The sequence below is a fragment of the Mesorhizobium sp. P2_B11 genome (genome assembly GCF_056404855.1).
The window spans coordinates 334377-390666 of record NZ_JBFUDF010000005.1 but is presented as its reverse complement, the minus strand read 5'-3'; the positions used below and the strand labels follow the sequence as shown (position 1 = coordinate 390666).

53 protein-coding genes and 1 tRNA gene (2 of these 54 only partly in view) are annotated in these 56290 nt (G+C 62.9%); 30 read left to right on the top strand and 24 right to left on the bottom strand.

The features are described 5' to 3' along the window. A protein-coding gene (locus tag AC1DYJ_RS18535) for a zinc-binding alcohol dehydrogenase family protein (RefSeq protein ID WP_477285833.1) crosses the window boundary here: on the bottom strand, window positions 1-353 show its 5' end (the start). 661 nt of this gene lie to the left of the window's left edge; only the first 353 of its 1014 coding nucleotides appear in the window; its start codon is at window positions 351-353; its stop codon lies beyond the left edge, outside the window. A 112-nt stretch (window positions 354-465) separates the two neighbouring features. Here AC1DYJ_RS18535 and AC1DYJ_RS18530 point away from each other — a divergent pair, with 112 nt between their 5' ends. Then, window positions 466-825: a winged helix-turn-helix transcriptional regulator gene (locus AC1DYJ_RS18530; protein ID WP_025583635.1), complete on the top strand. Its 360-nt coding sequence runs from the start codon at window positions 466-468 to the stop codon at window positions 823-825. Window positions 826-841: 16 nt separating this feature from the next. Here the strand turns inward: AC1DYJ_RS18530 and AC1DYJ_RS18525 are convergent, their stop codons facing one another. Then, a complete protein-coding gene (locus tag AC1DYJ_RS18525) occupies window positions 842-1315 on the bottom strand; it encodes an Lrp/AsnC family transcriptional regulator (RefSeq protein ID WP_023727560.1) in 474 nt (157 codons plus the stop codon). A gap of 152 nt (window positions 1316-1467) precedes the next feature. Here AC1DYJ_RS18525 and AC1DYJ_RS18520 point away from each other — a divergent pair, with 152 nt between their 5' ends. Continuing rightward, window positions 1468-2367: a DMT family transporter gene (locus AC1DYJ_RS18520; RefSeq protein WP_477285831.1), complete on the top strand. Its 900-nt coding sequence runs from the start codon at window positions 1468-1470 to the stop codon at window positions 2365-2367. A 1-nt stretch (window position 2368) separates the two neighbouring features. Here AC1DYJ_RS18520 and AC1DYJ_RS18515 read toward each other — a convergent pair whose 3' ends face one another. The 3 genes from AC1DYJ_RS18515 to dapA all read right to left on the bottom strand — a co-directional run bounded on the left by AC1DYJ_RS18515 (window position 2369) and on the right by dapA (window position 4573). Beyond that, entirely contained in the window at window positions 2369-3097 is a 729-nt protein-coding gene (locus tag AC1DYJ_RS18515) for a GH25 family lysozyme (RefSeq protein WP_025583628.1), read from the bottom strand. Between the two features lie 89 nt (window positions 3098-3186). Continuing rightward, a complete protein-coding gene (smpB, locus tag AC1DYJ_RS18510) occupies window positions 3187-3666 on the bottom strand; it encodes an SsrA-binding protein SmpB (protein WP_025583626.1) in 480 nt (159 codons plus the stop codon). Window positions 3667-3691: 25 nt separating this feature from the next. After that, window positions 3692-4573: a 4-hydroxy-tetrahydrodipicolinate synthase gene (dapA, locus tag AC1DYJ_RS18505; RefSeq protein WP_025583624.1), complete on the bottom strand. Its 882-nt coding sequence runs from the start codon at window positions 4571-4573 to the stop codon at window positions 3692-3694. A 247-nt stretch (window positions 4574-4820) separates the two neighbouring features. On the opposite strand from dapA, the gene AC1DYJ_RS18500 reads away from it, so the two are divergent. Continuing rightward, window positions 4821-6869 carry a transglycosylase SLT domain-containing protein gene (locus AC1DYJ_RS18500; RefSeq protein WP_025583622.1) on the top strand — a complete coding sequence of 683 codons (2049 nt, stop codon included), beginning with the start codon at window positions 4821-4823 and terminating at the stop codon, window positions 6867-6869. A 304-nt stretch (window positions 6870-7173) separates the two neighbouring features. Further along, the gene (locus AC1DYJ_RS18495) at window positions 7174-8073 is read left to right on the top strand and encodes an alpha/beta fold hydrolase (protein ID WP_025583830.1); all 900 of its coding nucleotides are present in this window, start codon (window positions 7174-7176) and stop codon (window positions 8071-8073) included. Window positions 8074-8132: 59 nt separating this feature from the next. On the opposite strand, the gene AC1DYJ_RS18490 is transcribed toward AC1DYJ_RS18495, so the two are convergent. Beyond that, on the bottom strand, window positions 8133-9203 hold the full coding sequence (locus AC1DYJ_RS18490) for a tyrosine-type recombinase/integrase (protein WP_029869302.1): 1071 nt from the start codon (window positions 9201-9203) through the stop codon (window positions 8133-8135). Window positions 9204-9443: 240 nt separating this feature from the next. Next, window positions 9444-10595 carry a porin gene (locus AC1DYJ_RS18485; protein ID WP_477285827.1) on the bottom strand — a complete coding sequence of 384 codons (1152 nt, stop codon included), beginning with the start codon at window positions 10593-10595 and terminating at the stop codon, window positions 9444-9446. Window positions 10596-11058: 463 nt separating this feature from the next. On the opposite strand from AC1DYJ_RS18485, the gene AC1DYJ_RS18480 reads away from it, so the two are divergent. Together AC1DYJ_RS18480 and AC1DYJ_RS18475 are read left to right on the top strand one after the other, a co-directional pair. Continuing rightward, window positions 11059-11149, top strand: a tRNA-Ser gene (locus tag AC1DYJ_RS18480). A gap of 245 nt (window positions 11150-11394) precedes the next feature. Continuing rightward, window positions 11395-12558, top strand: a complete 1164-nt coding sequence (locus tag AC1DYJ_RS18475) for a porin (RefSeq protein WP_025583663.1) — start codon at window positions 11395-11397, stop codon at window positions 12556-12558. A gap of 175 nt (window positions 12559-12733) precedes the next feature. On the opposite strand, the gene AC1DYJ_RS18470 is transcribed toward AC1DYJ_RS18475, so the two are convergent. Continuing rightward, window positions 12734-14413 (bottom strand): tetratricopeptide repeat-containing sulfotransferase family protein, encoded by a 1680-nt coding sequence (locus AC1DYJ_RS18470; protein WP_477426181.1) that lies wholly within the window; start codon window positions 14411-14413, stop codon window positions 12734-12736. A 109-nt stretch (window positions 14414-14522) separates the two neighbouring features. Here AC1DYJ_RS18470 and AC1DYJ_RS18465 point away from each other — a divergent pair, with 109 nt between their 5' ends. Beyond that, on the top strand, window positions 14523-15635 hold the full coding sequence (locus tag AC1DYJ_RS18465; protein WP_025583666.1) for a pyridoxal phosphate-dependent aminotransferase: 1113 nt from the start codon (window positions 14523-14525) through the stop codon (window positions 15633-15635). Between the two features lie 66 nt (window positions 15636-15701). On the opposite strand, the gene AC1DYJ_RS18460 is transcribed toward AC1DYJ_RS18465, so the two are convergent. Beyond that, the gene (locus AC1DYJ_RS18460; RefSeq protein WP_477285824.1) at window positions 15702-15947 is read right to left on the bottom strand and encodes a hypothetical protein; all 246 of its coding nucleotides are present in this window, start codon (window positions 15945-15947) and stop codon (window positions 15702-15704) included. A gap of 486 nt (window positions 15948-16433) precedes the next feature. On the opposite strand from AC1DYJ_RS18460, the gene AC1DYJ_RS18455 reads away from it, so the two are divergent. The 12 genes from AC1DYJ_RS18455 (at window position 16434) to AC1DYJ_RS18400 (ending at window position 25876) form a co-directional block, all read left to right on the top strand. Next, window positions 16434-16718 carry an acylphosphatase gene (locus AC1DYJ_RS18455; RefSeq protein ID WP_025583669.1) on the top strand — a complete coding sequence of 95 codons (285 nt, stop codon included), beginning with the start codon at window positions 16434-16436 and terminating at the stop codon, window positions 16716-16718. A gap of 75 nt (window positions 16719-16793) precedes the next feature. Further along, complete coding sequence (locus AC1DYJ_RS18450; protein ID WP_025583670.1) at window positions 16794-17432, top strand: TetR-type transcription factor C-terminal domain-containing protein; 639 nt, start codon at window positions 16794-16796, stop codon at window positions 17430-17432. Then, a complete protein-coding gene (locus tag AC1DYJ_RS18445; protein ID WP_025583671.1) occupies window positions 17413-18576 on the top strand; it encodes an isovaleryl-CoA dehydrogenase in 1164 nt (387 codons plus the stop codon). The genes AC1DYJ_RS18450 and AC1DYJ_RS18445 overlap by 20 nt, the downstream gene beginning before the upstream one ends. Before the next feature lie 10 nt (window positions 18577-18586). Beyond that, window positions 18587-19492: a hypothetical protein gene (locus AC1DYJ_RS18440; RefSeq protein ID WP_025583672.1), complete on the top strand. Its 906-nt coding sequence runs from the start codon at window positions 18587-18589 to the stop codon at window positions 19490-19492. A 9-nt stretch (window positions 19493-19501) separates the two neighbouring features. After that, window positions 19502-21109 (top strand): carboxyl transferase domain-containing protein, encoded by a 1608-nt coding sequence (locus AC1DYJ_RS18435; RefSeq protein WP_025583673.1) that lies wholly within the window; start codon window positions 19502-19504, stop codon window positions 21107-21109. Window position 21110: 1 nt separating this feature from the next. Then, complete coding sequence (locus AC1DYJ_RS18430; protein ID WP_025583675.1) at window positions 21111-21641, top strand: O-acetyl-ADP-ribose deacetylase; 531 nt, start codon at window positions 21111-21113, stop codon at window positions 21639-21641. A 149-nt stretch (window positions 21642-21790) separates the two neighbouring features. After that, window positions 21791-22132: a hypothetical protein gene (locus AC1DYJ_RS18425; protein ID WP_477426179.1), complete on the top strand. Its 342-nt coding sequence runs from the start codon at window positions 21791-21793 to the stop codon at window positions 22130-22132. Window positions 22133-22179: 47 nt separating this feature from the next. Beyond that, complete coding sequence (locus tag AC1DYJ_RS18420; RefSeq protein ID WP_025583679.1) at window positions 22180-22557, top strand: hypothetical protein; 378 nt, start codon at window positions 22180-22182, stop codon at window positions 22555-22557. 40 nt (window positions 22558-22597) lie between these two features. Further along, a complete protein-coding gene (locus AC1DYJ_RS18415) occupies window positions 22598-22969 on the top strand; it encodes a hypothetical protein (RefSeq protein ID WP_025583681.1) in 372 nt (123 codons plus the stop codon). 33 nt (window positions 22970-23002) lie between these two features. Continuing rightward, window positions 23003-23377 (top strand): hypothetical protein, encoded by a 375-nt coding sequence (locus tag AC1DYJ_RS18410; protein WP_025583682.1) that lies wholly within the window; start codon window positions 23003-23005, stop codon window positions 23375-23377. 39 nt (window positions 23378-23416) lie between these two features. Further along, window positions 23417-23779, top strand: coding sequence for a hypothetical protein (locus AC1DYJ_RS18405; protein WP_025583684.1), 363 nt, complete (start codon window positions 23417-23419; stop codon window positions 23777-23779). A gap of 135 nt (window positions 23780-23914) precedes the next feature. Then, window positions 23915-25876 carry an ATP-binding protein gene (locus tag AC1DYJ_RS18400; RefSeq protein WP_025583685.1) on the top strand — a complete coding sequence of 654 codons (1962 nt, stop codon included), beginning with the start codon at window positions 23915-23917 and terminating at the stop codon, window positions 25874-25876. A 66-nt stretch (window positions 25877-25942) separates the two neighbouring features. Here AC1DYJ_RS18400 and AC1DYJ_RS18395 read toward each other — a convergent pair whose 3' ends face one another. Both AC1DYJ_RS18395 and AC1DYJ_RS18390 read right to left on the bottom strand, forming a co-directional pair. Next, the gene (locus tag AC1DYJ_RS18395; RefSeq protein WP_025583687.1) at window positions 25943-27064 is read right to left on the bottom strand and encodes a branched chain amino acid ABC transporter substrate-binding protein; all 1122 of its coding nucleotides are present in this window, start codon (window positions 27062-27064) and stop codon (window positions 25943-25945) included. Between the two features lie 400 nt (window positions 27065-27464). Then, window positions 27465-27731, bottom strand: a complete 267-nt coding sequence (locus AC1DYJ_RS18390; RefSeq protein ID WP_025583692.1) for an SEL1-like repeat protein — start codon at window positions 27729-27731, stop codon at window positions 27465-27467. Between the two features lie 444 nt (window positions 27732-28175). Here AC1DYJ_RS18390 and AC1DYJ_RS18385 point away from each other — a divergent pair, with 444 nt between their 5' ends. The 5 genes from AC1DYJ_RS18385 to AC1DYJ_RS18365 all read left to right on the top strand — a co-directional run bounded on the left by AC1DYJ_RS18385 (window position 28176) and on the right by AC1DYJ_RS18365 (window position 32065). Continuing rightward, a complete protein-coding gene (locus AC1DYJ_RS18385) occupies window positions 28176-28517 on the top strand; it encodes a DUF2147 domain-containing protein (protein ID WP_025583691.1) in 342 nt (113 codons plus the stop codon). Between the two features lie 224 nt (window positions 28518-28741). Then, complete coding sequence (locus AC1DYJ_RS18380) at window positions 28742-28900, top strand: hypothetical protein (RefSeq protein WP_477426177.1); 159 nt, start codon at window positions 28742-28744, stop codon at window positions 28898-28900. A gap of 39 nt (window positions 28901-28939) precedes the next feature. Beyond that, window positions 28940-29134 (top strand): hypothetical protein, encoded by a 195-nt coding sequence (locus AC1DYJ_RS18375; protein WP_025583690.1) that lies wholly within the window; start codon window positions 28940-28942, stop codon window positions 29132-29134. A gap of 335 nt (window positions 29135-29469) precedes the next feature. Then, window positions 29470-30930: an AMP nucleosidase gene (locus tag AC1DYJ_RS18370; RefSeq protein WP_477285936.1), complete on the top strand. Its 1461-nt coding sequence runs from the start codon at window positions 29470-29472 to the stop codon at window positions 30928-30930. Window positions 30931-31066: 136 nt separating this feature from the next. Continuing rightward, window positions 31067-32065: an endonuclease/exonuclease/phosphatase family protein gene (locus AC1DYJ_RS18365; protein WP_477285819.1), complete on the top strand. Its 999-nt coding sequence runs from the start codon at window positions 31067-31069 to the stop codon at window positions 32063-32065. 25 nt (window positions 32066-32090) lie between these two features. Here AC1DYJ_RS18365 and AC1DYJ_RS18360 read toward each other — a convergent pair whose 3' ends face one another. Both AC1DYJ_RS18360 and AC1DYJ_RS18355 read right to left on the bottom strand, forming a co-directional pair. Beyond that, on the bottom strand, window positions 32091-32690 hold the full coding sequence (locus AC1DYJ_RS18360) for a DUF922 domain-containing protein (protein ID WP_477285817.1): 600 nt from the start codon (window positions 32688-32690) through the stop codon (window positions 32091-32093). A gap of 149 nt (window positions 32691-32839) precedes the next feature. Then, complete coding sequence (locus AC1DYJ_RS18355) at window positions 32840-34519, bottom strand: electron transfer flavoprotein-ubiquinone oxidoreductase (RefSeq protein WP_477285815.1); 1680 nt, start codon at window positions 34517-34519, stop codon at window positions 32840-32842. A gap of 219 nt (window positions 34520-34738) precedes the next feature. Between AC1DYJ_RS18355 and AC1DYJ_RS18350 the strand changes: the two genes are divergently transcribed. The 3 genes from AC1DYJ_RS18350 to AC1DYJ_RS18340 all read left to right on the top strand — a co-directional run bounded on the left by AC1DYJ_RS18350 (window position 34739) and on the right by AC1DYJ_RS18340 (window position 37578). Further along, window positions 34739-35377 carry a hypothetical protein gene (locus AC1DYJ_RS18350; protein ID WP_477285813.1) on the top strand — a complete coding sequence of 213 codons (639 nt, stop codon included), beginning with the start codon at window positions 34739-34741 and terminating at the stop codon, window positions 35375-35377. Window positions 35378-35634: 257 nt separating this feature from the next. Beyond that, window positions 35635-36516, top strand: coding sequence for a uracil-DNA glycosylase (locus AC1DYJ_RS18345; protein WP_477285812.1), 882 nt, complete (start codon window positions 35635-35637; stop codon window positions 36514-36516). Between the two features lie 249 nt (window positions 36517-36765). Continuing rightward, window positions 36766-37578, top strand: coding sequence for a helix-turn-helix domain-containing protein (locus AC1DYJ_RS18340; protein ID WP_477285810.1), 813 nt, complete (start codon window positions 36766-36768; stop codon window positions 37576-37578). Here AC1DYJ_RS18340 and AC1DYJ_RS18335 read toward each other — a convergent pair whose 3' ends face one another. Next, entirely contained in the window at window positions 37579-38553 is a 975-nt protein-coding gene (locus AC1DYJ_RS18335; RefSeq protein ID WP_477285808.1) for a DMT family transporter, read from the bottom strand. 247 nt (window positions 38554-38800) lie between these two features. On the opposite strand from AC1DYJ_RS18335, the gene pepN reads away from it, so the two are divergent. The 3 genes from pepN to AC1DYJ_RS18320 all read left to right on the top strand — a co-directional run bounded on the left by pepN (window position 38801) and on the right by AC1DYJ_RS18320 (window position 44457). Next, window positions 38801-41440 (top strand): aminopeptidase N, encoded by a 2640-nt coding sequence (pepN, locus tag AC1DYJ_RS18330; RefSeq protein ID WP_477285806.1) that lies wholly within the window; start codon window positions 38801-38803, stop codon window positions 41438-41440. Between the two features lie 346 nt (window positions 41441-41786). Continuing rightward, entirely contained in the window at window positions 41787-44108 is a 2322-nt protein-coding gene (locus AC1DYJ_RS18325) for a PAS domain-containing sensor histidine kinase (RefSeq protein ID WP_477285804.1), read from the top strand. Between the two features lie 88 nt (window positions 44109-44196). Beyond that, the gene (locus AC1DYJ_RS18320) at window positions 44197-44457 is read left to right on the top strand and encodes a type II toxin-antitoxin system prevent-host-death family antitoxin (RefSeq protein ID WP_477285802.1); all 261 of its coding nucleotides are present in this window, start codon (window positions 44197-44199) and stop codon (window positions 44455-44457) included. Window positions 44458-44561: 104 nt separating this feature from the next. Here the strand turns inward: AC1DYJ_RS18320 and AC1DYJ_RS18315 are convergent, their stop codons facing one another. The 10 genes from AC1DYJ_RS18315 to AC1DYJ_RS18270 all read right to left on the bottom strand — a co-directional run. Further along, complete coding sequence (locus AC1DYJ_RS18315) at window positions 44562-45038, bottom strand: EF-hand domain-containing protein (RefSeq protein ID WP_477285800.1); 477 nt, start codon at window positions 45036-45038, stop codon at window positions 44562-44564. A 65-nt stretch (window positions 45039-45103) separates the two neighbouring features. Continuing rightward, a complete protein-coding gene (locus tag AC1DYJ_RS18310; protein ID WP_477285934.1) occupies window positions 45104-48058 on the bottom strand; it encodes a bifunctional [glutamine synthetase] adenylyltransferase/[glutamine synthetase]-adenylyl-L-tyrosine phosphorylase in 2955 nt (984 codons plus the stop codon). Window positions 48059-48069: 11 nt separating this feature from the next. Beyond that, window positions 48070-49545 (bottom strand): sensor histidine kinase, encoded by a 1476-nt coding sequence (locus tag AC1DYJ_RS18305; RefSeq protein ID WP_477285798.1) that lies wholly within the window; start codon window positions 49543-49545, stop codon window positions 48070-48072. A 7-nt stretch (window positions 49546-49552) separates the two neighbouring features. After that, the gene (locus tag AC1DYJ_RS18300; protein WP_023670185.1) at window positions 49553-50227 is read right to left on the bottom strand and encodes a response regulator transcription factor; all 675 of its coding nucleotides are present in this window, start codon (window positions 50225-50227) and stop codon (window positions 49553-49555) included. A gap of 200 nt (window positions 50228-50427) precedes the next feature. Next, window positions 50428-51972, bottom strand: coding sequence for a Do family serine endopeptidase (locus tag AC1DYJ_RS18295; protein WP_477285796.1), 1545 nt, complete (start codon window positions 51970-51972; stop codon window positions 50428-50430). Between the two features lie 122 nt (window positions 51973-52094). Then, the gene (locus tag AC1DYJ_RS18290; RefSeq protein WP_477285794.1) at window positions 52095-52562 is read right to left on the bottom strand and encodes a cytochrome c-type biogenesis protein; all 468 of its coding nucleotides are present in this window, start codon (window positions 52560-52562) and stop codon (window positions 52095-52097) included. After that, window positions 52559-54550: a heme lyase CcmF/NrfE family subunit gene (locus tag AC1DYJ_RS18285; RefSeq protein WP_477285792.1), complete on the bottom strand. Its 1992-nt coding sequence runs from the start codon at window positions 54548-54550 to the stop codon at window positions 52559-52561. The genes AC1DYJ_RS18290 and AC1DYJ_RS18285 overlap by 4 nt, the downstream gene beginning before the upstream one ends. 2 nt (window positions 54551-54552) lie before the next feature. Next, entirely contained in the window at window positions 54553-54993 is a 441-nt protein-coding gene (gene ccmE / locus AC1DYJ_RS18280) for a cytochrome c maturation protein CcmE (RefSeq protein WP_477426175.1), read from the bottom strand. A gap of 3 nt (window positions 54994-54996) precedes the next feature. After that, window positions 54997-56133 carry a c-type cytochrome biogenesis protein CcmI gene (gene ccmI / locus AC1DYJ_RS18275; protein ID WP_477285789.1) on the bottom strand — a complete coding sequence of 379 codons (1137 nt, stop codon included), beginning with the start codon at window positions 56131-56133 and terminating at the stop codon, window positions 54997-54999. 102 nt (window positions 56134-56235) lie between these two features. After that, window positions 56236-56290, bottom strand: the 3' portion of a protein-coding gene (locus AC1DYJ_RS18270; RefSeq protein ID WP_477285787.1) for a hypothetical protein. It continues 389 nt past the right edge of the window; only the last 55 of its 444 coding nucleotides appear in the window; the start codon falls outside the window, past its right edge — the gene reads right to left on this strand; the stop codon is at window positions 56236-56238.

Sequence of the window (56290 nt, the reverse complement as noted above, 5' to 3'; positions counted from 1 at the left end):
TCGAGCGAACTCGGCTTGTGGCCGACAAGGCGCTCGTCGACGAGGTGGAACTCGGCGTTGGTGCCTTGCGGCGCCAGCGCACCGGAATAGAAGACGTCGTCGCCTGTTATAAACAGGCTGGCGTCCGGTCCCGTGGCGACGACCCGACCGGCAGCGTCCCAACCAAGCACGCGCCAGCTTCCGGCCTCGGGCTTGGCGCTCTTGCGGATCTTGGTGTCGACCGGGTTGACCGAGATCGCCTTCACCTCGACCAGCAACTGGCGGCCTTTCGGCTCCGGCTTTGGCAGGTCGATGTCGACGAGGGAGGCCTCGTCAGTGATGGGGGCTGGGATTTGATAGCCGACGGCGCGCATTTTTTTGTCTCCGCGATTGCTGTTGAGCGTTGTCTGGAGCACAAATGCAAACTATGTGCGACGAGCGCAAGAATGCACATATAAAGCACATAGTGTCGAAAAGGATACCGTCATGCCGCGCATTCGCCATGAGCGATTCGATTGCAGCCCCGGCTGTGCCGTGGAAGGAACGCTGCGCTATATCGACGGCAAGTGGAAAGGCGTCGTGCTCTACCATCTGTTGGAAGGAACAATGCGCTTCAACGAGATACGCCGGCGCATTCCCAACTGCACCCAGCGCATGCTGACCAACCAGCTGCGCGAACTGGAGACGGACGGGCTCATCGCCCGCAAGGTCTATGCGCAGGTGCCGCCAAAGGTCGAGTACAGCCTGACACCGCGCGGCCAAAGCCTGGAGCCGGTGATCACCGCCCTGAAGGTCTGGGGCGATGCGAATGTGACGCTGGCACCGGACGTTTCCCAGGCGGCCTGACTTAAGGCGGCGCGTCTCACACCGGCAGCAGGGCGTCCGGCTTCACGTCCGATATCGACGCATAGGTGTGGGTCTCCCTGACGCCCGGCAGCGGCAGGATCACGCGCTTGAGAAAATCCTGATAGGCGGCCATTTCCGAAATGCGCGCCTTGACCAGATAGTCGAAGCCACCGACGACCATATGGCATTCCAGCACTTCGGGGGCTTTCGCCACCGCTTCGGCGAAACGGTCGAACACATGCGGCGCCGCCTGGTCGAGCCTGACTTCGATGAAGACGAGCGTGCCTCGGCCGATTTTTTGCGGATTGAGCACAGCCCGGACCGCGGTGATGAACCCGTCACGAAACAGGCGCTTCACCCGCTGGCTGGTGCCGGTCGGCGACAGGCCGACGCGGGCAGCGAGATCGAGCGTGGTGCGGCGACCGTCCTCCTGCAGCAGCCGCAGCAGGCTGCGGTCGATGGCGTCGAGCTGATCGGATTCATGATTCACGCTTGTGATGCCTCTATTGTGTGACTTTCACTTCCCAATTGCAAAAACAGCATATTTTGTCGCACCATTTTCAACAATAGGCTGCGCTTTCGACGAGAGCCGCTGGGGCAAGAAACCTCCGCTGGCAAGATCAAGCAGGACCAGAAATGCGCGTGGCAGATGACCGAAACACGAAGCCGGCAATCCTTGCCGGCCTGGCCATGATCGGCATCTACGCCGTGCAGTTCGTCGCCGCCCGCTTCAGCCTGCGGGAGCATCTGACGGCAACCGATCTCGCGACCTTGCGCTTTATCGGCGCCGGCATGGTCATGCTTCCGATCGTCTGGAGAGGCGGTCTGGCGGCTATCAAGACGTTAGGCTGGCGGCGCGCGCTGACACTCGCGGCGCTGGCCGGACTGCCCTACCCGATCATCATTAATTGGGGCCTGACTTATGCACCCGCCGCGCATGGCGCAGCACTTTGCCCTGCCTCGATCGTTTTTTTCTCATTCGTGCTGTCGCACATCGCCACCACGGACAAGGCCTCGCGCCAGCGAACCATCGGCGTTGCTGCCATCATTGCCGGACTGATCTTGTTCATTGCGCCGGTGCGCACCGACAGCGGTATGAAGGATGTCCTCCTCGGCGATCTGCTGTTTATCGGCTCGGGCGCGATGTTTGCCACCTATGCCGTTCTCGTGCGGCGCTGGCGCGTCGATCCGGTCACCGCGACCGCAACGGTCGTGCTGCTGTCATGCGTGCCGCTGCCAGCGCTCTATTTCTTCGCCCCAAGCGGCCTGCGGGCCGCATCAGCGGTCGAGATCGCCAGCCAGATCGTCATTCAAGGGTTTTTGGCCGGTGCCGCCGCCATGTTCCTCTACACCTATATCGTCCGACAGCTGGGATCGCAGACGGCATCTCTGTTCATGCCATGCGTGCCGATCGCAACGGTCCTGATCGCCATGACGGTGCTCGGCGAAACGCCGACCGGCATCCAGTTCGCCGCAATCCTGATCATGGCAGCAGGGATGGCCTTTTCGGCTGTCGCCAGACCTGCGGCCAAGACTGCCTGATTCAGGGCGATGGCGAGGCTTGTGCGGATGGCGCAAACAGCTCGGCCAGCGTTTGCTGCCCGCCCTGAAGTACATTGAGGTCGACATCGCCCTCGATGCCGGCGACGCGGCCCATATTGTGGTACTGCCAGTAGATCCAGCCGTCCTCGCTCGGTTTGATCGCCAGCGAGCGCAGCCAGCGCCGACGCACAGCTATCTGTCCGAGATAGGCGTCCTCAGCCTCGTCGGTCAGGTAGATGATCGCCGGCTTGCCGAACGCGGCTTCAACCGGCCCGAGGAAGGCCTGGAGTTCCGCGCCCAGCTGTTGCGGCGACGGGCGTAGCGGGCAGTTGCCGCCGAACTCGATGTCGACGACGGGCGGCAGCAGCGGCTGGTCGTGCGGCACCACCGCAATGAAGTTTTTCGCCTGGTCGGCGCCCGGCCGGCAGAAGGTGAAGAAGTGATAGGCGCCGACAGCAAGACCGGCCGCGCGGGCCTCGCGCAGGTTTTTGGCAAAGGCATCGTCGACATGGTCGCCGCCCTCAGTCGCCTTGATGATGGCGAAAACGACATCGTCAGCAGCAACGCGCCGCCAGTCGATCTCGCCCTGATGATGGGAGACGTCGATGCCCCTGACCGGATAGCTGTCCCGATCCGGCGAGAAGGTCTGGAAATAGAAGAAGCCGCCCGCCGCGATGAGGCCCACAACGACCAGACTGGCCGCACTCCAGAGGATGATCCTTTTTCTCAAGACCTTCCCCTGTTCATCGTCGTGGTTGATTGGTCGAACCCCTTGAAAGCCAAACCGTTGGCTTTTCTAAGGCTATTCTCCGATGCCCCTCACCCGCGTTCTTTAAGCAGCCGGCCCTTTTCGCGCGACCAGTCGCGCTGTTTTTCAGTCTCACGCTTGTCGTGCAGTTTCTTGCCGCGGCCGACGGCGAGCAGCAGCTTGGCGCGGCCCTGGTCGTTGAAATAGATTTTTAGCGGCACCAGCGTCATGCCTTCGCGCTCGATGCTCTGCGACAGCTTTGCCATCTCGCGCTTGTTGAGCAGCAGCTTGCGGCGCCGCCTGGGCTCGTGGTTGAAGCGGTTGGCCTGCAGATATTCCGGCAGATAGGAATTGATCAGCCAGATCTCGCCGCCCTCGACCGAGGCATAACTGTCCTGGATGTTGGCCTGGCCCTGGCGCAGCGACTTGACCTCGGTGCCAGTCAGCACCAAGCCGGCCTCGACCGTGTCGAGCACCTCATAGGAAAACCGCGCCTTGCGGTTTTCCGCAACGGTCTTGTTGTTGGGATCGGCTTTTCTGACCTGATTCATGATGTGGAGAGGTGGCGCCCCATCCTCAATTTATCAAGCCGGCGTGCTTCATCGCCGCATCGATCTTCTCGGCGGTCGATGCCTCGATCGTCACCAGCGGCGAGCGCACCACGTTCTCGACCTTGCCAATCTTCGACAGCGCGTATTTGACGCCGCACAGGCCGGGCTCGAGGAAGATTGCCTTGTGCAGCGGCAGCAAACGGTCCTGCAATTCCAGCGCCTTGGCGCTGTCGCCGGACAGTGTCGCTTCCTGGAATTCAGCACACAGCCGCGGCGCGACATTCGACGTCACCGAGATGCAGCCGACGCCGCCATGGGCGTTGAAGCCAAGCGCGGAGGCATCCTCGCCCGAAAGCTGGATGAAATCCTTGCCGCAGGTGGCGCGCTGTTCGGACACACGCTCGACCTTGCCGGTGGCATCCTTGACGCCGACGATGTTCTTGAAGTCGTGCGCCAGCCGGCCCATCGTGTCGGGCATCATGTCGATCACCGAGCGCGGCGGGATGTTGTAGATGATGATCGGCAGGCTGGTCGCCCTGGCGACGGCGGCAAAATGCTCGTAGAGGCCGCGCTGCGTCGGCTTGTTGTAATAGGGCGTGACGACCAATGCCGCGTCGGCGCCCGCCTGTTCGGCATATTGCACGAGGCCGACCGCTTCCGCGGTGTTGTTGGAGCCAGCGCCGGCGACGACCGGAGCGCGGCCCTTGGCGACCTCGATGCAGACCTTGACGACATGGCGATGCTCGTCATGTGACAGCGTCGGCGACTCGCCGGTGGTGCCGACCGGGACAAGGCCCGTGGTGCCCTCTGCGAGCTGCCATTCGACGAAAGCGCGAAAGGCTTTCTCGTCGAAACGCCCGCTCTTTTCGAACGGTGTCACGAGCGCAGTAAGCGAGCCTCTCAGCATGTCGTCCAACTCCTTGGGACTTCTAGGGTTTCTTGACGTGTTTTAGCGTCGGCGCCTTCTAGCCGAAAGCGAAGCCGCGCACCATAGTCTCGACACTGTTGCGCGGCAAGCATGGCGATAGTGCCAGCAAGCGCAATTCGAACGACCTCGATAACCCTTTGTTTACGGGCTCTTCACGACCTAAGTCTAGGCTCTCAGGCACCTGGGCTTGCCATCTAAAGTGCCGCAACAGGGAAAGATCAGGACCATGCCGGCCAGTCGGCCCCTCCGCTTCGCATTGCTTGGCGTCGTTGCCCTGCTGATAGCGGGGACGGCGGCAAACGAGAGCGTCGATGAGCTGACGACCTCATCGATCCCGATGCCCAGTCTGCAGGATAGGGGCCTGCAGGACGAAACGCAGACTGATGCGCCTTCCGCGAGTATCGTCGTGTTGAAAGGCGGTCTCGACGCATTGGCGACCGGCGATATTGCCGCGGCACGCACCGTGCGCGAAACACTGCCGGCCAACTCGCTGGACCGCCATATCCTGGCCTGGGCGATCGCGCTTTATGGCGGCGACCGGGTGCCGAGCAGCGAGATTGCCGATACCGCAAAGATGCTGCCGACCTGGCCGGGCACCATCGCCTTGCGCAAGAACAGCGAGCGCGCGCTCTACCGCGAAAGCCCGTCGCCGCAGACAGTGGTGAAGGCCTTTGACGGCAGCCAGCCGCTGACCTTCGAAGGCGTGGTGATCCTGGCCCGCTCCTATGTGGCACTGGGCAACGCCAAGGCGGCGCTCTCGGTTTTGTCGCCGTTCTGGCGCACCGAAAAGCTGGAAGCCAAGGACGAGGCGGCCGTCATCAGGGAGTTTGGCGCCATCATCCCGGCTGCCGACCATCGTTTCCGCATGGAACGGATGTTTTATGCCGACCGGGAGAATTCGGCGCTGCGGGTCGCCACCCTTGCCGGCGCGCAACCGCTGGCCGATGCCTGGGCCGCCGCCTCGCGTGGCGACAAGAACGCAGCCAAGCTGTTGAAAGCAGTGCCTGTGGCGCAGCAATCGGCCGGCTATTTCTTCGCGCAAGCCGAATATCTGCGCAAGCAGCGGAAGTTTGCGGACGCCGCCGCAGTGGTGATGAAAGCGCCAACCGATCGCGACGCGTTGGTCGATCCCGATGCCTGGTGGGTCGAGCGCCGCGTGCTGTCGCGCGCGCTGGTCGACCAGGGCGACTGGAAGACCGCCTACAAGATCGTTGCCGCGCATGCCGCCGAAAGCCCCACCAGTGCCGCCGAGGCCGAATTCCACGCCGGCTGGTATGCGCTGCGCGGCCTCAACGATCCCGGCACCGCGTCCGGACATTTTGCCCGCATCGCCGATCTTGCGCAGGGACCGATGTCTCTGTCGCGCGCCTATTACTGGCTCGGCCGCGCCGCGGAAGTCGGCGGCCCCGGCGATGCGAAGACCTATTTCACCAAGGCAGCGGCCTATGGCACCACTTTCTACGGTCAGTTGGCGGCGGAACGGGTTGGCTTGCGCACGCTGAACATCGTCTATCCCGAGCCAAGCCCTGTTGACCGCCAAAGCTTTGACGGCCGCGAGGCTGTCAGCGCCATCAAGCGGCTGCAGGAGGCAGGCTATGACCGCTATGCCGAGACGCTCTACCGCGATCTCGCCGGACAGTTGACCAGCCCCGGCGAACTGGCGCTGCTGGCCGTGCTGGCGGAAAAGCAGGGCAACCATTTCATGGCGCTGAAGGTCGGCAAGATCGCTGGCGCGCGCGGCATCGATGTCGGCGCGCTGTCGCATCCGCTGGGCGTCATTCCCGACACCGCCGATATTTCCGGCTCGGGCAAGGCGCTGGCCTATGCCATCGCGCGCCAGGAAAGCGAATTCAATGTGGGCGCCGTTTCCAGCGCCGGCGCGCGCGGCCTACTACAACTGATGCCGGGCACCGCAAAGCAATTGGCGAAAAAGGCTGGGCTGACGTTTTCGCAGGATCGGCTGACCAGCGATGCCGGCTACAACGCCACACTGGGCGCGGCCTTCCTCGGCGAGCAACTCGACCGCTTCGGTGGCTCCTATGTGTTGACCTTCGCCGGGTACAATGCCGGCCCCAACCGCGCCGCCCAATGGATGGCCAAATATGGCGATCCGCGCGGCAAGGACATCGACGCCGTCGTCGACTGGATCGAGCGGATTCCCTACACGGAAACAAGAAGTTACGTGCAGCGCGTGATGGAGAATTACGAAGTCTACAAGATGCGCATTTCGGGGAAGTACGACATCGTTGGCGATCTGGTGAACGGGCGGAGCTGAGGCTCGGCATTGCTGTCGTCGCAGGTTGGAGATCCTTCGCGCCCCCTCTGGCCTGCCGGCCATCTCCCCCACGAGGGGGAGATCAGCTTTCATCCCCGATTTCGCCAATCTCCAATATCGCGGAAAGGGCGCCGCGCCTGAGCCGCCAATCTCCCCCCTCGAGGGGGGAGATGTCCGGCAGGACAGAGGGGGGCGCGGTCCCTCCGACATCTCCAAGATTGTCAACAACTTGCCGACCTCGATTTGACCGCTCCCCCCCTCACCTGTAGCAGTCGGTGACGATCAGGCTAGGACTCTCGTTGACATGTTAAGCACCGACGGCTTCTCCGACTTTTTCTACACCGCGCCGGACGGGCTCAAGCTTCACGCCCGCATTTACGGCGAGACAAACTCGGGAACCTGGCCGGTGGTCTGCCTGCCCGGTCTGACCCGCAACGCGCGCGATTTTCATGAGCTCGCGCATTACCTGTCGCAGCGGGCCGACAATCCGCGCAAGGTGATCGCCTTTGACTATCGCGGCCGCGGCGAGTCGGCCTACGACGCTGATGTCAGCCACTACAATGTCGGCATCGAGGCCGGCGACATTCTCGCCGGGCTGGCGGCGCTCGACATCGCGGAAGCGGCCTTCATCGGCACGTCGCGCGGCGGGTTGATCATTCATGTGCTCGGCGCGCTGCGGCCGGCGGCGCTGAAAGCCATTGTGCTGAACGACATCGGCCCAGTGATCGAGGCTGCGGGGCTGGCTCACATCCAAACCTATCTCGACCCGACGCCGAAACCAAAGAGCCGGACCGAGGCTATTGAGGCCCAACGCGTCGCGCATGGCGCGGATTTCCCTGCGCTTGCCGCGGCGGATTGGGATCGGATGGTGGCGGCCGTCTACCGCGAGACCGATCAGGGGCTGCTGCCGGATTTCGACCCACGGCTGGTCGAGACGGTGGCAGGCCTGGACCTCAGCAAGCCGCTTCCGGATCTGTGGCCGCAGTTCGAGGCGCTGGTGGCCATACCACTGCTTGCCATACGCGGTGCCAACTCGAAACTTCTGTCGGTGGAGACATTGCAAGAGATGGGCAAGCGCCATCCCGGTATGGAATCGATCACGGTCGACGGCCAAGGCCACGCCCCCTTCCTGGAGACGGGCGATCTCCCCGCCGCCATCGCGGCTTTCCTGATCAAAGCACAGAATGGAGCTTGGACAAAGTAAACCCCAAGATCAAATATGATCCTGGGGTTGCCATTTCAGTATATGAACGCTCGGAAGAACTATTTGGCTTTCGAGCTTTTCCTGGGCGCCTTGGCTGGCTTCGCCACCGCCGCTTCGCTCTTTTGCGCCGGCGTCGCCGCTGAAACCGTGGTCAACGGCGATGCGAAGGCCGAGCTTTCGCCGGACAGCCCTTCGCCGCGCGGGGTTTCCAGCACGACGACGCAGCCATCGAGATCGTTGGTGGCCAGGTGCGCGTAGCGCATGGTCATCGAAAGCGTCTGATGGCCGAGCCACATCTGCACGCGCCGGATGTCGATGCCGCCCTGGACAAGACGCGACGCGCAGGTGTGGCGCAAGATATGCGGAACCACCTGGTCGTCGGCGCCGAGTCCAACCTCGGCTTTGGCATCGTTCCAGATGGCACGAAACTGCGCCTGGCTGAGTTTGGTGAACGGACCCTTGGGCCTGCGACCCTCTGAAGGCGGCAGTTTGATTACCTCTTTGACCCGTTCGGTCATCGGAATGGTGCGGCTACGGCCGGATTTGGTGATCCAGAACGAGACGCGGTGTTCCTGGATGTCGTTCCAGATCAGTCCGAGCGCTTCGCCGAGGCGGCAGCCGGTGTCGACGAGGAAGACCGAGAGCCGATAGGCATCCTCGCTGCGGCTCTTGATGGCGGCGAACAGGTGCGCCTCTTCGCTCCTTTCAAGGAAACGAATCCGTCCCGCCCGCTCTTTCTGGCGGCGGAACTCGGGCAGGCTGTGGATATCCCCCATCTTGTAAGCCTTGCGCAGCAGTTTGCTGAGGGCAGCCATCTTTCGGTTGATGGTTGCGTTGCTGTTGCCGCGCTGGCGCAAGGTGCCGATAAGGTTGTCAAGGGTGCTCTGGTCGAAGGCGCTGAACCGTTCTCCGAGGAGAATCTCGTCTATTTCGCCGATGAAAGAGCTGACATTGTATTTATGCCGCCCGTCATCCCAGAGTATGTCCCGGTATGCTGAAAAAAGCTCTCCGACCCGGTGCGATCTTACTTCTCTGATCTTGTTGTAGCTGTATTTTATCTTCGCATTTTGAGAAGAGAACATTGTGAAATGTTCGGAGGGATCACCCTCTTGTATCGCTTCGATGGTCATAAAATGCCACACCCCCGAGTGGATAGAGTCAGACCTACCCGCTTGGAAGCGTCCTTTCAAGAGATTTAATCACGCAGTTGTGAATTCATCCGCCCATCAGCGGATCCCACGAACTCACCCTACGGACTGTTCAGCTGCCGATTCCCCCTGTTCCTTCTGCTTGTCTTGACCCAGTCACGAAACAAAACAGCCCGGGCATTGAAGCGCCCGGGCTGGTATTCACCTGTCTAAAGCCAGCCCTTAGAACGAGCGCTGGAAGCGGAGCATGCCGCCGATAGCATCGTCGTCACCAGGATCGATACCGGTCCAGTTGGATACGGAGTCATCGCCAAGGTGGGCGTAGTCGACTTCGGCCGTGATCGTCAGGCCGGGAACGATGTCGTAAGCAATGTTCGCGGCGACGCCGATGTTCTTGCCTTCGTCATACGAAGCCTGAAGGTTGAACGAGGTCTTCTCGTTGATGGTGTACGTGCCACCACCCCAGACCGCCCAGTTGCCCGACCACAGCTTGTAGAAGCCACGGCCCTGAGCATTGAACGCGTTGGTCGGATCCGTGTAGTTGTCGTCGGTGCCGTAGCCGCCCATGATGAAGAGCGACAGGTTCTGCATCGGGGTGATGTCCAAACGAACCTTGCCGGCCACTTCTTCATAGTTGCTGTCGTAAGCGATGACGCCGGTGATGGCGCCCCAGCCCTGCGTGTACTTCACGCCGCCGACGACATGCGGAACGTAGCTGTCGATCGTGTCGAAGCCCGAGCCTTCTTCGAGCGAGACCACGGCCGAGAAGCCGTTGCCGGCATCGAAGTAGTACTGGATGACGTTGGTGTCGAAACCGCCGTAGGGGACCAGCGTATCGTTGATGACGTTGCCGGCGTAGCCGATGAACGTATTGAAGGCCGATTCGTCCTTACCGACGCGCAGACCACCAAGCTGGATCCAGGCGAAGTTCAGCGAGACGGTGTCGCCATTGCCAGCAGTGTTAAGCGTTCCGAACCTGCCCGAGTCACGGTTGTTGTTCTGGAAGTTGAAGCGGGTTTCGGTGTAGGTCTTCAAGGTGCCGAGCTCGGTTTCCTGGCCGGTCCAGGTCTTCAGCGACAAGCGGGCATGCTTGAAGTAGGTGTCGTTGCTCTCGCCCGGATCCATATGATCGGCGCTTGTCGCGCCATCGAACGAACCAACATCACCCACGCCGATGTCGTAACGGACATAGCCGCCGATGCGCAGGCAGGTCTCGGTGCCGGGGATGTAGAAGTAGCCCGAGCCGTAAACGTCGCAAATCTTGACGTATTCAGCCGGTTCCGGCTCGGCGACGACAACGGCGTCGGCGGCGCGCGCACCGGAAACTGCGATCAGGGCCGCAGCGGAGCCGAGGAGAAGGCTCTTAATGTTCATTTTCTGACCTCCAGTCAAAAGTTAAAAAACGGGTCTGGGTATTCTTTGCTGAAGGACAGCGTTCCCTGCCCCATCCCCACTACCGAAAAAGATGCGCACCGCGCCGCTCCTTCGAATTCGACATTACCCATGAGGCGGCGACGTTCAACCACGATCGTACCGGCAAAAGGCCTATCCGGGCGCTATCCCCTGGCGTTGTTGCACAAATGACACGATTTGGCCTCAGTCAGAAAGCTCTTGTTAACTATCGAAGAGCCCGGAAGCCTTGGCCAGGGCTTCGAAATGCGGCCGAATCCGGCAATCGCCGGCCGAAAATGCGGCTCCGTCGCCGACTCGCTGGCCAAGGAGCTGCCGCAGAATCGCCGCATGCAAAGGGGCTGCTGCGGCCGAATCCGGATTTTTCACGGATAATGGCGCCGGCTTGTTGATTGTGCCGGCGCTTTTCTTTATCCACCGGCGCAACGGAGAGGTGGCCGAGTGGTCGAAGGCGCTCCCCTGCTAAGGGAGTAGAGGTCAAAAGCTTCTCGTGGGTTCGAATCCCATCCTCTCCGCCATCCTGCTTCGCTCTCCGAGCTTCGCAGGACAGGCCCGTCAAAATCCCTCGAAATGCGACTTGGAAAGCCCTCCTCGTGGGCATGCCTTCGCTGGCGAACGCTTGCTTCGAGCGCCCGCAGCGTTGTTCGCCGGCGGGATGAAATCAGGCGATTTTTGATAGTAATGGAGCAATAACAAATACTTACTCCGGAAACTGGCGTTCCCATTGTCGCCGTCTCGTTCGATTCTGACTGGAGGTCAGAAAATGAACATTAAGAGCCTTCTCCTCGGCTCCGCTGCGGCCCTGATCGCAGTTTCCGGTGCGCGCGCCGCCGACGCCGTTGTCGTCGCCGAGCCGGAACCGGCTGAATACGTCAAGATTTGCGACGTTTACGGCTCGGGCTACTTCTACATCCCCGGCACCGAGACCTGCCTGCGCATCGGCGGCTATGTCCGCTACGACATCGGCGTCGGCGACGTCGGTTCGTTCGACGGCGCGAAGTCGTTCGACCATAAGGACGGCGACGAGCAGGATACCTTCTACAAGAACGCCCGCTTCACGTTGAAGACCTGGACCGGGCAGGAAACCGAACTCGGCACCTTGAAGACCTACACCGAAACCCGCTTCAACTTCGGCAACCGCAACAACTACGGCGGCTTCAGCACCTCCGGCGACCCGATCGGCAACCCGGCCGGCAACAAGAATGTCTCGCTGAACTTCGCCTGGATCCAACTCGGTGGTCTGCGCGTCGGTAAGGACGAATCAGCCTTCGATACGTTCATCGGCTACGCCGGCAGCGTCATCAACGATACGCTGGTCCCCTACGGCGACTTCGACACCAACGTCGTCCAGTACTACTTCGATGCCGGCAACGGCTTCTCGGCTGTGGTCTCGCTCGAAGAAGGCTCGGGCGTCGTCGGCACGATCGACAGCTACGTTCCGCATGTCGTCGGCGGTGTGAAGTATACGCAGGGCTGGGGCGCCATCACCGGCGTTGTCGCTTATGACAGCAACTACGAAGAAGTTGCCGGCAAGGTTCGTTTGGACATCACCCCGATGCAGAACCTGTCGCTGTTCATCATGGGCGGCTACGGCACCGACGACAACCTGACGGATACGAGCTACGCGATCCCGGCCAACGGCCGCGGCTTCTACAAGCAGTGGGGCGGCAACTGGGCAGTCTGGGGTGGTGGTACCTACACCATCAACGAGAAGACCTCGTTCAACACCCAGATCTCGTATGACGAATGGAAGAACCTCGGCGTCGCCGCGAACATCGCCTACGATGTGGTTCCCGGCTTCACGGTCACTGCCGAAGTCGACTACCTCAACGCAGGCAAGTTCGACGACGCCGACTTCTCCAACTTCACCAACGCCGACAAGAAGAGCAGCATTGGCGGTATGCTCCGCTTCCAGCGTTCGTTCTAACGGCAGAGCCTGGCTCAAAATCGAACCCGGCGGGCAACCGCCGGGTTTTTTGCTGGTATGCGCCGGCCATCATGTGCCTCGGTTCCAATCGGCAACATGATAAGGCTCGGGCGCAACTGTGATCACGTCTCGCGCGACCGGCGTGAATCGCCGATCCTAATCGAGGCAATACCTGTCAAACATTAGCAAGGTCGCCCAATGATTCAATCAGCGGCTRGATCTCGCTTTCGTAATTCTTCCACTGCTTGACGGACGACGTATAGATCGGCTGACGGACCTGCCAATTGCTAAAGGTTTTTACGGAGCCGCCCCGGTCAAAATAGCGCAAGCAGGCATCGTCCCAGGGTAGTCCGAGATAATCTATGAGACGGCGCGACTGCTTCTCCTGACTTTCAATCAACGTCTCGTACCGGTTTTCGAAGATACGGCCCGGGAAAACCTTGTCCCAATGCCGCATCAGGCGATCATACTCCCTGTAGTAGAGCCCCAGTGTCTCCAAATCGGCGCTATAGCTATGCCCTTCACTGAGTTGCAGGACAAAACAGGAGATGCAGTTGTCAATGGCGTCGCGGCGACAATGAATGATGCGCGCGTTGGGGAAAAGGATGCCAATCAGGCCGACCAGCTCGAAATTGTGAGGCATCTTGTCGACAATTCGAAGCGCATCAGGGGCCCGCTCGCGCAGGTAGGCAAGATGCTCCGCAGCCAGCGTCCTGGACAGTTGCGAGGTCATCGATGCGATCGCCTCGCCCGGGCTTATGTCGGAACCATGCCTAAGATCGAGCCCATTCGCTGTGCGTCTAAGCTTTGCTAACTCGCCAGCGCCATGAACATTGGGATGGCTGGCGCAGATCTGCTCGGTCAGTGTTGTGCCCGAACGAGGCATCCCGACCACAAACACGGGCACCTCCGAGACATTGCCAGAAGCAGTCCTTGAAGCCACCAGATCCGGTGTAAAGGTTTCGATCAAGGCGTCGACCCAACGACGGTAGGATTGCACATCGAAGCTCTGGCCGCCGGCTTGATTTCCTTTTTTGAAGTGACCCATCGCCTCCTTGTAGCGGCGGAGGTCGTTGAGCACCTTTCCGGCTGCGTGATGGAGCGTCGCCGCTCCCTCGGATCCGTGGTCAGGGTCTTGAAGCTCCGTCAGGATCGCCGCGAGTTCTGGTGGCTCTTCCGTGTATTTGTGCGTGCGTACAAGCGCGCTGTAGGCAGCGGGTACCGCGATGCGCAGATCTATTGCCTCATTGAGACGAACGGCGGCTTCGTCCATACGGCCGAGGCTTGCCAGCGCACGAGGCAGCCCCAGCCGGGCCGTGGGATGATCTGGGTCGATCCTGAGCGCCTTCTCAAAGAGCGGCAGCGCCATTTCGCCCTTGTCAAATGAATTGTATGCATCGCCCAGGGCGCAAAGCGCTTCCGCCAGATCCGGCTTCAATGTCAGCGCGTACTGAATGTGTTCGATCGCCAGCGTAAACTCGCTGAGCCTCAAATAGACTTGACCGAGGCTTAGGTGATAGTAGGGATTTAGAGGTTCCTGCGCGATCGCCCGACCAAAATACCGCATAACCTTCTCGTCGTCGTACCCGATCCCCAGCGTCCCCAGTATGTAGAGGGCCAGCGGATGTTCGGGGGTTCTCGCCAGAACGCGATGACAGAGTTCTTCCGCCTCAGCCAATCTTTTCTCTTGCTGGAACTCGAGCGCCTGCCTCAACAGCATATCGTCGGCCTGAGCGCGAGACGGAGCCTCCTTTGCGGGCTGAGGTTTTGGTTGCCCAAGCTTCGGCGGTGCGCCCTTCGGCGCGGCTTGGGTTTTAAGGTGCTTGGCCCAAGCGGGTGGCAATCGGTTGCTCATTCTATTTCGCTAGCAAAACGGATCGGCGAAATCCAGTGCGGCATTGTCATCTTGCGCCCGACATGCCTCCACGCTAGCAAGAAGGCCCTTTTCGAGTGAGCCTTTTGCCATGCGCCAGCGCCCTGCCCTCACGCCGCTTGTCGGCGCGCTTCCCTCTACGGTGCCGTTTGTTGGACCGGAGGCGCAGGAGCGTGACCGTGGCCGCCCGTTTCGTGCTCGCATCGGCGCCAATGAGAGCAGTTTCGGGCCTTCGCCGCGCGTCATCGCCCGCATGGAGAGCGTTGCGCGTGACCAGTGGATGTATTGCGACCCCGACAATTACGATCTGAAGCAGGCCGCGGCCCGCCATCTCGGCGTCGGTGCCGAAAACGTCGTGGTGGGCGAAGGCATAGACGGGCTGCTCAGCCTGGTGGCGCGCATGTATGCGGCGCCCGGCGACGCGGTGGTCACCTCGCTCGGCGCCTATCCGACCTTCAACTTCCACATCGCCGGCGTCGGCGGCCGGCTGGTCACGGTGCCTTACGAAAACGACAAGGAAAGCCTGGACGGCCTGCTCGCACCTGTCGCCAGGGAAAAAGCGCCGCTGGTCTATCTCTCCAACCCCGACAATCCGATGGGCAGCTGGTGGGACGCGGGCGACATCTCCCGCTTCATCGAAGCGTTGCCGGAAGCCACCATGCTGGTTCTCGATGAGGCCTATGGCGAGTTGGGGCCGGCCTCGGCACTGCCGCCGATCGATGTCGCGCGGCCCAATGTCATCCGCATGCGCACCTTCTCCAAGGCCTACGGGCTGGCCGGCATTCGCTGCGGTTACGCGGTGGCGGAGGCCGAGGTGATCCGCGATTTCGAGAAGATCCGCAACCATTACGGCGTCAGCCGCATGGCGCAGATCGCCGGCGTCGAGGCGCTTGCCGACCAGGATTGGCTGCACAGCGTGGTGGCACGGGTTGCTGCCGGACGCACACGCATCGCCGGCATTGCCGAGACGAACGGACTGAAGCCGCTGCCATCGGCGACCAATTTCGTCACCATAGACTGTGGCCAGGACGGCGCCTTCGCGCTGAAAGTGCTGCAAAACCTTTTGTCGCGCGACGTCTTCATCCGCAAGCCGATGGCGCCAGGGCTCGACCGCTGCATCCGGGTCAGCGTCGGCCTCGATCATGAGCTCGACATCTTTGCCGAGGAACTGCCTGGCGCGCTCGCCGCAGCGCGCGGGAATTAGACGGGTCGCTGCCATCGCCAGGTGACGACGGCACGATGCTGCGGAGAATCAGCCTGCAGACCGGCATCACCTTGCAACTGGCAGAGCCCGAGGTTCCTCGCGGCCACCACCGAGCAGCCGCGTGACGCGCTTCAGCGCATCTGAAAGCTCGGCGGCTTCATCATCGGCGAGGCCTGCGGTCAGACAAGCGAGATCGCGATTCGCCGCCGCCTGGAGCGTGGCCAGCGTGGCATTGCCCCGGGCGGTCAGCGCCAGGATCCGTCGACGCCCATCGTCCGGATCGGCACGCAGCTCCATCAGGCCAGCGGCCATGAATTTCCTCAGGATCCGCATGAGATGCGCCGGCGGGAGTTGAAGTTGGCCGGCAAGGGCCGATGCGACAGGCGCAAGATCGAGGTGGAACGCCCGCGCCAAAAATCCCGCTTCGCCGCCAGGGCCAGCGGAAACGTCAGCCGGCCGATGGCCGAGTTCGAACAGCACCCGGGCTTCGGCCAAAGTGTAAGCGCTCTGGGTCAGCGTCTCATCGAGCAGCCCGACAAGGCACGTGTAGAACCTGTTGAAGCCGCGCATCTCGGCAACCAACGCATCTCGATCGGCTGGCATGTCGGCCACCTTTCCCAGAGGATTTCCGCAGTGCCGATCCTTGTCGATTTAGTTGATTTGGTCAACTATTTACTGGACGATGCCATTCATCTCGAAGGTGCTAGCCGGGCTCTCGTCGACCCAGCAACAATCCAGCCGTTCAAGCCTGTTGCATTCGTTCGATCCTGCGCCAGACTCTGTGCATGGGAGGCGACGATGGATGATCGGCAAAGGGCAGTGCAGGCGCGCGTCCATGGCAAGGTGCAAGGCGTCGGCTATCGGATTTGGGCGCGACACGAAGCGATAGGGCTTGGCCTCGTAGGCTGGGTGCGCAACGAACGGGACGGCACGGTGACGGCCTGGATTGCCGGTGCCGATGCTGCGGTTTCGACAATGATCGAACGGCTGCGGCAAGGGCCGAGGGGAGCTTCCGTTTCAAAGGTCGAGACCGAGGAATTCGAGCTCCGCGACGCGCCCACCGACTTTCGGATCATCGTATAGACGGCACGACCCCCGATTGCTCACTTGAATTAATTGAACGTTCGTTTTATTATCAGAATCTAGTGGGAGGAGATCATGGCACGCACCACCGGATCCGATGGTGAAAAGACCGAAGCCGCCGTCCGCGAGGCGGCGGTCAGCCTGATCGCGCGCTTCGGCTATGAAGCGATGTCGATGCGCCAGCTTGCGGCCGAAGTCGGCGTCCAGGCCGCCGCGCTCTACCGCTATTTCCCGACCAAGGAAGACCTTCTGTTCACGCTGATGCGCGAGCATATGGAAGGGCTGATCCAGGCATGGGGCGCAGCACGCCCCGATGCCGCCGATCCGACGACGCGGCTTGCCGCCTATGTCGAAAACCACATCGCCTTCCACATCGAGCGCCGCCACTCCACCCATGTCTCGAACATGGAATTGCGCAGCCTTTCGCATGATCGGCTGACGCAGATCCTGCGCATGCGCACCGCCTATGAGAAGGAGTTGCGCGCCATCCTGCGCGACGGCGCGGAGGCCGGCGCCTTTAGCATCGACGACACCGGGCTCACCGCCATGGCGCTGATCCAGATGATGACCGGCGTCATCGTCTGGTTCCGGCCGGGCGAGCGGCTGTCGATGGCTGAAGTCACGGCGACATATCTTTCGATGACAATGCGCCTGGTTGGCGCGAACATGGACGGCAAGACCGGGAGGGAACGGCATGTACACGAACACGCTTAGCTTCGGGCATGACGAAGACATCGAGGCGCTGCGCGATCTGGTGCGCCGCTTTGCCCAAGAGAAAATTGCGCCGATCGCCGCCGAGATCGATCGCAGCAATCAATTCCCCATGCATCTGTGGAAAGAACTCGGCGCGCTCGGCCTGCTCGGCATCACCGCCGATCCCGATTTCGGCGGCAGCGGCATGGGCTACCTCGCCCATGTGATCGCGGTGGAAGAGATTTCCCGTGCTTCGGCCTCGGTCGGCCTCTCCTATGGCGCCCATTCGAACCTCTGCGTCAACCAGATCAACCGCTGGGCGACACCGGCGCAGAAGGAGAAATATCTGCCGGCGCTGTGCTCGGGTGAAAAGGTCGGCGCGCTGGCCATGTCGGAATCCGGCGCCGGCTCCGACGTCGTGTCGTTGAAACTGCGCGCCGAAAAGCGCAACGACCGCTATGTGCTCAACGGCTCGAAAATGTGGATCACCAACGGTCCCGACGCCGAAACGCTGGTCGTCTACGCCAAGACCGATCCGGAACGGAAATCGCGCGGCATCACGGCCTTCATCGTCGAAAAGACGATGGCCGGCTTTTCGACGGCGCAAAAGCTGGACAAGCTCGGCATGCGCGGCTCCAACACCGGCGAGCTGGTGTTCGACAATGTCGAGGTTCCCTATGACAATTTGCTGCATGAGGAAGGTCGCGGCGTCGAAGTGCTGATGTCCGGCCTCGACTATGAGCGCACCGTGCTTGCCGGCGGACCGATCGGGCTGATGGCGGCGTGCCTGGATGTCGCCATCCCCTATGTGCATGAGCGCAAGCAGTTCGGCCAGCCGATCGGCGAATTCCAGCTGGTGCAGGGCAAGCTGGCCGACATGTATTCGACGATGAACGCCGCGCGCGCCTATGTCTATGCGGTGGCGGCTGCCTGCGATCGCGGCCAGACGACGCGCAAGGACGCCGCCGGCTGCGTGCTGTTTGCCGCCGAAAAGGCGACGCTGATGGCGCTCGACGCCATCCAGCTGCTTGGCGGCAACGGCTACATCAACGACTATCCGACCGGCCGGCTGTTGCGCGACGCCAAGCTGTACGAAATCGGCGCCGGCACCAGCGAGATCCGCCGCTGGCTGATCGGACGCGAGATCATGGCCGAGGGGGTGTGAGCGATATCAGATGGCTGGTCTGCCAAAATATCTTGGAATACTGGCGCGCACTGTCGTCGCACTGATCCCGTTGTCGGGATTTGCGAGTGCCGCCTCTTCCGATATGCCGCAATTTCGAGACGTTGCGGCACTGCGGGTTGAAGTCATGGCCCGCCTGAAGACAGATAGCCGCGTCAAGCAAGCCGTTCCGGACCCCGCCGATCCTGCTCGGCTCAGCGTGACCAGCACACAATCGTCAGGCAAAGATCAGAAACTTGTGGTCGACGTCACAAATCTGCTTGGCCGTATCCGTGACCTGCCCACGGCCGAAGCCGAAACGGAGATCCAGCGTTTTCTGCGTGTGGTCGTCCTTGCCGACACTGAAGGCGATTTCGATGCCGCTCATCTGATCGCGAACATTCGACCTTTTGAACACCTCGGGCCGCTGAGGCCAGAAGATGACGAATCTGGGAAAGGCCCCGCCTTTGAGGCCCTGGCTGGGGATGTCGTGATCCTCTATCAGATCGACACTGCGGACGCGCTTGCCAGCGTGTCGCTTTCCAATGTTGGCGGTCGTTCTCTTGCCCAGCTTCGTGAGCTTGCGCTGAAAAACATCAACACCCTGATGCCGCAAGTCAGGAGAAGCGCGTTTTCCGACGGGGTATTCATCTTCACTGTCGAAGACGACGAGGCCATCTCACCAGCACTTCTTTTGACCGAGAAATTCTGGACCCTGCTTGGATCTCAATTTCCCAACGGTGTGCTTATAGCCATTCCGAGACGGGACGCGATTTTCGTCTTCGACAAGCGGTTGCCCAACGCGGCTCCGATGGCTCGCAGTCTGATCGACACAATTTTCAAGACAGAACCTGACCTTCTCTCCGAGTACATTTTCGAACGCCGCGACGGCAAGCTGCAAGTCGTGGCCGAGCAATAGGAATCAACGGTGGCCGTACTCCAGACCCAGATTTCCCCCTCCTCCGAAACCTTCCGCGCCAATTCCGAGCGCATGCGGGCGCTGGTTGCCGACATTGCGGACAAGGCGGCAAGCGTCGAGCGCGGCGGCTCGGACGAGGCGCGCGAGCGTCATGTTTCGCGCGGCAAGCTGTTGCCGCGCGAGCGGCTGGCGCAATTGCTCGACACCGGCTCGCCCTTCCTCGAGATCGGCCAGTTCGCGGCATGGTCGATGTATGGCGAAGAGATTTCCTGCGCCGGCATGATCGCCGGCGTCGGCCGTGTCGAAGGCACCGAAGTGATGGTCGTCGTCAACGACGCCACGGTGAAGGGCGGCACCTATTATCCGCTGACGGTGAAGAAGCATTTGCGGGCGCAGGAGATCGCTGCGCAGAACAATCTGCCTTGCGTCTATCTGGTCGACAGCGGCGGTGCCAATCTGCCCAACCAGGACGAGGTGTTTCCCGATCGCGAGCATTTCGGCCGCATCTTTTACAACCAGGCCAATATGTCGGCGGCCGGCATCCCGCAGATCGCCTGCGTCATGGGCTCATGCACGGCAGGCGGCGCCTATGTACCGGCAATGTCGGACGAGACGATCATGGTGCGCGACCAGGCGACCATTTTCCTCGGCGGCCCGCCGCTGGTGAAGGCGGCCACAGGCGAAGACGTCAGCGCCGAGGATCTGGGCGGCGCCGATGTGCACACCAGGCTGTCGGGCGTTGCCGACCACTATGCGCTGGACGACGAACATGCGCTGGCCATCTGCCGGCGCATCGTGAAAAATCTCAACCGGCGCAAGACAGTAAACCTGGCCTTACGGGAACCGGCTCCGCCGCTTCATGACGCGCGGGAACTCTACGGCATCGTGCCGACCGATCTGCGCCAGCCCTATGATGTGCGCGAGGTGATCGCGCGCGTCGTCGACGGCTCCGAGTTCGACGAGTTCAAGCAGAATTACGGCACCACGCTGGTCACCGGCTTTGCCCATCTCCAGGGTATGCCGGTCGGCATCATCGCCAACAACGGCGTGCTGTTTTCGGAGAGCGCGCTGAAGGGCGCGCATTTCATCGAGCTGTGCTGCCAGCGCAAGATTCCGCTGATCTTCCTGCAGAACATCACCGGCTTCATGGTCGGGCGGAAATATGAGGCCGGCGGCATAGCCAAGGACGGCGCCAAGCTGGTGATGGCTGTCGCCACCGCGCGCGTGCCGAAGGTGACGATGATCATCGGCGGCTCGTTCGGCGCCGGCAATTACGGCATGTGCGGGCGCGCCTACTCGCCACGCTTCCTGTGGATGTGGCCGAACGCGCGCATTTCGGTGATGGGCGGCGAACAGGCGGCGACCGTGCTGGCGGTGGTCAAGCGCGAGGGCATCGAGCGCAAGGGCGGCGAATGGAGCGCCGACGAGGAAGCAAAATTCAAGAAGCCGATCCTGATGAAATACGAGCATGAGGGCCATCCGCTCTATTCCTCGGCGCGACTGTGGGACGACGGCATCATCGATCCGGCGAAGACACGCGAGGTGCTGGCGCTCAGCCTGTCGGCCGCGCTCAATGCCGACATCGAAGAAACGAAGTTCGGCGTGTTCAGGATGTAGGATGAGCACGCTCAGCGAACGGATCCGCATTCACACCGGCGACATCACGAAGCTGAATGTCGACGCCATCGTCAATGCCGCCAATTCCTCGCTGCTGGGTGGTGGCGGCGTCGACGGCGCCATCCACCGCGCCGCCGGTCCGGAGCTCGAATTCGAATGCCGGATGCTGCATGGCTGCAAGGTCGGCGACGCCAAGATCACCAAGGGCTACACACTACCCGCACGCTACATCATCCACACGGTCGGACCGGTCTGGCAGGGTGGCGGCAAGGGCGAGGCCGAACTGCTCGCCTCCTGCTACCGACGCTCGCTCGAAATAGCTCGCGTCCATGATTGCCGCACGATTGCCTTCCCGGCGATCTCGACCGGCATCTACGGCTATCCGAAGGATGCGGCAAGCGGGATCGCCGCTGGCATCGTCGGCAGCTTCCTCGCACCGCATGCCTTGCCTGAAATTGTTACTTTCTGCTGCTTCGATGAACAGACCGCAGAACTATACCGGCAAGCTGTTGCTGACGTTGAGGAAAGCTGAACTTATGGCACAAAAATTTCCCCAAAGCAGGCCAAAGTGAAATATCGTCGACGGACTGGCGGCTGCAAAAAATATTCGCTATTGCTTACCCGGCACTGGGCAGTTGGGGTTGGGTGGAAATGGCTTTGAAATATTGCTGCAGGTCGACAGTGTCGATACTTGCTGGATTTCTAATATTGGTTGCACCAGGTGCCGAGGCGGCGGGTTCGCTGGCGGGAAGCAAGGGCGACGAGCGCTATCCAGTTTACTTTCCGGCCGGCACGACCGGGGGGTGCTTGAAGGCCTACAAGGACTACGTCGCCGCCGGCGGCCATTCCGCCTATGCTTCCACTCCGATCGCCCGGATGACGGAATTCTTCATCTGCGGCAACCATGTGAACGCCAAGACCCAAAAGGCGGCGGAGGACGCTGCATTGAGATCATGCCAGGCCGGTCTCAAGAAGTGGAAATTCCAGACCAGCGGGGCGTGCAGCATCGCCGCGTCCAAATAGATGGGCGCGCCGGTCGGCCTCGGTTCTTTCCAAACGGGTGGAAACAAATGAAATCCGCGAACATCAAACGGGCTGCCGCGTCGATCCTTGCCGGCTTGCTCATAGTCGTGACAACCGGCATTGCAACGGCGGAATCGCTGGCAGGCAAGATCGGAGACAGCCGTTTTGTCGTCAATTTTCCGCCAGGCTCGACCGGCGGCTGCCAGAAAGCCTACAGGAACTACGTGGCGGCCAGCGGACACTCGGCCTATGCAACGACCTTCTACTCGCGCGTGGACGATCTCTATGTCATTTGCGGTACGAAGGTGAACGCGCCGACGCAAAAGGCCGCGGAAGATAGCGCATTGCGGTCCTGCCAGGCCGGCATCAAGAAATGGAAGCTCACCATTGCCAGCGGAGGCTGTGGCATCGCCGCGTCCAAATAGGCAAATTTCAGCCTCGGCTGTTTTCCATGGGGTGGGTTTCATGAAATCGACGTTCATCAAACGGGCAACCCTATCGCTGGTTGCAAGCCTGCTGACGCTGGCTGCGCCAAGCCTCGGCGCGGCGGGGTCGTTGGCAGGCAGCAAGGGCGATAGCCGTTATCCCGTCTACTTCCCGCCCTATGCGAGAGGAGACTGCTATAAGGCGTACAAGGGCTATGTGGCGGCCGCCGGTCATTCCGCCTATGCATCGACCCTGGTCGGCGAGACCACCGAGGGCATCATCTGCGGTGCTTACTATAACGCGGCTTCGCAGAAGACCGCGGAGACACAGGCATTGAAGTCCTGTCAGTCCGCCGTCAACAAATACAAAGTCGGGGCCTCCGGACAGTGCAGCGTCGCTGCTTCCAAGTAGGGCTCGCAAGATCATCTGAAAATGGGGAGCAAAATGAAACTGACATCCATCAAACGAATGGCCGTTTCGGTGCTTGCAGGCATGGTCATTGTCGCGGCGCCAGGCGTCGGATCGGCGGAATCGCTGGCGGGGAGCAAAGGTGATGTCCGCTTCTGGCCGTCGTTGCTGGGAAATCCGAAGGCGCCATGCACCAAAGCCTACAACGCCTATGTGGCGGCCGGCGGCCATTCGGCCTATGCGACAACGCCCTATATGCGCGTGCGTTCATTGTACATCGTCTGCGGTTCGCGCCTGAATGCGTCGTCGCAGAAGGCAGCTGAAGACGCAGCGCTGAAATCCTGCCAGGCCGGTGTGCGCAACCACAGGTTCACGACCGGAGGCGCATGCGAAATCGCGGCCTCCAAATAGGGATCCAAGATCAACTCTTTCCAAGGTGGGTGGGATAATATGAAATCGAGAATAACCGCATCGATGCTTGCAGGTCTATTCATGGTCGCGGCACCAGGCGCGGGGTCGACGGCATCGCTGGCAGGCAACAAGGGCGATATCCGTTTCTATCCGTATGTTTCGGGAAGCCTGATGGAGCCATGTACCAAGGCCTACAAAGCCTATGTGGCTGCCAGCGGCCATTCGGCCTATGCGTCCACGCCCTACGCACGCGTGCGTTCGCTGTATATCGTCTGCGGCTCACGTTTGAATGCACCGTCGCAGAAGGCAGCTGAAGAAGGGGCGCTGAAATCCTGTCAGGCCGGTCTCAACGGCCATAAGTTCACGACAGCGGGACGTTGCGAAATCGCAGCTTCCAAATAGGCAGGGCGTGGCTCGCCGGTCCTTTGACAATGGCTGGACTCCGAAGCAGGGTATGGCCATGACAAAGCTGGGAATGGACTGGCTGTGCAACGCGAAGGGGCGCCGACACCGCGGGCGGCAGACTCTGGAGGCTCCATGTTCGCCAAGATCCTGATCGCCAATCGCGGCGAGATCGCCTGCCGGGTGATCCGCACCGCGCGCAGGCTCGGTGTGCGCACCGTCGCCATCTATTCCGACGCCGATGCCAAGGCCCTGCATGTCGAAATGGCCGACGAGGCTGTGCATATCGGCGCTTCGCCGGTCGGCGAAAGCTATCTGCGCGGCGACAAGATTGTCGCGGCCGCACTGGCGACAGGGGCCGAGGCAATCCATCCCGGCTACGGTTTCCTCTCGGAAAACCCCGATTTCGTCGACCAGGTGGTGGCGGCAGGGCTCACCTTCATCGGCCCGTCGGCGGCCTCGATCCGCGCCATGGGTCTGAAGGACGCGGCCAAGCGGCTGATGGAGAAGGCCGGCGTGCCGGTGGTGCCGGGCTATCATGGCGAAGCGCAGGAGATCGTGCTGCTGGCGTCCAAGGCGCGCGAGATCGGCTATCCCGTGCTGATCAAGGCGCGCGCCGGCGGCGGTGGCAAGGGCATGCGCCGGGTCGAGCATCCCGATGATTTTTCCGAGGCGCTGTCGGGCGCGCGGCGCGAGGCCAAGGCCGCGTTCGGCGACGACCGCGTGCTGGTCGAAAAATATGTCGACAAGCCGCGCCACATCGAGGTCCAGGTGTTCGGCGACAATTTTGGCAATGCCGTGCATCTCTACGAGCGCGATTGCTCGGCGCAGCGCCGCCATCAGAAGGTGATCGAGGAAGCGCCGGCGCCCGGCATGACACCGGCGTTGCGCAAGGCGATGACGGAAGCAGCGGTGAAGGCCGCCAAGGCGATCAGCTATTCCGGCGCCGGCACCATCGAATTCATCGTCGACGCCTCGCAAGGGCTGAAGGCCGACCGCTTTTGGTTCATGGAAATGAACACCCGTCTGCAGGTCGAGCATCCCGTCACGGAAATGGTCACCGGCACTGATCTCGTCGAGTGGCAGCTCAGGGTGGCCAGCGGCGAAAAGCTGCCGAAGACGCAGAACGAGATTGCACTTTCCGGGCACGCCTTCGAGGCGCGCATCTACGCCGAAGACGCGGCAAAAGGATTTCTGCCGGCGACCGGCACGCTGCATCACCTGGCGTTTCCAGACAAAGCGCCCGAAGGCGCCACGATGCGCATCGAGACCGGCGTGCGGGCCGGCGATGCGATCTCGCCCTTCTACGATCCGATGATCGCCAAGCTGGTGGTCCACGCCAAGGACAGGCAAGCGGCGCTCGACGCGCTCGGCACAGCGTTGTCGCAGACCGAGATTGCCGGCTCGACCGTCAACACAGCCTTTCTCGCGGCACTTGCCGCGGACACCGATTTTTCCGCCGGCGACGTCGATACCGGCCTGATCGGCAGGCATCAGGAAGCGCTGACCGTGGTCGCCCCGCCGAGCGGCGAGATCGTTGCCGCGGCCGCCCTTGCCGCGGCCGGCGCCGGTGCGGTGCCGCAAACGAACGATCCGTGGTCGTCGCTTGCCGGCTATGCACATTTCCACACTGTTGCGCGGCGCACGCGCCTGCGCCGTGGCGAGGACGATATTCTGGCCCGTGTTTCAGTGCGGCCGGACGGGCGCTTCGAGGTGGCGCTGGATGCGCCCTATGACAGCGTCAATTCGCACGACCTTCGCGCCGCCCCTCGCCTTGCCCGCTGGCCCGGCCACGTCACCGTGTTCGAAGGCGCGGTCGGCTACAGTTTCCTCGTCCCGGATCCGCTGGCGCGGACCGACGAGGCCGCCGCCGCTTCCGGCAGCCTGCGCGCGCCGATGCCCGGCCTGGTCAAGCTGGTGCGCGCGGCAAAGGGCGAGGCCGTGGCCAAGGGCCAACCGCTGCTCATCCTGGAAGCGATGAAGATGGAGCACACGATCGCGGCCCCCCATGACGGGATCGTCGCCGAGATCGCGGTGGAAGGGGCGCAGGTCACCGACGGAACCGTGCTGGTGCGGTTCGCCGAAGAGGCTGCATAGCCAGCAAGATGCCCATATGAAAAATGGCCGGGACAAGCCCGGCCATTTCCATGAGTACGGTATCGCTTACTGCGCGATCGGCGCGTATTTGCCGTCATGCCACTGGTTGATGTCGTAGCTGGCGTTCTTCAGATCGCCCTTCTCGTCGAAGGTGACCTCGCCGACCACGGTGCTGAACGGCGTGCCGTTCTTCAGCGCTTCGGCGACCTTGACCGGATCGTCGGTTCCAGCGCGCTTGACGCCTTCTGCAAAAGCCTGAACGACGGCGTAGGAGAACAGCGTGAAGCCTTCCGGCACGAAGCCGCCTTCCTTGATCTTGGCGATGGCTTCCTTGGCTTCCGGCTTGGACTGCGGGTCGGACGGGAAGACGAACATGGTGCCTTCACCGGCCGGGCCGGCGACCTGCCAGAATTCCGGCGAGGCGATCGAGTCCGGCATGATCAGCTGGAACTTAACGCTCTGCTCGGCCGACTGGCGCAGGATCAGGCCGGCTTCCGGGTGATAGCCGCCGAAATAGACGACGTCGGCCTTGAGATCCTTCAGCTTGGTGACAAGAGCCGAATAGTCCTTCTCGCCGGCGTTGATGCCTTCATAGTCGACTTCCTTGAGGCCGCCGGCATTCATCGTCGCCTTCACGGCATCGGCCACGCCCTGGCCGTAGGCGCTTTTGTCATGCAGGACGACGACATTCTTGCCGGCATATTTCTTGGCGATCCACGGGCCGATGAAGGCGCCCTGCGCGTCGTCACGCGTGTAGAGACGCATGATCGTCGGCCAGCCGGCCTTGGCGGCGGCGTCGGTCAGCTCGGGATTTGAAGAGGCCGGGCTCATCATCAGCGCACCGGCCTCGGCATAGACGGCGGACGCCGGGATGCTCGACCCCGAGCAGGCATGGCCGTCAATAAACTTGACGCTGTTGGCAACGATCCGGTTGGCCACCGAAACCGCCTGCTTGGGATCGCACTGGTCGTCCTCGATGTCGAGCTTGATCATCGAGCCGTTGACACCGCCGGCGGCGTTGATCGCGTCGGCGGCTGCCGTTGCGCCCTGCTTGAACTGATCGCCGATCGTGGCGAGCTGTCCGGTCATCGGGCCGACCACCGAAATGGTGATGTCGTCGGCAAAGGCAACCGGCGCGCTTATCATCAGGCCAAATACGGCCGCGCTCAAAATACCCGTTTTTTTCATGGTGATAGAACTCCTCCCACACTGGCGCAGCCGTTCCGGCCGCGCTTCTTTCAGAAGGCGGGACAATTTCATCCTTCATTGGGCCTGTCTAGGCGCATCGGCGCCACTCGATTGGGCCTCATCAACGCAAAAAGCCACGCCAGCCTGTTCCCGGCCGGTCGTGGCTTTTGCTCGTCAAGCGATCCCCATGCGCCCCCGCGCCACGAAAATCTGCTCGCCGTCCCCATTGCCGTGCACGACTGGGCCAAATCGGCCTGCCGCATTCTTGCTCTTCGTCGCCGACCGTCTTGTCGCGGCCTTGTTATTCCACCGGTTCCGGCCGTCTATGCGGTCTTGATCCCGGAGCTTCCCTGTCTTTCGTATCTCTGCTCGAGCGTCTATCTGCTCGAGATCGGCGATCTCAGTGCATGGTCATCCATTCGCGGGCTTCGCGCAGCGCCCTGGCGATCTCGACCTTGGACATTGCGGCCGACAGTTCCGAGCGCAGTTCGGCGGCGCGGATCGAGCCTTTGATGGCGGCGATGTTGAACCATTTGTGGGCGGCAACGACATCGGTCTCGCAATCGCGGCCGGTCGCATACATCATGCCCAGTTCGAAAAGAATGTCGGCCTGGGCAGTTGCCCCCATGGCGCCGAAGCCGGCTTCAAGCATTTCAAAACGTGCCATTTTAGTCCCCTGTCTGGCTCCCGAGAGCGGGCCTTTTCTGTCCCCCGGTGTCCCCTGGGGAGCCGCTCTTTCGATGCTTTCGAGAATGAAGCCGAGCCTTGAATTCGTCGTTAAATGGCGTGCTTAATTTGGAGAAAACAAAGCTAAAACAAGAGGTAAACGCGGAAATTCGTTAAGGATACAAAGCCAGCAACCGCGCCGTTTCGCGCCGGATTTGACGAAAATTTGTGGGGCCCCGGTCAAGACTCCGCTAACCACAGAAACCAAAGCCGGCGCGCCGATCGTTTCATTTCCTGGTCGCTGAGCGCTTTCTCGACCCTCATGAAAATTGCAAACCCTTCCGTGACGGCACCCGCTTTTGTTTTGCCGGGAGCTGGATTAGCTTACGTTTGCGTAAGGGGCAGAGAGGCGGGAACCCCACATGAAACCACAGGGAGGACAGATATGTTTGGCAAAGTGAGCTTGGCCCTGGCGGCCACAGTGATGATGGCGGGCGCGGCCTGGGCCGATCCGATCGAAGGCAATTGGAAGACGCAGGCCGGCGACACCGCACTCATTGGCGGCAGCGGTTCATTCTCCATCACGCTGAAGACCGGCAAATATGCCGGCAAGACTATCGGTTCGCTCAAGGCGACCGGGAACAACAAATATGCCGGCAACATCACCGATCCGGCAAACGACAAGACCTATTCGGGAAAGGCCACACTGTCGGGCACCTCGCTGAAGATGAGCGGCTGCGTGCTCGGCGGGCTGATCTGCAAGAGCCAGACCTGGCACAAGCTCTGAGCTTGCTATTCGACGTGACGACAACGGGGCCTTCGCAGGCCCCGTTTTCTTTTCCAGAACGGTCCACGACCTAGCCGCACGGTTACTGCTCGCAGTCTCGCAACCGAGGCCGATGCTCTCCCTAAAACATCGTCAATCACTTTGAACCGCAGATGAACGCCGGCATCAGAGCCGGTTCAGTCGCATCAGGGCATTTTGATGGCGTGTTCAAGGAGACACCACAAATGCTCGCTCGCCGCTTCACCATCGTCTGCCTGTTGATGAGCCTGTTCGGCATGTTCTTCGCCATTCTCGTGRCTGAAGCCGGCCGTCCGGCCCGCTCCTGGGATTCAGCCAGTTCCGGCAGCTGCCAGTTCGATTGCATGAACCATTTTCGCCCCTGAGACGACAAAGACATAGATCCAAACAGAAAAGCCAAAGCCATGAACCGCACAGCCATCAACGCCCTCGAAACCCTTCGGCTTCTGCCGCGGGCGGCGCTTGTCCTTTTCGTCCTGTCGGCGCCGTTCCTGGCCATGCCGATAATGCGGGCTGTTACCGACACGACGATCGAAGCGTCGGCAGCAAAGAGGCATGGCGTAGGCCTTGTTCTGCTGGTCAGCCTGCAGCGCGGGTAAGGTACGCTGATATTCAGGTCAGGCCGGCCTGCGGATGGCGGCCTTCTGCGCTTCCGGTGCTCACGTACTTGAGTACGCTCCGCTCCGGCCTTCGCCGGCCGAAGCCCTCACAAGTGCCTCCGCTTCATGAAGGCTACGGACGGCGTAGGCCGGTTCTCGAAAGCCACCACCCTCGACTCGGCCTGACCTGAATCTCAACGCACCTTGGTGCGTAGACGAATAAATCGACGACTGGCCAGCTTTGGCGGCCACCTCCCCCTCCCAAGCGCTCTCCTGAGTCTCTATATTGAGCCATGGAAAAGCGAATCTACCCACAAGCCATCGAATCGGTCGTCATGCCGGAGCCTTTCGGCAAGAAGAGCTTCGATGACGCCAAAAAGGCCGTGGCCGCCTTGCAGGTGCTCTACGACCGCAACACCAAGTTCCTGCGCGACTCCTTTGCGGCCCTTGCCGCCGGCGGTGACGAAAGCAAGCGCTACCGCGCCTTCTACCCGGAGATCGGCGTCACCACCAATTCATTCACCCAGATCGATTCGCGCCAGGCCTACGGCCACATGCCGACGCCGGGGCATTTCTCGACCACCATCACCCAGCCCGTGCTGTTTGAAAGCTATCTCGTCGAACAGCTTCGGCTGATCATGCGCAATCACGGCGTGCCGGTGACGGTTTCGGAATCGACCACGCCGATCCCGCTGCATTTCGCCTTCCTGGAAGGCACCCATGTCGACGGCGCCGCCGCCGAGCGCATCAAGCGGCCGATCCGCGATCTGTTCGACGTTCCGGATCTCGACGGCACAGACGACCAGATCGCCAATGGCACCTTCGAAGTGGCGTTCGGCGAGCCGCGGCCGCTGGCACCGTTCACGGCGCAGCGCATCGACTATTCGCTGCATCGGATGACGCACTACACGGCGACCAGCCCGCAGCATTTCCAGAATTTCGTGCTGTTCACCAACTACCAGTTCTACATCGATGAATTCGTCGCCCGTGCCCGGACCCAGATGGCGGAAGGCGGCCACGGCTATGCCGAATTCGTCGAGCCGGGCAATGTCGTCACCAAGGCCGGGCAGAGCGCGCCCAGCGAAGGCGTGGCGGCGCCGCGCCTGCCGCAAATGCCGGCCTATCATTTGAAGAAGCCCAACCATGGCGGCATCACCATGGTCAACATCGGCGTCGGCCCGTCCAACGCCAAGACGATCACCGACCATATCGCGGTGCTGCGGCCCCATGCCTGGCTGATGCTTGGCCATTGCGCCGGCTTGCGCAACACCCAGGCGCTGGGCGACTACGTGCTGGCGCATGCCTACGTGCGCGAAGACCATGTGCTGGACGACGACCTGCCGGTGTGGGTGCCGATCCCGCCGCTGGCCGAGGTCCAGGTGGCGCTGCAGGAGGCGGTCGCCGAAGTCACCGGCCTGTCCGGCTACGATCTCAAGCGTATCATGCGCACCGGCACTGTCGCCACCATCGACAACCGCAACTGGGAACTGCGCGACCAGCGTGGGCCGGTGCAGCGGCTGTCGCAATCACGCGCCATTGCGCTCGACATGGAATCGGCGACCATCGCCGCCAATGGCTTCCGCTTCCGCGTTCCCTACGGCACGCTGCTTTGCGTCTCCGACAAGCCGTTGCATGGCGAGTTGAAGCTGCCCGGCATGGCGACCGAGTTCTACAAGCGGCAGGTGGCGCAGCATCTGACCATCGGCATCAGAGCGATGGAGAAACTGGCGGGAATGCCGATGGATCGGTTGCATTCACGCAAGCTGAGAAGCTTTTCGGAGACGGCCTTCCAGTAGACCGGCTTCCCGCAAATGTTGGCCGCGAGGCGTTTCGTCATCTTGATTGGGCCGCATTTGCGCCGATAACAGGCCTGACACCCTCGGCAATGCAAAACCCGGTCTTATGGCACGCGTGCGAAACATGATGGCTTCGATGGCGTTCCTGGCAATGCTCGGCCTCTCGGCCGCGCTCGTAGCCGGGTTCCTCGGCACGCTGCATCCAGCCTTCGATTCTTTCGCCCATTTCCGCATCCATCTGGCCCTGCTGATGGCGCTGATTGCGCTGCCGCTGCTTGCCACCTCGTTTCGCCTGCAGGCAGGTGTGGGCCTGCTCTTGGCCGTGGCCGCCTTCGCCTCGACGTTGAGTACCTTGCCGCGCCTGTGGCCGGTGCAGGCCGCCTATGACGCGCCCGGCAACGAACCGGTCTATCGGCTGCTGCAGATGAACCTGCGCTTCAACAATCCGACGCCGGAAAAGGTGCTGTCGCTGATCGGCCGCACCAAACCCGATGTGATCACCCTCGATGAGGTGTCGCAGATGTGGTCGGAAAAGCTCGGCCTGCTCGAAAGCGCCTATCCCTACCGCATTCTGTGCGCCTATCCCAACGGCGTGTTCGGCGTGGCGCTTTTGTCCAGGCGGCCGTTTGCCGTCGGTACCGAACCATACTGCGAACCGCGCGGCGCGATGGCCACCGCCACGGTCGACTTCGGCGGCATCGGCGTCGATGTCGCGGCGATCCATCTGAGTTGGCCGTGGCCGAAGGAGCAATACTGGCAGATCGGCGAGTTGACCACGACGCTGACCTCGCTCGGCGAGACGGCGATCATGGCCGGCGACTGCAACGCCGTGCCGTGGAGCGCTGCGGTGCGGCGCGTCGCCGCGCTCGGCGGGCTGACCGTGATGCCGTCGGCCGGGCCGAGTTGGATCCATCGGACGCTGCCCGACTTCCTGCGGCGCTATGCCGGCCTGCCGATCGACCAGGTGTTCTCGAAGGGCGCGGTGACGATCCTGTCGTCGACCCGGCTGGAAGACACCGGCTCTGACCATCTGCCGGTGATGGTGGAATTTTCGCTGAAGCAGGACGGCAACAAGCCGGTCGACGAGGACGCCACCGCGACCGTGTCGCTGATCCAGCCCGGGATGCGCGGCTAGATTAACATGCTGCGGGCTTGAGGTTTCAGAGGCCTACCAGGGCCTCGATGATGCGCTCGACATGGCCGCCTTCACTGTGCTCGCGCGCGTCGAAGGCGATCTGTTTCGCCTCATAGAGCTTGGCGGTGGCTTCCAGGCGCCGCCGGCCTTCGGCGCGCGTCTTGTTGCATTGCGGATCGTTCGCAAATTTCAGGCCGCGAACCGACCGCTCCGCGGCCTGCATCATCTGCCCGGCGATACGGCCATGGGTTCCTTCATGCGCGAGAACGCCGGTGAAAAACCGGTTCCAGCGTTTGCGCAGCGCCGGCGTGACGGCCGAGGCCACGTGCGGATAGGTGTAGGTGATGTTGAGTGTTCCATTGGCCTGGCGCACGCGGCAGACGCCGTTGACCTGGCCGAGGTCCAGGCTCCAGTCCGCGGTGTAGCTCGTCTGCGCGATGGCGTGGGTCATGAAACCGTGCTTGGGGCCTCTGCGGTTCATGGCCACGACCAGACCAGCACCCGTGGCGCCGGTGATGTCGTAGGTTCGCGTCTTGACGACGGTTTTCACGCCCGCCGACGCCGTCCCGACGGTGCCGCAGGCCACGCCTATGACGGCGACGCAAAACAAGACCAACACGCGCATGCCACTATCCCCCATGGACGCGGCAATGAGACCACAAGCAGGCGACGGTTTCAACAATCATGCGCCAAGCGGCGGCTTACATGCCCTGATAGACCGGGCCTTCGCCGGTATTCTTTGTTGGCGGCGGTCGAGACGGCCCGGCCGGCGGCTTACATGCCTTGGTAGACCGGGCCTTCGCCGCCTTGTGGCGGCACCCAGTTGATGTTCTGGTTGGGATCCTTGATGTCGCAGGTCTTGCAGTGCACGCAGTTCTGCGCGTTGATGACGAAGCGCACATCCTTGGCAGCCGGATCGGCGGCGGCGTTGCCGTCCTTGTCGACCCATTCGTAGACGCCGGCCGGGCAATAGCGCGTCGACGGCCCGGCAAAGACGTCGTGCTCGGAACGCTGCTGCAGCGCCATGTCGCCGACGATGAGGTGGACCGGCTCGTTTTCCTCGTGATTGGTGTTGGACAGGAACACCGAGGACAGCCGGTCGAAGGTCAGCACGCCGTCCGGTTTGGGATAGGCGATCTTGTTGTGCTTGGCGGCGGGCTCCAGCGCGGCATAATCGGCCTTGCCGTGCTTCAGCGTGCCGAAGGGCGAGAAGCCGAACAGCGTGTTCAGCCACATGTCGAGACCGCCGAGGCCGATGCCGACAATGGTGCCGAAACGCGACCAGAGCGGCTTGACGTTGCGGACCTTCTTCAAATCCTTACCGATGTCGGTTGCCCGCCAGGCGTCCTCGTAGGAGGTCAATTCGTCATTGGCGCGGCCGGCGCCGATGGCTTGCGCGACATGGTCGGCCGCCAGCATGCCCGACAGCACCGCATTGTGCGAACCCTTGATGCGCGGCACGTTGACGAAGCCGGCAGCACAGCCCATCAGCACGCCGCCGGGGAAAGACAGTTTCGGCACCGACTGCCAGCCGCCTTCGGTGATGGCGCGTGCGCCATAGCCGATGCGCTTTGCACCCGCGAAGGTGCCCGATATCGCCGGATGGGTCTTGAAGCGCTGGAATTCCTCGAACGGCGACAGCCAGGGATTCTTGTAGTTGAGATGCAGGACGAAGCCGACCGCAACCTGGTTGTCCTCCAGATGATAGAGGAAGGAGCCACCGCCGGTCTTCAAATCGAGCGGCCAGCCGAACGAATGCTGCACTAGGCCAGGCCGGTGGTTCTCCGGCTTGACCTGCCACAGTTCCTTGAGGCCAATGCCGTATTTGCCGGGCTCGCGGCCGTCGGACAGCTTGTACTTGGCGATCAATTGCTTGGACAGCGAGCCGCGCGCGCCCTCGCCGATCAGCACATATTTGCCCATCAGCGCCATGCCCGGCGCAAAGCCCGGGCCGTGCGTGCCGTCCTTTTCGACACCCATGTCGCCGGTGATGACGCCGGTGACGGCGCCGGCATCGTTGTAGACAAGGCTGGCGGCGGCAAAACCCGGATAGATCTCGACGCCCAGCGCCTCGGCCTTGCCAGCCAGCCAGCGGCAGACATTGCCGAGCGAAACGATGTAGTTGCCGTGATTGTTCATCAGCGGCGGCATCATGAAGTTGGGCAGGCGGAACGAGCCGGCGGGGCCGAGCACCAGGAAATGGTCGTCCGTAACCGGCGTCTTGAAAGGATGGCCCTCCTCCTCGCGCCAGCCCGGCAACAGGCGATCGATGCCGATGGGATCGACGACGGCGCCGGACAATATATGGGCGCCGACCTCGCCGCCCTTTTCCAGCACAACGACGGAAAGCTCGGGATTGACCTGCTTGAGCCGGATCGCTGCGGCAAGGCCCGCCGGGCCGGCCCCGACGATGACCACGTCGAATTCCATGCTCTCGCGTTCGATCTCGCTCATCAACCCCTCCGCACTGGCTAACCGTTTCCGGGCATTTTGCTGGCTCTTGCGCTGCATAGCGCATCAATCCGCGACAGGAAACCGGCGCTGACGTGACAATGCCGTTTTCGCCAAAAAGTCGCGGATAACAAGGCTGCTGCAAGCGTTTTGCACCGGCTGGACTTACGGTTCCCATATTTTAATTGTTCGACGGCTCGCTTATCGGCCATACTTCGGCCCATGCGCACGCCGTCCGGCTTTTCATTGACGCGCTTTCCCCTTCCGCCCGGCCGGACCTGCCGAGCGCTCCTTCTCGCCCTTTCGCTGCTCACGCCGGTTGTTGCTCATGCCGAACCGGTGAAGGTGTGGACGACCGGGGCCTACTCCTTTTCCGACGAGCTTGGTGGCTTCCACATCACCGGCGCCTCGGGCCTCGGTACCAAGGAAAACCCTCTGGTCATCACCGAGGAGCTGAATTCGTCGACGCCGGTGACGCTGACCATCCGCACCACCAAGCCGATCCAGCCGTTCAGCACCGATGGCGAATTCGCCAACGGCATCCTGTACATGCGCATCGAGGTGCTCAACAACAGCGGCCAGGCCTGGGTCGAATTCCAGTTCGAGCTGCAGGAGATCCTCAACCAGCCGAGCGTATTCGGCGACGGCCTGTCGTTCGACCAGCGCAACAAGACGCCCGACAACATCGTGTCGAGCGCCTATGCCGATTTCGACCGCGATTTCGAACCCTATGACCGGCTGCTGTTCAAAAACGGCAAGATCGACCCGATGAAGACGGGAAGCTTCGAATTTCTGATCACCGACTATACGCCGCGCTGGACGTTCTATCTGGTGCAAGATCCAAGGATTCCGACTGGATAGTAATCTCCCCCCTTGTGGGGGAGATGCCCGGCAGGGCAGAGGGGGGCGCTGTCCCGCCAGCCTTTACTCAGTTGTGGTGTACGCTGGCCAAATTGAAGCGGCAGGGTGTGCCGGATGAAATCAACTGCTGGCGATCCTTCGCGCCCCCCTCTGGCCTGCCGGCCATCTCCCCCACGAGGGGGGAGATCAGCTTTCACCCCCGCTTTCGCCAATCACCGATGTTGCAAATCGTCTCCCGGCGGACGAATGTGCCGGCCATGACTGCCGCCTCCCCCAACAACCGATCCGACCTTGCCGACCTCCTGGCATTCTATGCCAGCGCAGGCGTCGACGAGGCGTTGGAAGACGCGCCGGTGAACCGGTTTGCCGAGGCCGCACCAAGGCCTGCCGAGCGTGCACCGGCGCCAGCCGCGCCACCTCGCGAAAAGGCACAGGAACAAGCCGTAGCAAGCCCCGGGCTGGACGCGAGCCGGGTGCCGGACGCGCCGGCGCGCTCCATGCCGGCCACCGCGACCGTACCCGACGAGGCACAGGCAGCACTTGCCAGGCAAATGGCGGCAAGCGCCTCGACGCTCGACGAACTGCGCCAGCACATGGCCTCCTTCGACGGCTGCAACCTCAAATTCACCGCCAAGAACCTGGTCTTTGCCGACGGCAATCCGCAGGCTTCGCTGATGCTGGTCGGCGAGGCGCCAGGCCGCGACGAGGATATTGAGGGCCTGCCCTTCGTCGGCCGCTCGGGCCGCCTGCTCGACCGCATGCTGGCGGCGATCGGGCTTGACCGCACCTCGGCCTATATCGCCAACGTCATTCCCTGGCGGCCACCCGGCAACCGCACGCCGACGCCGCACGAGACCGAAATCTGCCGCCCGTTCATCGAACGGCAGATCGAACTGGTCAACCCCAAGGTGCTGGTCAATCTCGGCGGCCCTTCGGCCAAGACCTTGCTCAACACGAGCGAAGGCATATTGCGCCTGCGCGGCAACTGGCGGGCGCACACCACAGCTTCCGGCGTTGCCATTCCGGCAATGCCGACGCTGCATCCGGCCTACCTGCTGCGCACACCGGCGCACAAGAAGCTGGCTTGGCGCGATTTTCTCGAGGTGAAGGCGAAGCTGCGGGGATTGGGGGCTGGCTGATCTCCCCCCTCGTGGGGGAGATGTCCGGCAAGGCAGAGGGGGGGCGTGAAGGATCGCCGACCCTTGCAATTCGCTTATTTTCGCCCATCAAAAGCTGCCTCAAAATAGCCGACAGGTCGGCGGGACAGCGCCCCCCTCTGCCTTGCCAGGCATCTCCCCCACAAGGGGGGAGATCAACTGTCGCCACGGCCTCGCCATAACCCCAGAGGTAATTGAATTGCTCTCCTCCCCGGCCTACTCATCCCAGTCATGACAACACCCCAGACCTCCGCCGGCAGCCTGATCCGCGAATGGCGCACGCGGCGGCGCATGAGCCAGCTTGATCTCGCCATGGAGGCCGAGATTTCGCAGCGGCATCTCTCTTTCGTCGAAAGCGGCCGCGCGGCCCCTTCGCGCGACATGGTGCTGCATCTTGCCGAGCAGCTTGAGATCCCGCTCCGACAGCGCAACCAGCTGCTCCTTGCCGCCGGTTTCGCGCCGAGCTTCAGCGAACGGCCGCTCACCGACACGACGCTGGCACCGGCGCTTGCCGCGGTCGAGACGGTGCTCAAGGGGCATGAGCCGTTTCCGTCGCTGGCCGTCGACCGGCACTGGAACCTGGTTTCCGCCAATGCCGCCATCGGCCCGCTTCTGGCCGATATTGCCGAACCGTCGCTGCTTCAGCCGCCGGTCAACGTGCTGCGGCTCAGCCTGCACCCGAACGGCATCGCGCCGCGCATCGTCAATCTCGCGGAGTGGCGGGCGCATCTGCTGGAGCGGCTGAAACACCAGAACGATGCCGCCGGCGATCCCGTGCTGGTCGAGCTGGAGCGTGAATTGCGAACCTATCCGTCCGGCCTCAAGGGCGCGCGGCCTGTACCGGTCGAGCCCAACGGCATCGTCCATCCGCTCCGGCTGGCGCATGGCGACCAGGTGCTGTCCTTCATCAGCACCATCACCGTCTTCGGCACCCCGCTCGACGTGACGCTGTCTGAACTGGCGATCGAGTCGTTTTTCCCGGCTGACGAGCAGACAAGGACGGTGTTGGTGCGGCTCGCTAAAGAACGCGCGCAGTCGTCCTGATCACCCCTGTGGCGGCGCCGCCTTTCGCATGCGGGTGCGTTCCAGGCCGAGCTGGCGCTCGCGCCAGATGATGAAGATGCCGGCGGCGACGACGATCACGCCGCCGACCAGCGTGTTGATGGTGGCGACATCGCCGAAAGCGAAATAGCCGACGACGACGCCGAGGATCATCGAGGTGTATTCGAACGGCGCCACCACCGAGGCCTCGGCATGGCGATAGGCCGCCGTCATCAAGATCTGCGCAAGGCCGCCGCAAAAACCAGCGGCAACCAGCAGACCGGCCTGCAGCGGCGTCAGCGCCTGCCAGCCGAAAGGCAGCGTAAACAGCGCCATGACGCTTGCCGTCGCCGAAAACCACAACACGATGGTCGCGGTCCGTTCGGTCTGGACGAGATTGCGGACGAGCAGGATGGCATTGGCGGAGATTGCCGCTGAGACCAGCGCCGCTATGACGCCCAGCACCTCCTGGTCGCCGAGTGCGGCGCCCGACGTGAGAAGCGTCAGTTCCGGCCAGGATATGATCAGCACACCGACAAGGCCGACCGCGACCGCGCTCCAGCGATAGATGCGAATGGCTTCGCCGAGGAACAGCGAGGAGAACACGACCACCAGCAGCGGCTGGGCGTAGTTCAGCGTGATCGCCTCCGGCAGCGGCAACCTGGTCAGCGCGAAGAAGCCGAGCCCCATGGCGCAAACGCCGACGACACCGCGCGCAATGTGGTTCAGCGGTCGCTTGGTCGCAAACGCCGTGCCCAGTTTCCCCTTGAAGGCCAGGAAGACGATGATCGGGAAGATGGCGAAGAAGGAGCGGAAAAAGACAATCTGGCCGGCTGGCAAAGTGCCGGCTGCCTTGATGCAGGTTTGCATGCCGACGAAGACCGCCACCGACATGATTTTGAGCGTTATGCCGGTCAGGACACGACCAGGGTGATCGGACAGTTTCCCCGCCGCCTCGTCTCTCGGCCGTGAAGTCACGCTCGCGCCGCTTCCCGGATCGTTGCCGAGACGCGCGTCAGGCGACGCAGCACAGAGGCGCCCATGCCGAATTGCGGTGTGACGGCGGTCATCAAGGCCTCGCGATGAGACGGAAGGAGAACGCCCTGAATAGGCATTGGCGCAGTTTTGTCGAGTGGCCGTTTCGTGTAAAGAGCGCGCAACTTTAGATCTTATGGGCCAGCGGACACCGCTGCAGGCCCCGATAACGATAGGGAAACCCCAAGGAATGCGAACCGATACCGGCCAGGTCTTCAAGCTCGAAGACTATCGCCCCAGCGACTTTTCCATTCCGCAAACCAACCTCACCTTCCGCCTTTCGCCGGATGCAACGCGTGTCACCGCCGTGCTGACGGTCGAACGCCGCGATGGCGCTGCCGCATCAGTGCCGCTGATGCTGGACGGCGACGGGCTGGTGCTGAAGCGCATCGCCATCGACGGCCGCGAGCTCGCGCCGGCCGATTATCTCGCCACGCCCGACCAGCTGACCATTTTGAAGCCGCCGGCCCGCTTCGAGCTGCTGCTTGAGACCGAGATCGCACCGGCCAGCAATGAGGCGCTGATGGGCCTCTACCGCTCCAGCAATGTCTATTGCACGCAATGCGAGGCCGAAGGCTTTCGCCGCATCACCTATTTCCTCGATCGCCCCGACATATTGTCGGTCTACACCGTGCGCATCGAGGCAAGGCTGGACGAGGCGTCGCTGCTGCTCTCCAACGGCAACCCGGTGGAAAGCGGGCCACTCACCGATGGCTGGCACTATGCCAGGTGGCACGACCCCTTCCCGAAGCCGTCCTATTTGTTCGCGCTGGTGGCGGGCAATCTCGGCCAGGTCGCCGACAGTTTCGTCACCATGTCCGGCCGCAAGGTCGAGCTCGGCATCTATGTCGAGCCGGGCAAGGAGGGGCTCGCCGGTTACGCCATGGATGCGCTCAAGCGCTCGATGCAATGGGATGAGCAGGCCTTCGGCCGCGAATACGATCTCGACGTCTTCAACATCGTCGCCGTCTCCGACTTCAACATGGGGGCGATGGAAAACAAGGGCCTCAACATCTTCAACGACAAATATGTGCTGGCCGACCGGGAGACCGCGACCGATGCCGATTTCGCCAATATCGAGGCGATCATCGCGCATGAATATTTCCACAACTGGACCGGCAACAGGATCACCTGCCGCGACTGGTTCCAGCTCTGCCTGAAGGAAGGGCTGACGGTCTTTCGCGATCACGAATTCTCCGCCGACCAGCGCTCGCGCGCGGTCAAGCGCATTGCCGAGGTGCGCACACTGCGCGCCCACCAGTTCCCCGAGGATCAGGGGCCGCTGGCGCATCCGGTGCGGCCGCGCCGCTACCGCGAGATCAACAATTTTTACACGGCGACCGTCTACGAAAAGGGCTCGGAAGTGGTGCGCATGATACGCACCATCCTCGGGGCAGAAACCTTCCGCGCCGGCATGGACCTCTATTTCGAGCGCCATGACGGCGAGGCCGCGACGATCGAGGATTTTCTCAAAGTGTTCGAGGATGTCTCCGGGCGCGACCTGTCGCAGTTCGCGCTCTGGTATCACCAGGCGGGCACGCCGAACCTGACCGTCAGTTCGACGCACAATCCGGCCACACGCGAGTTCACGCTCGAGATCGAGCAGTCGGTGCCGCCGACACCGTCGGAAAGCCGCAAACGGCTTATGCACATCCCTCTCGCTTTCGGCCTGGTCGGCGCCGGCGGCGAGCCCGTCGCCTATGGCGGGGTCGAGGGTGCCGCCGTCGAGGACGGCGTCATCCACATCCGCAAGCGCCGCCACATGGTGCGCTTCTCCGGCGTTGCCGAGCGGCCGGCGGTGTCGCTCAACCGCGGCTTTTCGGCGCCGATCACGCTTTCGGTCGAGCAGAAGACCGACGACCAGTTCTTCCTCGCCGGCCATGACAGCGACGCCTTCGCGCGCTGGCAGGCGTTCAACACACTGCTCACCGATGCGCTGATTGCGGCCTTCCGCCAGATTCTGGGTGGCGCTAAGCCGGCCTTCACCGCCAGGCTGACCGGACTTGCCGGCAAGATCGCCGGCGACGAGACGCTGGAGCCTGCCTACCGCGCGCTGGCGCTGTCGCTTCCCGGCGAGGCCGACATTGCCCGCGACATCGGCAAGAACATCGATCCCGATGCCATCTTTGCCGCCCGCGAGGCGCTGGCGCTGGCAATCGCCCGCGCCAACCAGGACGCCTTCGCCACTCTTTACGGCCACCTTGGCGATGACGGGCCATTCAGCCCCGATGCGGCAAGCGCGGGACGACGGGCGCTGCGCAACATCCTGCTCGACTGTCTCTCGCTGCTGCCGGCGGGCGCCGAACTCGCTGCCCGGCATTTCGAAACCGCGACCAACATGACCGACCGCGCGGCCGCGCTCACCGTGCTTGCGCATCGCCATGACGGATCGCCCGAGGCGATCAAGGCGCTCGCCGGCTTCGAGGCGCGCTATGGCGCCGATCCGCTGGTCATGGACAAATGGTTCCAGATCCAGGCCGCTGTGCCGGGACCGCGAACTGTCGACCGGGTGCGCGCGCTGACCGGCCACGCCGCCTTCTCGATGGCCAATCCAAACCGGGTGCGCTCACTGGTCGGCACATTCTCAAGCGCCAACCAGACCGGCTTCCACCGCGCCGACGGCGAAGGCTACCGGTTTTTTGCCGAGACCGTGCTCGAGGTCGAAAAGCGCAACCCGCAGGTGGCCGCCAGGCTGGCGACGGCGCTGCGGTCATGGCGCTCGCTGGAGCCGGGCAGGCAAGCCAAGGCCCGGGAAGCGCTGCTGGCGATCGCCAATGGCGAGAACCTGTCGGCGGATCTGCGCGATATTGTGGAGCGGACGCTGGCTTGAAGCTAATCTCCCCCCTCGTGGGGGAGATGCCCGGCAGGGCAGAGGGGGGCGCGAAGGAACACAGTGGTTGATTTGCCTGCGTTCAGCCCGCGTCCGACGCCGTTGTAGTAGTTTTGTTTGGTCGGGCGCACCGACCCGAGAGGCCGAGGGACGGCGCCCCCCTCTGGCCTGCCGGCCATCTCCCCCACGAGGGGGAGATCAGCAGCTTCGGCACTATTTCAATCAATTTTTAATGTTTTTTGCCCGCGCCTCTGGACAAGGCGAATCACCTTTGATTCTTTACAGACGATTCGGACGTGCGGTGTTGCCGGATCGTCAAGCGTACGGAAATTCGGGAGTGCCATTTATGGCCAAGGCGGACGCGTGGGGCGCGCCCGAGGGGACGGCTTTTGAGCGGCGCAAGGCGCGAGGCGACGGCCTCGCCGGCAACACGCGGCTCATCGCTGAACCAGCCTACCGGCGGCTCCTGGCTGCCGAACCCCTTCTGCGTCGTTCGATACCGGCGCTCATCATCATCTTCCTGATCGTTATCGCCGCGCTGCGCGTGCTCTCGCTGATGAACGAGCGCGACGAAGTCGAGCGCGACGTCAAGGCAGTGCTGGGACTGGCCGCCGGCCAGATGGCGAACGCAATCTCGGCCGATCCGAACGCGGCCGCCGGCGGCGCCATCGACCTGTTGGAAAGCACCAGCCGCCAGGGCGCCATGGGCAGAAGCCATGTGCTCGTCATCACCGACAGCGCCTTCAAGATCATTGCCGTGTCGCCGCTGTCGAGCGGCTGGCAAGGGCGCTCGCTCGACAGTCTGGTGCTGGACGGCCAGCCGCTGTTCATGTTCGGCGACCGCGCAGGCGTCATGGATGTCAGCATCGGCGGGCAGGACTGGTATGCTGCCGTCAGCCTGACCCGGGACCGCAAGAACGCCGCCGCGGTGCTGGTGCCGCAGGAAGCGGTGTTCGACAGCTGGCGCAAAACCGTGTCGCTCAACGTCACGCTGTTCGTGCTGACGGCCGGCGTGCTGATCATCATCCTCTACGCCTATTTCGGCCAGGCATCGCGCGCCCAGACGGCCGACCGCATCTATCTCGAAGCCCATCAACGCATCGACATGGCGCTGGTGCGTGGCCGTTGCGGCCTGTGGGACTGGGACATGGTGCGCGGCAAGATGTACTGGTCGCGCTCGATGTACGACATGCTGGGCTACGAGCCCTGCAACTCGATGCTGTCGTTCGGAGAGGTCGATGACATCATCCACCCCGAGGACGGCGACCTGTTCGAGCTGGCCAACAAAATCGTCGAGCGCGAGATCGACCATATCGACCAGGTGTTCCGCATGCGCCACGCCGACGGCCAGTGGGTGTGGATGCGCGCCAGGGCACAGGTGATCGACCCGGAAGCGCCTGAGATTCAGCTGATCGGCATTGCGGTCGACGTCACCGAACAGCGGCATCTGGCGCTGCGCTCCGAGGCGGCCGACCTGCGACTGCGCACGGCGATCGAGAACATCAACGAATCCTTCGTGCTGTGGGATGCCGCCCAGCGGCTGATCATGTGCAATTCCAAATACCAGAAGGACAATGGCCTGTCGGACCGCGACGTCATGCCGGGCGCGGCACGCGCCGTGCTGGAAGAACGCATGCTGGCTTTCGCCTCGGAACGGCGACTGGCCAACACCAACGGGCCGCAAGGCGGCGCGACGTTCGAACGGCAGCTCTCGGACGGCCGCTGGCTGCAGGTCAACGAACTGAGAACCAGGGACGGCGGCACCGTCTCGGTCGGCTCCGACATCACCCAGATCAAGCTGCATCAGGAAAAGCTGGTCGACAGCGAGCGCCGGCTGATGGCGACCATCCATGACCTCAGCCTCGCCCGCCGGGCCGAGGAGGAACGCGCCAAGGAACTGGTCGAGCTCAACCGCAAATACATGAAGGAAACCGAGCGCGCCGAGGCCGCCAACCGGGCCAAGTCCGAGTTCCTAGCCAACATGTCGCATGAACTGCGCACGCCGCTCAACGCCATCATCGGCTTTTCCGAATTGATGGAACAGGGCCTGTTCGGGCCGCTCGGTTCGCCGCGCTACGAGGAATATGCCAACGACATCAACGGCAGCGGCAAATATCTGCTGGGCGTCATCAACGACATACTCGACATGTCGAAGATCGAGGCCGGCCAGTTCTCGATGGACCGCGAGGAAATCGATCTCTGTCCGCTGATCCGCGAGACGGTGCGGGTGATCTCGCTGCAGGCGGCGGAAAAATCGATCACGGTGGAAACCCGCATCGCCGATACGATGACGCTGTTCGCCGATCGCCGCGCGATCAAGCAGATCGCCATCAACCTTCTGTCGAATGCGGTGAAGTTCACCGGCCAGGGCGGCCACATCTCGGTGCGCGCCCGCAACACCTCCGGCGCGTTGGTGCTGACCATCGAGGACAATGGTTGCGGCATTCCGAAGGAAGCGCTGAGCAAGCTCGGCCGACCGTTCGAGCAGGTGCAGAACCAGTTTTCCAAGAACCACGCCGGCTCCGGCCTTGGCCTCGCCATCTCGCGCTCACTGGCCGAGCTGCAGGGCGGCGCGCTGAAAATCCGCTCGACCGAAGGCGTCGGCACCATCGTATCGGTGCGCATTCCGGTGAAGAAGGCGGCGCCGGCGGTGAAGGCGGCGGCCTGACGGTCCGCTATCCATAGCCAGAGCATGGCCTCAGTCGCCCTTGAAAAGATTATCTACTTTATCTACTATAGATAAAGAGGTAACCCCCATGCGCGTGACATCGACCGAATTCCAGCAAAACGTCGGACGCTTCCAGGATGCCGCACAGCGGGCGCCGGTAGCGATAACGAAGAATGGCCGCACCCATACAGTGCTTCTTTCGGCAGCGATGTTTGAAGTGCTGGTCAAGGGACGGGTCGCCCGCTCTGTCAAGGATCTGGACGACGAGACATTGAATGCAATCGCCGAAAGCGCTGTGCCGCCAGAGTATGACGGACTGGACGCGATGCTCAAAGACTGGACGCCGTGAGCCTGCAGGACAGAGGGGGGTGTGAAGGAACGCGACCGAGGTGGCGTTTCATTCTACCCCCTCCACTCCGGCGGCTGATGCCGCCGGAACCTTACTGACGAACCTCACTGCATGCTGTCGTCGTCGCCGCCGTCCCAGTGGCGATGGCGACCCATGCGGCCGTTCTTTGGCAGTTCGTTGCGCTCGATCTTGCCGTCATTGTTGCGGTCGAGCATGGCGAACACCTTCTTCTCACGCCCGGTGATGTCTTCCGTGGTCAAAGTGCCGTCGCCCTTGGTGTCGTAACGGGCGACGATGCGCTTGGCCATTTCCTCGAAACGCGCCTTCTCCAGCGCGTCGGCGAGCTGGGCGACGGTGAGCTTGCCGCCATTGTCGGCAACCAGCTTCTTCAGCCTTGCGTTCATGGCGCCGGAAAACTGGTCGAAGCTGATGGTGCCATTGGAATCCTTCATCGCCTTGTCGAGGCGCATCATCGTGTCCTCGCGCGTTCTGGCGCTATGATTGTTTTCGGCATAGGCGGTGGTGCCGACGGCGCCGGCGAGCGCGACGAAGGCAAGGGCAAGTCCGGTTGTCTTTCTCATGGGTATTCTCCTGTTGCACCGTCACCCCCGATGCGATCCGAAACAGCCGTCAGCGCTTCACGCCCTCACGACTGTTTCGTACGAAGCAAAAGGTCGAAGTCCTTTCTGACCTTTTGCGACGTCTCCTTGAGGTGTGCTTCCAGCACACCGAAATCCGGCAGGTCAGTCACCGCCAGAAGCAGATCCGACAATCCCGGCGGAACGTCGTCGCGTTCGAATGCGCCGGTGAGGCAAAGCCGCGTCATCTGGGTCAGCGCCAGATAGAGTTGATAGGCTTCGCAAAGCTCTTGCCTGACGTCTGCGTCGGCGAAATCCGGCGTCAGATGCGACAGGATTTCGCCGGTCGCTGTCACCCTGCTGCCGGCTTCGACCTGACCGGTGATGACGGCCACTTGCGCGATGAATTCGAGGTCGATGAGGCCGCCTGGGATCAGCTTGATGTCCCAGAGATCGTGCGGCGATTTTTCCTTCTCGATCAGCGCGCGCATCTCGGATGCCTCGGCCTTCACCTTGGCGGCGTCGCGCGGCAGGGCCAAAAGTGCCGTCACCTCGGCCTCGACTTCGGCGCACAGTGCGGCGTCGCCGCCGATGGCGCGGGCGCGCGCCAGCGCCATGTGCTCCCAGGTCCAGGCTTCCTGGCGCTGGTACTTCTTGAAGGCGTCGACATGGGTGGCGACCGGCCCCTTGTTGCCAGATGGCCGCAAGCGCAGGTCGAGCTCGTAGAGAACGCCCTCGGCGGTCGGCGCCGAGACAGCCGCGATCAACCGCTGCGTCATCCTGGTGTAGTAATGTGATGGGGCGAGTGGCTTGTCGCCGTCGGACTCGTCCGCGTCAGCGTCGTGATCGTAGAGCAGGATGAGGTCGACGTCCGAGCCGGCGGTAAGCTCACGGCTGCCGAGCTTGCCCATGCCGAGCAGCGAAACCGTGCCGCCGGCGATGCGGCCGTGGCGCAGTGCGAATTCGGCCGTCACCGCTTGCAGTGCGGCGTCGATGGTGAGGTCGGCGAGGTCGGAAAAGGCACGGCCGGCCCGGCTCGCGCTGATCGAGCCGGCGAGCAGGCGCACGCCGATCAGGAATTTTTGCTCTGAGGCAAAGATGCGCAGACGGTCGAGCACGTCCTCATAGGCCCTGTCACCGTCGATGAAAGCCGCCAGCCGCGCAGACAGATAGGCGCGATTGGGCAGTTCGTTCAGCAGCGCCGGATCGAGCAGGCCGTCGAAGACATGCGGACGCTTGGTGATGATCGCCGCCAGCCGGGGCGCGGCGCCCATGATGGTCGCCATCAGTTTCAGCAACGCGGGATTGGACTGCAGCAGCGAAAACAGCTGGATGCCAGCCGGCAGACCGGCGAGGAACTCGTCGAAGCGAACCAAAGCCTCGTCGGCCCGGCGCGTCTGGCCGAAGGCTTTGAGCAGCGCCGGTGTCAGTTCGGTCAGCCGCTCGCGCGCCTCGGCCGACCGGGTAACGCGGTAGCGGCCGAAATGCCAGCCGCGGATGACGCGGCAGATGTCGCTCGGCCGCTTGAAGCCGAGGCCGTGCAAGGTCCGCAGCGTGTCGGGATCGTCGACATCGCCGGTAAAGACCAGATTTCCGACGCCTGCCGACAGTTCCGGCGCGGTTTCAAACAGCGCCGCGTAATGGCGCTCGACTTCATGCAAAGCCGCGCGAAACGTTTCGGAAAATTTGGCGGCATCGCCAAAGCCCAGCATTTGGGCGATGCGCTCCAGCCCCTCATCGTCGTCCGGTAGGATATGCGTCTGTTCGTCGGCGACCATCTGAATGGCATGTTCGACGCTGCGCAAGAACCAGTATTGGCGGGCGAGCGTGTCGCGCGCATCGGCGGTGATCCAGTTGCGCGCCGCCAGAGCGCCCAGCATCGGCACGGTCTCGCGGCCGCGCAACTCGGGAAAGCGTCCGCCGGCGATCAGTTGCTGGGTCTGGACGAAGAACTCGATCTCGCGAATGCCACCGCGGCCGAGCTTGACGTTGTGACCTTTGACAGCGATTTCGCCATGACCTTTGTGGGCGTGGATCTGGCGCTTGATCGAATGGACGTCGGCGATCGCCGCATAATCCATGTATTTGCGCCAGACATAGGGCTGCAACTCCTTCAGGAAAGCAGCGCCGGCGGCGAGATCGCCGGCCACCGGGCGCGCCTTGATCATGGCGGCGCGCTCCCAGTTCTGGCCACGCGCCTCATAGTAGCGCAGTGCTGCCTCGACCGGGATCGCCAGCGGCGTCGAGCCGGGGTCGGGGCGCAGCCTGAGGTCGGTGCGGAAGACATAGCCGTGTTCGGTGCGGTCCTGGAGGATGCGCACCAGCCTGCGGGTCAGGCGCGCAAACAGCTCGGTGGCATCGAGCGGATCGACGATCGCAGGCGCCTCCGGATCGAAGAAGACGACGAGATCGATGTCGGAGGAAAAATTCAGTTCATGGGCGCCGAGTTTGCCCATGCCGAGCAGAATCCAGCCGGACTGCCGAGACGGCTTTTCGGGATCCGGCAATTTGAGCTTGCCCTGGCTGTGCGCCTCGCGCAGCAGGAAGTCGACGGCAGCACGGCTGCAGGCATCGGCGAGATCGCTGAGGCGGCGCACGGTGAGCGCGGTCTCGGCCTCGCCGGAAAGGTCTGCGAGCGCCATCAGGAAGTGCGCTTCGCTCTTCCACTGCCTGAGTTCCATCATCAGGCTCGATTCCGAAACGGCATCCGCAAAGGCGGCCTTGCCGATGGCCTCGCTAATGCTGGTCAGCCTGGCCTCGACACTGTCATCGAACAGCGCGTCGAGGATTTGCGGCCGGCGGCGTGCGACATCGCGCAGGAAGGGCGAGAGGTCGAAGACGGCAGTGAGAAAATCCTGGGCGGCGCCCTTGCCCGCGAGGAATTTCGCCAGCCGCGGCAGGTTCTCGTCCTCGGCTTCGGCGGCGAGTTCCGACAGTTCGCGCCGGGCGCGGCTCCCATCCAGCGGCGCAAGTTGCGCCGCCAGTTGCAGCTGCCATTCGGTCTCTACCTGCGTCTGCGCCATCCTCACCGCCATCAATGGTCATCCCGCACCGGGAAACTCATGATAACGGACAATCCGGGATTGGCGGGCAGAAGTTCAAGCCGGCCATTGTGGAACGTCATGATCGCCTTGGCGAGGCTCAAGCCCAGGCCCGAACCCGGCTGCGAGCGGCTTTTTTCCAGCCGCACGAAACGCTCGGTCGCCCTAGCGCGGTCGGCATCGTCGGGGATGCCTTGGCCGTTGTCGGCAACGGAAAGGCGGATGTCATGGCCGACGCGCTGCAGCGCCACGCGCACCGCGGGCTTCTCAGTCGCGTCGGTTGAATATTTGATGGCGTTGTCGACGATGTTCGACAGCGCCTGGCCGATCAGCTCGCGGTTGCCATTGACGGTGAAGTCCCCGTCGACCGAGGTTTCGAGCGCCACGCCCGCCTCCTCCGCCACCGGCTCGTAAAGCTCGACGACATCGTGCACGGCGGCGGCGAGATCGACCTTGCTCGTGCTTTCCGAGGAATAGCCCGCCTCCAGCCTTGAGATCATCAGGATGGCGTTGAAGGTTTTTATCAGCTGGTCGGACTCGGCGATGGTGCCCTCCAGCGCTTGCCGATAGTCGGCGGGCTTGGGCTTGCCTGAAAGCGTGGCCTCGGCGCGGTTGCGCAGCCGGGTCAGCGGCGTCTTCAGGTCGTGGGCGATGTTGTCGGAGACCTGCTTCAGGCCTTCGTTCAGCGTCGCGATCCTGGCCAGCATCGTGTTGAGGTTTTCCGACAGACGGTCGAATTCATCGCCGGCACCAGTCACCGGCAACCGGCCTGTCAGGTCGCCGCCCATGATGCGGCGGCTCGCCTCCGAGACGCTGTCGATGCGCTTCAGCGCCGCGCGGCCGACAAAGAACCAGATCAGCAGACCGCCCAACCCCATCATGCCGAGCGCCAGCATCAAAGCGCGGCGGATGACGGCGCGGAAGCGCTCGGGTTCGCCGAGATCGCGGCCGACAAGCATGATCATCTGGTTGGGCAGCCGCAGTACCAGCGCGATGGCATTGTGGCCCTTCTCGCCTTCCACCTGTATTTCGGTCTCGCCGGGCTGCGTCCCGTTGGGATCGGAAGCCTGATTGCGCTGCCGTTCGAGCTCACCTTCGCCGAAACGGCGGTAGGAGAATGGCTCGGTCGTCCAGCCATCGGTCTCGAGCACGCCCGGCTCCAGGCTCTGCACATTGCCGGTCAGGATCTGGCCGTTGGCGTCGGCGATCAGGTAGAGGTTGGCGCCGGGCTGGCGCGAGCGCTGCTCGACCACCCGCACCAGCACCGGCAGGCCGCCGCGCTGATAGGCGCGGGCAAGGCCGAGCACCTCGTCATTGATGGTTTGCTGGGTCTGGCCGGTCAGCATGCGCGCCGACAGCGACGTCATATAGAAGACGAGCAGCACGGCGCACAGCGCGAAAAGCAGGAAATAAAGCGCCGAGAGCCGCGCCGCCGTCGTTCTCATGATGGCCGGCAGGGAAAGGGCCATCGGAGGTCTAGCCGCTCTTCAGCATATAGCCGGCGCCGCGCACGGTGTGCAGGATCGGCTTGTCGAAACCCTTCTCGATCTTGCCGCGCAGCCGCGAGACATGCACGTCTATGACGTTGGTCTGCGGGTCGAAATGATAGTCCCAGACATTTTCGAGCAGCATGGTGCGCGTCACTACCTGGCCGGCATGGCGCATCAGATATTCGAGCAGGCGGAATTCGCGCGGCTGCAGCGTGATCTCGCGTGCCGCGCGCTTCACGGAATGGGAGAGACGGTCGAGCTCGAGATCGCCGACCCGGTAGACCGTTTCGGCTTCCCTGGCGCTGGCACGGCGATTCAGCACCTCGACGCGGGCGAGCAATTCGGAAAAGGCGTAGGGTTTGGTCAGATAGTCGTCGCCGCCGGCGCGTAAGCCCGTGACACGGTCATCGACCTCGCCCAGCGCCGACAGGATCAGCACCGGCGTGGTGTTGCCGCGCGAGCGCAGGCCGGCAATGACGGAGAGACCGTCGCGACGCGGCATCATGCGGTCGACCACCATCACGTCGTAGTCGCCGGCATCGGCGAGCGCGAAGCCGGTTTCGCCGTCGCCGGCGACATGGGCGGTGTGCCCGGCCTCGGCAAAGGCCTTCTGCATATAATCCGCCGCCTCGCGATCGTCTTCTATGACGAGAATCTTCATAGAGCCGTTATACGCGATTTCACTGGAAGATTGAGAGGCCGACATTTTGGCTTGGCTTTGCTGTTAGAGCGGCAGCGGGCGATGGGGGCCCGCTGCCGCCGGGGGCAGAACACGATGACTGACTAACGCGTTCGGCCCCTTGCTTTCCCATGCGGCGGCTCGGGGGTGTTGAAACCGCCGCACTGGAAAAGTGTTCGATGTCAGCCCTTGGCGACCGGCAGCGCGACGAAGCGGTTGCTATCATCGCGGGTGATCTGCATCAGCACCGCCTTGCGGCCGGACTTGACCGCATCGGCCATCGCCTTGGCGACGTCCTCGGTGCCGTTCACTTCCGTCGAATTGACCGAGGTGATGACATCGCCGGGCTGGATGCCACGGTCGGCGGCATCGCTGTCGGGGTCGACATCGGTGACCACCAGGCCCTTGCCGTTTTCCGACTTGGTGACGGTGAGGCCGAGATCAGCCAGCGCGGCCGGCTTTGCCGGGGCTGCGGGCTGCTGCGGATCGGCCGAGGCCTGCTTGTCGCTCGAAGGCAACGTGCCAAGATCGACCTTGATCGTCTGGCTCTTGCCGTCGCGCCACACCGTGACGTCGACCGACTTGCCGGGCGAATAGGCGCCGATCAGACGGGCCAGTTCCTTCGGCGATGCAACGTCCTTGCCTTCGACCTGGGTGATCACGTCGCCGGCGGTGATGCCGGCCTTCTTGCCGGGACCACCGTCCTGGGCGCTGGAAACCAGGGCACCGTTCTGCGACTTCAAGCCCAGCGATTCCGCGATATCCGAAGTGACCGGCTGGATTTCGACGCCGAGCCAGCCACGCTGCACCGAGCCGCTCTTCATCAGGTCCTGCACCACCTGCTTGGCGGTCGAGGCCGGAATGTCGAAGGCGATGCCGACGCTGCCACCCGAGGGCGAGAAGATCGCGGTGTTGATGCCGACGACCTGGCCGTTGAGGTTGAAGGTCGGACCACCCGAATTGCCGCGGTTGACCGAGGCGTCGATCTGGATGAAGTCGTCATAGGGACCGGCGCCGATGTCGCGGCCACGGGCCGAGACGATGCCGGCGGTAACGGTGCCGCCGAGGCCGAACGGATTGCCGACGGCAACCACCCAGTCGCCGACGCGAACCTTGGAATCATCGGCAAAGTCGACATAGGTGAACTTGCCGACGCCATCGACCTTGAGCACGGCGAGATCGGTGCGCGGATCGGTGCCGATCAGCTTGGCATCGAGTTCCTTGCCGTCATTCATAACCACGGTGAAGGCCGAGCCTTCCTCGACGACATGGTTGTTGGTGACAAGATAGCCGTCATCGGAGATGAAGAAGCCCGAACCCTGCGCCACCGGGCGGGGCTGGTCGTTGTTGCGGTCGCGATGGCTGAAGCGACGGTTCTGGCCGTTCTGGTCGCCGAAGCCGCGGAATTGCTTGAAGAACTGCCGCAGCTGCGGATTGTCGGGCATGTTATTGAAGCCGTCCGGATCGTCGGACTGGTCGGAGCCGTCATCGGAAGCCGGCTCGATCTTGGCCTTGACCTTGACGCTGACCACGGCCGGCGAAACGCGCTCGACGACATCGGCAAAGCCCGGCACCTGCGGCGCTTCGACCCGCACGGCGTCAGCCAGAACCGGAGCCGTGCTGGTGGCGACGGCACCGAAACCAATGGCGCCGGCAATGGCGAGCGATGCGGCGGCGGCCAACAGGCGCTTGCGGGTGCGGGAATATGAATTGGGGGCAATAGACATGGATCTGTATCCTCTTTTTACTGGATGCGGCTCAGGCAGAGCATCCTCGGACAAGAGGAATAGAGAGGCGCACATTACGGCGCCATTTCCGAAGCATGAAAGTTTTGTAATGTTGGCGCTGTTCAGTCGCGTCGCAGGATGGTGTCCAGCGCCGCCTGTTCCTCGGCGCTCAGCGCCTTGGTTGCCAGCGAGCGACGGGAGCGTGTTGTCACCACGATGAAAATGCCGCCGACCAGAAGCAGAAGCACCGGCGTGCCCCACAGCAAGGCGTTGCGCGGGCTGAAGCGCGGCTTCAACAGTACGAACTCACCGTAACGCGACACGATGTAGTCCATCACCTGCTGGTCGGTATCGCCGGCAACCAGCCGCTGGCGCACCAGGATGCGCAGGTCGCGGGCAAGGTCGGCATCGGACTCGTCGATCGACTGGTTCTGGCAGACCATGCAGCGCAGGCCTTCCGACAGGAAACGCGCCCTCGCCTCCAGCGCGGGATCGGCGAGAACCTCGTCCGGTTTCACCGCTTGCGCTGCGCCGGCAAACAGCAGCGCCAGCAGCAGAATGAGCGAGGCCAGCGAGAATCTGGTACTCACGGCACGCCTGCCGATGGCATGGCAGCCGCCTGCTTGCGGCGGCGCGAGGGCGCGCCGACGCGCAGGCGACGATCGAGCAGCGACATTGCCGCCCCAGCCATCATCACCAGAGCACCGCCCCAGATCAGCGTCACCAGCGGCTTCCACCACAGGCGCACCACGACGGAACCGTCGGTGCCTTCGTCGCCGAGCGACAGATAGAGCTGGCTGAACCCAATCGTCTCGATGCCGGATTCGGTCGTCGTCGTCTGCCGCACCGGAAAGAAACGCTTGGCCGAGGTGATCTCAGCCGAAATGCCGCCATCGGCGCCGATCAGGGAAAAGCGGCCGCGTTGCTCGCTATAGTTCGGGCCTTGCGCCGGGAAAAGGCCCTCGAAACGCAGCGTATGGCCGGACAGTTCGACGCTTTCGCCGGCATGCATCGACAGGATTTTCTCGGTGCCGAAGCACAGCGTGCCGACAATGCCGAGCACCGTCAGCCCGAGACCGAGATGGGCCAGTGCTGTGCCGAACACCGAACGCGGCAGGCCGGCGAAACGGCGCAGCATGATGGCCGGCGGCACATTGCCGAAGCCGGATTTGACGGCAAGGTCGGTGAGCGCGCCGCAGACCAGCCAGCAGGCAAGGCCGACGCCGAGAGCGGCGAACACCGATGCGCCGTCGATGAACAGGCCGGTGACCAGCATCGCCAGCAAAGCGGCGGCGAAAGCGGCCATCAGGCGCTGGGCGACGGCATAGAGGTCTCCGCGCTTCCAGGCGAGCAGCGGCCCGAAGGGTACCACGACCAGCAGCGGCACCATCAGCGGCCCGAATGTCAGGTTGAAGAACGGCGCGCCGACCGAGATCTTGCTGGCCGAAAGCGCCTCGACCGCCAGCGGATAGAGCGTGCCGACCAACACGGTAGCTGTGGCGGTGGTCAGGAACAGGTTGTTGAGCACCAGCGCGCCTTCGCGCGAGATCGGGTGGAACAGGCCGCCGGCCGTCAGCCGCGAGGCGCGCAGGGCAAACAGCGCCAGCGAGCCGCCTATGAACAGCGTCAAGATGCACAGGATGAAGATGCCGCGGGTCGGATCGGTGGCAAAGGCATGTACCGAGGTCAGCACGCCGGAGCGCACCAGGAAGGTGCCGAGCAGCGACAGCGAGAAGGTCAGGATGGCGAGCAGCAGCGTCCAGATTTTGAGCGCCGAGCGCTTCTCCATGACGATCGCCGAATGCAAAAGCGCCGTGCCCGCAAGCCACGGCATGAAGGAGGCATTCTCGACCGGGTCCCAAAACCAGAAGCCGCCCCAGCCGAGCTCGTAATAGGCCCAGTAGGAGCCCATGGCGATGCCGCCGGTCAAAAACATCCAGGCGACCAGCGTCCATGGCCGCACCCAGCGCGCCCAGGACGCATCGATGCGGCCTTCGATGAGAGCCGCGACCGAGAAGGAGAAGCAGATGGAGAAGCCGACATAGCCGAGATAGAGCAGCGGCGGGTGGATGGCGAGGCCGAGATCCTGCAGGACCGGGTTGAGATCGCGGCCCTCGATCGGCGCCGGATTGAGCCGGATGAACGGATTGGACGTCGCCAGAATGAACAGGAAGAAGGTGGCGCCGATCGCCCCTTGCACGGCGAGCACATTGGCGCGCAGCGTAGCCGGCAGATTGGAGCCGAAGACGGCGACCAGCGCGCCGAAGAAAGTCAGGATCAGCACCCAGAGCAGCATCGAGCCTTCGTGATTGCCCCAGGTTCCGGTGATCTTGTAGATCAGCGGCTGCAGCGAATGCGAGTTTTCCCACACGCTGGCCACCGAGAAATCGGAGCTGGCATAGGCGCCGGCGAGTGCTGCGAACGAGAGCGCCGTGAGCGCGAAGCCGGTGACCGTGACCGGGCCGCCGACAGCCATCAGCCGCTGGTTGCCGGTCCGGGCGCCGATGAGCGGCACCAGCATCTGCACCAGCGACAGCGCGAAGGCGAGGACGAGCGCGAAATGTCCGGTCTCAACCATTGCTAGTTCGTGCTTTCCTGCCAGACGCCCTTGGCCTTCAGCCCATCGGCTACTTCCTTGGGCATATAACGCTCGTCATGCTTGGCCAGCACGCTGTCGGCGAGGAACACGCCGTCCGCGCCGAAGCTGCCCTCGGTGATGACGCCCTGCTCCTCGCGGAAGAGGTCGGGCAGGATGCCGGTATAGGTGACCTTGACCGATTTATGCGTGTCGGTCACCGAGAACGCAACCGTCGCGCCCTGCCCGCGCACGACCGTGCCCTTTTCGACGAGGCCGCCGAGCCTGATGCGCTGGCCCGGCTGCAGGCTGGCGGTGGTCAGATCGGCGGGCATGTAGAAATAGGAGGCCTTTTGGYCCAGCGCATAGAAGGTCAGCCCGGTGGCGGCACCGAGAAAGGCAAGCCCCCCGACAATCACCGACAATCGCTTCTGCTTGCGCGTCATGCCCTACTCCGTCGCCGTCAGGCCGAGCGAGGCGGCAAAGGCGGTGAATTTCTTCGCTTCGTCACTGTCGGCGCCAAACACGGCAATACCGCGATGCAGCGCGTCGCGCGCCTGGTCGGCCTTGCCCAGCACCACATAGGAACGAATGAGCCGCATCCATCCTTCCGTGTCACGCGGATTTTGTCGCAGTTTTTCGTCGAGACCGGCGACCATGGTGTCGATCATGGCCTGCCGGTCCTGCGGCGCCATCGACGAGGCGGCATCGACGGCTGCGGCATCGGGGCCTTTCGCGGGCTCTCCTGACGCGACGCTGCGGTTGGCGGCCTCGGCCAGCGCCTGTTGGACAGCGCCCCGCCAGGGCGAATCCGGCGGCAGCAGCCCGAGCATTTTCTGCCAGGCGGCGGTCGCCTCGGCCAGGCGGCCTTCCTGGGCCAACGCCATGGCCAGGTAGAAGGACGCCTTCGGGTTTGCGGGGTCGAGCTTCAACGCCTGCTCGAAAGCCGATTGGGCGTCAGCCGAAACGATGCCGCCGGCCGCATTGGCGATCGCCTCGCCGAGGCCGGCCTCGCGGGCAGCTGTGTCGCCATCGAGGCGGATGGCGTTGCGATAGGCGGTCACGGCATCGGAAAAGCGCTGCAGGCGCAGATAGATCGGGGCCAGCACGTCCCATCCCCTGCCATCGGACGGATTGGCGGCAAGATGGGCCTCGGCGCGCGCCACCAACTCGTCGACCGAGCTGTCGGCAGGGTTCTTGGCCAGCCGCTCGGCAAGCGGCTGTGACGGCAAATCGGGCGAGCCGAGCTGGCTGTACAGGCCCCAGCTCAGCAGCGGGACGACCAGCACCGCTGACGTCGCCACCAGCCTGACCGCCCGCGACGCCTGCGCGCCAGGCTGATCGACTTGACCGACATTTCCCAGCCGAAGGATGCGGCGGGCGATTTCGGCGCGCGCCTCCTCGGCTTCCGCCGGCTGGATCAGGCCGCGCGCAGCATCACGCTCGAGCTCGGCCAGTTGGTCGCGATAGACTTCAAGGTCATGGTCGCTGCTGGTCGAAGCGCCCTTGCCGCCGCTGGTCAGCGGCAGCAGCACCGCCAGGCTTGCGCCCAGCGTGAGGATTGCGGCTATGACCCAGAACAGCATGGTTCTTCCAATAGAGCGAGAGCCCGGCTCTCACAACATGAGGGTGCTGCGACGCTTTGACGGGAGCGCGCGAGCCCGATCCCGATCAGCCGGCCCGAACGGTCAGGTCAGCGGCGTCCAGCTGCCGTCAGCGTTGCGGCAGGCGGTGCCACGCGCG

What these genes read in the sequence shown, in the direction of transcription:
- AC1DYJ_RS18310 (WP_477285934.1), bottom strand. Translation starts at nt 48,058, where the DNA reads ATGGCGCAGACGCAGGTAGAGACCGAATGGCAGCTGCAACTGGCGGCG.
- AC1DYJ_RS18285 (WP_477285792.1), bottom strand. Translation starts at nt 54,550, where the DNA reads ATGGTTGAGACCGGACATTTCGCGCTCGTCCTCGCCTTCGCGCTGTCG.
- AC1DYJ_RS18415 (WP_025583681.1), top strand. Translation starts at nt 22,598, where the DNA reads ATGAAATCGACGTTCATCAAACGGGCAACCCTATCGCTGGTTGCAAGC.
- AC1DYJ_RS18340 (WP_477285810.1), top strand. Translation starts at nt 36,766, where the DNA reads ATGACAACACCCCAGACCTCCGCCGGCAGCCTGATCCGCGAATGGCGC.
- AC1DYJ_RS18360 (WP_477285817.1), bottom strand. Translation starts at nt 32,690, where the DNA reads ATGCGCGTGTTGGTCTTGTTTTGCGTCGCCGTCATAGGCGTGGCCTGC.
- AC1DYJ_RS18355 (WP_477285815.1), bottom strand. Translation starts at nt 34,519, where the DNA reads ATGAGCGAGATCGAACGCGAGAGCATGGAATTCGACGTGGTCATCGTC.
- AC1DYJ_RS18400 (WP_025583685.1), top strand. Translation starts at nt 23,915, where the DNA reads ATGTTCGCCAAGATCCTGATCGCCAATCGCGGCGAGATCGCCTGCCGG.
- AC1DYJ_RS18465 (WP_025583666.1), top strand. Translation starts at nt 14,523, where the DNA reads ATGCGCCAGCGCCCTGCCCTCACGCCGCTTGTCGGCGCGCTTCCCTCT.
- AC1DYJ_RS18455 (WP_025583669.1), top strand. Translation starts at nt 16,434, where the DNA reads ATGGATGATCGGCAAAGGGCAGTGCAGGCGCGCGTCCATGGCAAGGTG.
- ccmI (WP_477285789.1), bottom strand. Translation starts at nt 56,133, where the DNA reads ATGCTGTTCTGGGTCATAGCCGCAATCCTCACGCTGGGCGCAAGCCTG.
- AC1DYJ_RS18430 (WP_025583675.1), top strand. Translation starts at nt 21,111, where the DNA reads ATGAGCACGCTCAGCGAACGGATCCGCATTCACACCGGCGACATCACG.
- AC1DYJ_RS18365 (WP_477285819.1), top strand. Translation starts at nt 31,067, where the DNA reads ATGGCGTTCCTGGCAATGCTCGGCCTCTCGGCCGCGCTCGTAGCCGGG.
- AC1DYJ_RS18320 (WP_477285802.1), top strand. Translation starts at nt 44,197, where the DNA reads ATGCGCGTGACATCGACCGAATTCCAGCAAAACGTCGGACGCTTCCAG.
- AC1DYJ_RS18375 (WP_025583690.1), top strand. Translation starts at nt 28,940, where the DNA reads ATGAACCGCACAGCCATCAACGCCCTCGAAACCCTTCGGCTTCTGCCG.
- AC1DYJ_RS18450 (WP_025583670.1), top strand. Translation starts at nt 16,794, where the DNA reads ATGGCACGCACCACCGGATCCGATGGTGAAAAGACCGAAGCCGCCGTC.
- AC1DYJ_RS18485 (WP_477285827.1), bottom strand. Translation starts at nt 10,595, where the DNA reads ATGAACATTAAGAGCCTTCTCCTCGGCTCCGCTGCGGCCCTGATCGCA.
- AC1DYJ_RS18305 (WP_477285798.1), bottom strand. Translation starts at nt 49,545, where the DNA reads ATGGCCCTTTCCCTGCCGGCCATCATGAGAACGACGGCGGCGCGGCTC.
- AC1DYJ_RS18390 (WP_025583692.1), bottom strand. Translation starts at nt 27,731, where the DNA reads ATGGCACGTTTTGAAATGCTTGAAGCCGGCTTCGGCGCCATGGGGGCA.
- AC1DYJ_RS18315 (WP_477285800.1), bottom strand. Translation starts at nt 45,038, where the DNA reads ATGAGAAAGACAACCGGACTTGCCCTTGCCTTCGTCGCGCTCGCCGGC.
- AC1DYJ_RS18300 (WP_023670185.1), bottom strand. Translation starts at nt 50,227, where the DNA reads ATGAAGATTCTCGTCATAGAAGACGATCGCGAGGCGGCGGATTATATG.
- AC1DYJ_RS18495 (WP_025583830.1), top strand. Translation starts at nt 7,174, where the DNA reads ATGTTAAGCACCGACGGCTTCTCCGACTTTTTCTACACCGCGCCGGAC.
- AC1DYJ_RS18500 (WP_025583622.1), top strand. Translation starts at nt 4,821, where the DNA reads ATGCCGGCCAGTCGGCCCCTCCGCTTCGCATTGCTTGGCGTCGTTGCC.
- pepN (WP_477285806.1), top strand. Translation starts at nt 38,801, where the DNA reads ATGCGAACCGATACCGGCCAGGTCTTCAAGCTCGAAGACTATCGCCCC.
- AC1DYJ_RS18410 (WP_025583682.1), top strand. Translation starts at nt 23,003, where the DNA reads ATGAAACTGACATCCATCAAACGAATGGCCGTTTCGGTGCTTGCAGGC.
- AC1DYJ_RS18475 (WP_025583663.1), top strand. Translation starts at nt 11,395, where the DNA reads ATGAACATTAAGAGCCTTCTCCTCGGCTCCGCTGCGGCCCTGATCGCA.
- AC1DYJ_RS18420 (WP_025583679.1), top strand. Translation starts at nt 22,180, where the DNA reads ATGAAATCCGCGAACATCAAACGGGCTGCCGCGTCGATCCTTGCCGGC.
- AC1DYJ_RS18405 (WP_025583684.1), top strand. Translation starts at nt 23,417, where the DNA reads ATGAAATCGAGAATAACCGCATCGATGCTTGCAGGTCTATTCATGGTC.
- dapA (WP_025583624.1), bottom strand. Translation starts at nt 4,573, where the DNA reads ATGCTGAGAGGCTCGCTTACTGCGCTCGTGACACCGTTCGAAAAGAGC.
- AC1DYJ_RS18445 (WP_025583671.1), top strand. Translation starts at nt 17,413, where the DNA reads ATGTACACGAACACGCTTAGCTTCGGGCATGACGAAGACATCGAGGCG.
- AC1DYJ_RS18490 (WP_029869302.1), bottom strand. Translation starts at nt 9,203, where the DNA reads ATGACCATCGAAGCGATACAAGAGGGTGATCCCTCCGAACATTTCACA.
- AC1DYJ_RS18385 (WP_025583691.1), top strand. Translation starts at nt 28,176, where the DNA reads ATGTTTGGCAAAGTGAGCTTGGCCCTGGCGGCCACAGTGATGATGGCG.
- AC1DYJ_RS18325 (WP_477285804.1), top strand. Translation starts at nt 41,787, where the DNA reads ATGGCCAAGGCGGACGCGTGGGGCGCGCCCGAGGGGACGGCTTTTGAG.
- AC1DYJ_RS18295 (WP_477285796.1), bottom strand. Translation starts at nt 51,972, where the DNA reads ATGTCTATTGCCCCCAATTCATATTCCCGCACCCGCAAGCGCCTGTTG.
- AC1DYJ_RS18440 (WP_025583672.1), top strand. Translation starts at nt 18,587, where the DNA reads ATGGCTGGTCTGCCAAAATATCTTGGAATACTGGCGCGCACTGTCGTC.
- AC1DYJ_RS18370 (WP_477285936.1), top strand. Translation starts at nt 29,470, where the DNA reads ATGCCGGAGCCTTTCGGCAAGAAGAGCTTCGATGACGCCAAAAAGGCC.
- smpB (WP_025583626.1), bottom strand. Translation starts at nt 3,666, where the DNA reads ATGAATCAGGTCAGAAAAGCCGATCCCAACAACAAGACCGTTGCGGAA.
- AC1DYJ_RS18350 (WP_477285813.1), top strand. Translation starts at nt 34,739, where the DNA reads ATGCGCACGCCGTCCGGCTTTTCATTGACGCGCTTTCCCCTTCCGCCC.
- AC1DYJ_RS18530 (WP_025583635.1), top strand. Translation starts at nt 466, where the DNA reads ATGCCGCGCATTCGCCATGAGCGATTCGATTGCAGCCCCGGCTGTGCC.
- AC1DYJ_RS18345 (WP_477285812.1), top strand. Translation starts at nt 35,635, where the DNA reads ATGACTGCCGCCTCCCCCAACAACCGATCCGACCTTGCCGACCTCCTG.
- AC1DYJ_RS18460 (WP_477285824.1), bottom strand. Translation starts at nt 15,947, where the DNA reads ATGGCCGCTGGCCTGATGGAGCTGCGTGCCGATCCGGACGATGGGCGT.
- AC1DYJ_RS18395 (WP_025583687.1), bottom strand. Translation starts at nt 27,064, where the DNA reads ATGAAAAAAACGGGTATTTTGAGCGCGGCCGTATTTGGCCTGATGATA.